Origin of the sequence: Methanosphaera sp. ISO3-F5, assembly GCF_034480035.2 — an archaeon.
Lineage (GTDB): Archaea > Methanobacteriota > Methanobacteria > Methanobacteriales > Methanobacteriaceae > Methanosphaera.
In genome coordinates, this window is the sequence record NZ_CP118753.2 from 2,233,691 (window position 1) to 2,291,361 (window position 57,671).

Consider the following 57,671-nt stretch of genomic DNA (forward strand, 5'->3'; position numbering starts at 1 on the left):
AGCCTGTGTCCCGAGAGAGAAACAACTCAGACTTTGGTTAAGGTCCCTAAATGCCGGATTAGTTTAAGGGAGTCAATAGCCCTAGACAGTGGGGAGGTGGGCTTAGAAGCAGCCATCCTTTAACGAGTTCGTAACAGATCACCCATCGAGGTTATTGGCATCTAAAATGGAAGGGGTTAAGTCGGCTACCGATACCAATGAACACAGATTTGTTGTCTGTGATTTTGTAGATAGGCGTCCTGTTGGATTTGAAGCTGGGGTGTGAGTTCCAGTGGATCTTGCAGGAATGTGGATCCTGGTAGTAGTAGCAGCAAAGTAAAGTGTGAATCTTTATCGCCGGAGGGGCTAGGGTTCCTTGGCAATGTTCGTCAGCCAAGGGTTAGGCGGTCCTAAGGGTAACGGTAAGTCCAGTTATTCGAAAGGGATACAGGTTAATATTCCTGTCCTGCACAATTTATACGGTAACGTTTATGTGACCATTTTTGACACTTTGTGATATGCCTTGTAAGATTGTCGTCTTATTCAAGCTTTGTAAGCTGAGGGAGAACTGTAATAGTGAGAACTTGGTGTATTTGTGATGAGCTGCCTGTTTTTTTGGGTGGTTGTTGGTTTAGTCATGGAGTCCTTGAAAAGAGAATGGTTGTTTTGGTTGTGTATCCGTACCGAGATCCGACACAGGTGCCCCTAGTTTAGTAGACTTAGGCGTGTTAGGGTAAACCAGCTAAGGGAATTCGGCAAATTAGCTCCGTAACTTTGGGATAAGGAGTGCCAGCTATGTGTAGTAGCTGGTCGCAGTGACTAGGGAGGTTCGACTGTTTAATAAAAACATAGCTCCCAGCTAGCCCGTAAGGGTGTGTACTGGGGGCGACACCTGCCCAGTGCTGGCACGTGAAGCTGGGGTTCAACCTGGTGAAGCGCCAGTAAACGGCGGGGGTAACTATAACCCTCTTAAGGTAGCGAAATGCCTTGCCGGACAAGTACCGGCCTGCATGAATGGTAGAACGAAATCTCCACTGTCCCTAGCTGGAACCTAGTGAACCTGCTATTCTGGTGCACAAGCCAGAGACTTCTATTGGGAAGCGAAGACCCCGTAGAGTTTTACTGCAGTCTGCTATTGAGGCTTGGTTGCAAGTATGCAGCGTAAGTAGGAGACTTCGATGCCATGTCGTCAGGTGTGGTTGAGTCGTTCATGAGACACTACTTTCTTGTGACTGTGTCTCTAACACAGCTAGTATGGGTTGTGGACATTGGTAGATGGGCAGTTCGGCTGGGGCGGTACGCGCTTGAAAAGGTATCAAACGCGCCCAAAGGTTGGTTCAAGTGGGACAGAGATCCACTGTAGAGTGTAAGGGCATAAGCCAGCCTGACTGTATTTCGAATAGTAAGAAATTCAGAGGCGAAAGCCGGGCCTAACGAACCTCAATGTCCTCGTCGATGGGGGCTTGAGATGACAGAAAAACTACCTCGGGGATAACTGGGTGGTCGCAGGCAAGAGCCCATATCGACCCTGCGGCTTGCTACTTCGATGTCGGTTCTTTCCATCCTGGGTGTGCAGCAGCACCCAAGGGTGGGGCTGTTCGCCCATTAAAGGGGAACGTGAGCTGGGTTTAGACCGTCGTGAGACAGGTTGGTTGCTATCTAATAGAAGTGTTTTGTTGCTTGAGCGGAAGGTGGTTCCAGTACGAGAGGAACGAGCCGTCGGTGTCTCTGGTCTACCAGTTGTCTGATAAGGCATTGCTGGGCAGCTACGCACTATGATAATAAAGGCTGAAAGCATCTAAGCCTGAGGTATTCCGTGAAAATAAGCAGCTTTTTTAGGGTATGAGTAGAAGACTTGTTTGATGGGGCTGGGATGTAAGCTTCGAGATTTTTTCGAGTTGTTAAGTCCGCGGTTTCCAACACCCGATTTTTCACAAATTTCATATTAAATATAATTTCAAGCATTGGCAATTATTTTGTTATGGGATGACTGTATTGTGTTGTTCTGTTGTGCATGGATTGATAGTTTGGCATGAGATTATTGTGTTATTGGCTTTTTCTTTATTCTAGTTAGGTGTATTCAGTATTTGGTTATTATTAGTTTTTTTTCTGGGTATTTACATTTATCGATTTTATCTGGTACGGCGACCAAAGCGATAGGGTCACATCTGATCTCGTCTCGATCTCAGTAATAAAGTCTATCTACGTTCTGTTTTGTACTATAGGTGGTAAGCTTATGGGAATTTCGGAAAGTTGCCGGCCTTTAATATTTACTTTACTTGTTTTATTTTGTGTTTTTATTTGGAATTTATTATGTAGTTTTTTCTGATTTTTGTAATGAGTTCATGCTTCTATTTTTTTTTCATTAAATTTTAATACTATTTAATTCATACTTTTTATTATGGAGGTTATTTTTTGTTATATTTTATAGGTTTAGGATTATATAGTGAAGATGATATTTCTTTTAAAGGATTCAATGCTTTGAAGAGTGTTGACTGTATTTATGCTGAGTTTTATACTGCTAAATTGATGGGGGGTAATATTGATAATTTAATTAGTAAGGTTGATGTACCCTTCGTAACATTAAAACGTGAAGATGTGGAAGATCGTAATGTGGTTATTGAGGAAGCTTTAACTAAGGACATTGCTTTTGTTGTTGCTGGTGATCCTCTGATGGCTACTACTCATACTGAATTGTATGTTGAAGCTGTTAAGAAAGGTGTTGAAACTAGAATTATTCATGGTAGCAGTATTTTTTCTGCAGCTCCTGGTTTAACTGGTCTTCAGGCTTATAAGTTTGGTAAAACTACTACTGTTCCGTTTCCGGATGAAAATTTTTTCCCTCATTCTCCATATGATGTGATTAAATCTAATAAGGAACTGGGATTACATACTCTTGTGTTATTGGATATTCAGGCTCATAAGGATCGTTTCATGACTGTTAATCAGGCTTTACGTTATTTGTCTAAAGTTGAAAGTGAACGTGGGGAAAAAGTTTTTACTGATGATACTATTGTTGTTGGTCTTGCCAGGGCTGGTAGTGATAAGCCTCTAGTTAAGGGTGGTACTGTTTCTGAGGTTATTGATTTTGATTTTGGTGGACCTCTTCATTGTTTGATTGTTCCGGGTGATTTGCATTTTGTTGAAGCTGAGGCTTTGATTACTTTATCAAATATTTCTGAGGTATTACTCAAAGATTACTTATAAATTCGTAGCTTTTAAATACTTGTATTGATAAGTATTAATTATATAATAAAAAATTTTTTCGATGTGATATAATAATTTATGAAAATCAATAGAAGGGTTTGAATTGAATTTTACAGACAGTGATACAATAGATTTAATTAAAGGTAATCATATTTCTCATGATTTGTATAAAGATATTCAATTTGTACATGATAAGTCTACTAATTTTTATAGGGTTATATGTACTAAACATGATAATTCGCTATGTAATGTCTATATTGGGTATGATGGTTCAGCTGCTCGTCGTACTTATAATCGTATTATAGCATCTTCTGATGGCGATTACTAAACTTTTTATTTTAAATTTTTTATTATTCTTTTTTTTCCTTTAAAAAAATAGTATAATGTTATTTTTTTGGAGTTTATTATTTTTTCTAGTATAGTTGTGTGTATTTTAGAAGGTATTTCTGATAGTTTTTATCCATTAGTCTGTGTAGTGTCATTAGTTCTGGATTTGTTGTTGCTCTTTGTTCTGTTAGGTTTCGTAGTGTTTTGTTTTTCATGTTTTCTCTTACTTCTTTTATTGTGAATTCAAGTTGTTTCATGTTTTCTTCTAGTATGTTTTCTGTTATATTGTATTCTTCTGTGTAAATGTTGTTGTTAGTCATTAGATGATTATTTTTTGCTTCATATATTGCCCTTGAGTTATCAAATATGTCAATTCCCAGGTATGTTAGAATAGGTATTATTTGTGTTGTTGCAAAGGGGAAGTATAATGATGTTGTTGGTTTTATATTTTCTCTTGTTTCAATTATTATTTCCAGTAAATCTTGGGGATTTCTTTGAAGTTCATCTGTATTTGCAAACATTAATGTTGTATATCCTTCTTTTTCTAGTTTTTGTGCACAGTTTACTCTTAGATCAGTATATTGTGCTCCTTGGATTACGCCTATTTTGTCTTTGTTTGTTTCTTTTTTTGCTAAGTCTATTGTTTGTTCCACATATTCTTCTGCTATTTCTTTCTGTATCTTGTAGGGTGTTGCAATATTTTCTATTTTTTTTACTTCTTTGTAATCATATAGTATTGGTGTTGTTTGATCTTCTATTTTTCCTAGTCTTGCAGGACCATCATGTGAATTTATTTTTATCATTTTATGAGCTCCATTTTTTTTATATTAGTTTTTTTTATTGTTTTACAGAAAAATTAGCATAATCCTTTTTTTTAGTTAATATTTATAATATATTTTCTTGTATAAATAGTTTTAATCTTCCAATATACTAGATTTTATTTCTTATTTATAGTATTTTTATTTCTTATATTATTAAATACTTTCTTTTTCTAATTATAATTATAAAGTATTACTTTTTAAGTATTTATTTAATAAAATAAATATTGTTTAATTTTTTTTCTAATAAGTGAATATTGATTTTCTATTTTATTCCTCATTAAACATAGTTATTGATAAATTCCATTTTTTCATTTATTTGTAAAATTGGTTCTTTATAGTTTATAATTTCAAAAATAAGAATCATTAAGTAAATTATATAAATAAAAGGATACTACTAATTAATTAATTAAGAATTTAGTATTTGATATATTTCATTATAAATATTAAGTTTTTAATTATTAAACAATTCAATATACAGGGAGCGAAAAATTATGAATAAATGCGCAATATTTCTGTTTATAACAGTAATTCTCATAGGATTAACAGTAGTTTCTGCAGAAGAAATTGCACAAGATACTCCTGACACAACAACAGTAACAACAACACAAACTAGCACACAAACCCAGTCACTACAAACAAACACACAACAAAACATTCAAAAAGAACACTCGTTAAAGAACATAGAAACAACGAAACAGAGTGAAGTAACAAATATTAGCCATAAACAGGAAAAGTCAATCCATAAAACACAGAAAAATATTAAATCAGCAAGCCCAAGTGAAGAATTAAGTACTATAGAATTAAGTACAAAAACAAAACTTGAAAATGCATTCGCACAAGCAAAAATAGAAATTGATAATGCTCAATCAACATATGACAAAGAACAAATACCTGAATCAGTGAAAAAAATAGTTAAACAAATAACAGATGAAGCAGCAAGAGCAGAAACAATTTATAACGCAAGTCATGATGAAACATTATTGCCAGTAATAACCAATATCAGAAACCATGCAGGATATGCTGATTTACTAATAAATCCTCAGAAATTAACTGATCCAGTATTGGCTGAAAAGTATAAAACACGTCCTTTAGATAGGAAAAATGGTAAATATGATCTATTAACTATTGTTGCACAGAAACTAAACAATACTCAGGAATCAGTTTATATTAACTTAACCAGTGATGAATTCCAGAATTTATACAATGATGTAGGGGAAATACATCACCCTGGTGAATATGATAGGTATGGTCATGTACAATTAGTTAATAAAACAAAATTTGTCCAGGTTACTAATGAACCTGAGAACTTTGAACTAATACCATTCCCATTAGCAAGAATTTATCTGGAAGGATTTTATAACAAAGGAGTATACTACACCTACACATTCGCAAGCAGTGCAAACGGTACAGGATGGTACCATGTAGATGGTTCTACACTTACCAAAGCAAGATATAAGAATTATACTACTAATAATATTGTTTATGGTAATTCAGGTATAGTTTTCTGGAAAATGCTAAAAACAAACAATCCAGATATGAAATATGTTTTAACTGATGAAAGATACTATCCTGATATTGATGGACATCCACCTGACAACATGCCAAAAGAAAACAATGACAACAATGGTATATACTTTGTAGGATATGTAATTAAAACAGAAACTGGTGGTATACACATAGATGGTGTAATTGTAGAATATCGTGTACCCGAACAAACATATGATGTAAACTTCACAGCTAGAAAAGTATGGAACGATTCAAACAATCAAGACGGTCTACGAACAAATACCGTTACAATACAATTATTAGCTGATGGTGAAAGATATGGGGATAACATAGTATTATATGCAGGAAATAATTGGACATATAATTATGTAAACTTGCCACGATACAATAAGAATTATCAGGAAATAAATTACACCATCAATGAATTAAATACTCCAACAGGATATAAAGCATCCATTAACAATTATGTTGTAACCAACACACACATCCCAGAAACTAAGAATATAGAAGTGTTCAAAGAATGGAATGATGATAACAACCGTGATGGAATAAGACCAAAAAGTATAACCGTAGATTTATATGCAAACAATGCATTAAAACAAACAGTAGTAATAAACAATACTAACTGGAGATACACATTCAGAAACCTCCCAGTATACAACAATGGAAACAAAATAAATTACACAGTACGTGAAAGAAACGTGAACAGATACACTACAAATATACGAAACATAAACAATGAATACATCATAACAAACACTTATATTCCAGCAACAAGAAATGTAACAGTCAATAAAAACTGGAACGACAACAATAACCAGGATGGAATAAGACCTACCAGCATAACAGTACAACTACTAAAAGATGAAACACCATACCAAAACCCAATAAGACTAACCAGGGACAACCATTGGACCTACACATTCAGAAACTTACCAGTAAACGAAAACGGAAATCCAATAACATATAGGATAATAGAAACAAGTATGCCAGAAGGATACACAGTAACAAACAAGGGACTAACAATCACAAACACACACATACCAGAAACAAAAGACATAGAAGTACTGAAAGAATGGGATGATGATCATAACAGGGATGGAATAAGACCCAGCCAAGTAACTGTAAACCTATTAGCTGATGGTGAAGTTATAAATACTGTTACACTAAACACTGCAAACTCATGGAGACATGAATTTGAAAACTTAGACGTTTACAGTAATGGAAGAAAAATCAATTATACCGTTCAAGAAATCAGAGTAAATAATTACACCACTACAATAACAGAAGTTAACAATGAATTCACCATACTAAACAAACACGTACCCCTCGTCAAAGAGGTTAATGTGATAAAAGTTTGGGATGATCATGACAACGAACATCAATTAAGACCAGACTCAGTGCAAGTACAATTATTTGCAGACGGAGAAAAATATGGTGAAACAACCACCCTTACCTCTAACGGAAATTGGAGACACACATTCACAAACCTACCAGTAAACTTTGACGGAAAAGAAATAATTTACGTAGTAAAAGAAGTCATACTACCAGAAGAATACTATAACACCATAAACGTAACAGGAAATACTATAACAATAACAAACATATTCGATCCAGAACATGCACACGTAAAAGTAATAAAAGAATGGGATGATAATCACGACAGTGATAAACTCAGACCAACATCAGTACAAGTACAATTATATGCAAACGGAGAAAAACAAGGAAACCCAGTAACACTAAGCCAAGCAAACTATTGGAGACACTCATTTGATAACCTGCTCAAATATGTTAACGACGAAGAAGTAAATTATACCGTTCAGGAAGTAACACCAGTAACAGGTTATACCAGTGAATTAAAAACACTTGCAAAAAATGAATATGCAATAGTAAATAAACACAACCCAGAAACAATCAACATAACAATCAACAAAGTATGGGAAGATGACAATAACCGTGACGGAATAAGACCAAACAATATCCAAATAGTCCTACTAAGTGATGGAGAAGTATATGAATCCAGAACATTATCCGAAAGAAATGGCTGGAAATACACATTCACAAACTTAAACAAAAACTTTGATGGTAAAGAAATAGTATACACAGTCGCAGAAATAGGATTAACTCCAGGATACATAACAACATACGATGGCTTCACAATCACCAACAAACACACACCAGAAACCATAGAAATAAACGTTGTAAAAGAATGGATAGCTAATTACAACCAGGACGGAATAAGACCAGAAACAATACAAGTACAACTAAACAAGAACGGAATAGCAACACAAAATATCACATTATCCGACAATAACAACTGGACACACATATTCAAAAACCTACCAAAATATGAAAACGGAGAAGAAATCAGTTACACAATCACAGAAACACCAGTACCACAATACACAACCACAGTAACAAATGAAAACAACAAAGTAATAATACGAAACGTACACATTCCAGAAACTATTAACATAACAATTAATAAAGTCTGGAAAGACAACAACAACCAAGACGGAATAAGACCCGACAGAATACGCGTAGCATTACTAAGAAACGGTGAAGAAATTGACAGAGTAACACTATCCGAGAACAATAGCTGGAAATACACATTCAAAGACTTAGACAAAAATTATAATGGAAAACCTATAAAATACACAATAGACGAAATAGGAATACCAACTGGATACAAAGTACAATACAATGGATATACCATAACCAATATACACACACCCGAAACAATGGATGTGATCGTGATTGTTGAATGGGATGACCTAGATGATATAGATGAGATCAGACCAGAAAATGTGACAATCACACTATATAAAAATGATGAACCTATCAAGAATATAAGCATTTCACCAGATGATGATTGGAGAACAATCTTTGAAGACTTACCAATATATGAGAATGGAACACCAATCAACTATACTGCAGATGAAATATTACCAAATGGTTACACAAGAACCATAGAAATAAACGGCAACGAAATAATAATCACAAACATACACAGACCAGAAGAAATCAACATAACTGTGAAAAAAGTTTGGGATGATGACAACAACAGAGATAAGCTAAGACCTGAACTCATCACCATACAGTTATTAGCTAACGGAGAAAAATACAGGACAGTTACACTAAGAGCTATAGACCTATGGGAATACTCATTCACAAACCTACCTAAAACAAAGAAAGGCGTGGACATAGTATATACCATTAAAGAGTTAGATAATATTAAAAATTACACTACAAAAATTAATGGATACACAATAACAAATGTTCACACTCCAGAAACTGTTGATGTGAAAGTTAACGTTGAATGGGACGACCTAGATGACCAAGATGGTATCCGACCAGAAAATGTGACCATTATCCTGTATAAGGATGATGAACCTATCAAGAATGTGACTATAACTCCTGATGATGATTGGAAAACTATCTTCGAAGACTTACCAAAATATGAAAACGGAACACCAATCAACTACACAGCCGATGAAATATTACCTGATGGTTACACAAGAACCATAGAAATAGGTGATAATGAAATAAACATCACTAATATTCACAGACCTGAAACAATAGATGTGAAAGTTGATATAGTATGGGATGACCTTGATGATCAAGATGGTATACGACCTGATACAGTTACTGTTATCTTATATGAAAATGGTAAGCAAATCAAGGATGTTGTAGTGACAAAAGATAACTGGAGCACAATATTTGATAACTTACCTAAATATAAGGATGGTAAACTAATCAAGTACACTGTTGATGAAGTATTACCGGATGGTTATACCAGAACAATTACAGCTGATGGCAACCATTTCACAATAACTAATATTCACAGGCCAGAAACAGTAGATGTTCCTGTAAGAATTGAATGGGATGACCTTGAAGACATTGATGGAATAAGACCTGATACAGTAACTTTAGTCTTATATGCTGATGGAAAAGAAGTTAAAAAGATCACGGTTTCACCAGATGATGACTGGAATATAATATTTGATAACTTACCTAAATATGATAATGGTAAATTAATCAAGTATACCGTTGATGAAATAACACCAAATGGTTACACTAAGACAATTACTGAAGAAGACGGTGGATTCGTAATAACTAATGTTCACAGACCACAACTTGTATGGACTTGGAAATTGGTTGAAATCATACCAGAGAATAAACCAATTGATAGACCTGACAATCCATCAGATGATAGGCCTGCAAGAATAAATGGATACAGATACAGTTCATATAATACATGGAATGTACAGTCAAGATACTATAAATATTCAAGATACAATGGATACAGGTATAACTGGTACAGATCTAGTGGGTACCGATATAACAGGTACAATGGACATGGTCATAGCATACCATTATTCACTAAATACCTTTACAGGTTATACATACAATTGTATAATGAGTACTTATCAGGAAAAATATCATTTGCAGATTTCATAGTTATACTGTCAAAAGAAGGATTAGATCCTGAAATAGTTCATTTCAACGAAAATGGTACTATAACAATAGATTATGAAGATCTTGAAGATGTACCTGATTCAATAACTGTTGAATATAAAAATGATGATATTCCTTCAACTAGTGATGATATTAACACAACTAATCCTGATAATTATGACAAACCAGTAATTGATGCGGGTGAAGTAAAAGTTCCATCATCTACACAACATTCCAATAATGGTGATAGCAGTAGTAATGTTGCAAGCATTAATAGTGCTAGTAGTAGTTCTTCTGGCAGTAATAATGCTGGAAGTTCTGCTCCAAGTGTTTCACAATCAAGTGCAGATGTAGAAGAATAATTAAAAATTTTCTTTCATTTTTTTTCCTTTTTTTTAGATTGATGTATTAATACTCTATTTTTCAATAAACATGTTATGTGGTTTTTCCAATTAATAGGAAATATTACTCAGATTAATTAATTACTAGTTTTATTTAAACTTTATTTTTGCTCATTATAGAAAAGTTAATGTTTAATGTTTTTTAAATATTTAATCAAAGAAGTATTATTTTTAGGTGTATATCATCTTTTTCTAAAAGAGTGGTATCTTTAAATATTTATATGAATTATTATATTTTTTTTTATTGTTTGAGTTGGATTATTATGAATATTGATAAGCTAGTTGGTAATACGCCAATGATTAAGATTGACTATGAATATGAAGGAAAAATAAGCAGCATATATTCTAAGCTTGAATTTTATAATTATTCTGGTAGTATAAAAGATAGGATTGCATTGTATATTATTCAGAAAGAACGTGAAAATGGTAATTTAAGCGAAGGTCAAAGTATTGTTGAAGTAACCAGTGGAAATACGGGTATAGCGTTCAGTGCTATTGGTGCACTTTTTGGACATGATGTTCATATTTTCATGCCAGATTGGGTGTCATTAGAAAGAAGAAAATTGATTGAAATGTATGGTGCACATGTACACCTAGTTTCTAAAGAAGAAGGCGGATTTAAAAGAGCACTTGAATTGGCTGAAGACTTTGCTAATGAAACAGGAGCATACAGGCCACTACAATTTGATAATGAATTAAATGTTGAGGCACAATATAAAACTACCGGTCAAGAAATCATAGATGAGTTACCTGGAGTGAATGCTTTTGTTTCTGGTATTGGGACTGGTGGAACTTTGATGGGTGTTGGAAAAAGATTGAAAGAAAACAATCCAAGTTCAAAAGTTTTTGCCTTGGAGCCTTCCACGTTATCTATTCTTAAAATGGGTATGGAAGAGGGCAGTCATATGATTGAAGGAATTGGTGATGATTTCATACCGGGCATAGTGGATGAGGATTTGATTGATGATATTGTTTTGATTGATGATTGTGATGCTATTAATATGGCTAAACTTATTGCTAAGGAGTTTGGGTTGGGTATTGGAATTTCTGGTGGTGCTAATTTCTTGGCTAGTGTTTTGATGGATGATGATGATTTAAGGATTGCCACTGTTTTTCCTGATGATAATAAGAAGTATATAACTACTAAGTTGTCTGAAGATATTGATAATAAGCCTGGTTTATTTTCAAACAAGATTAAACTGATTGGTTTCGAAGTGTTATGATATATTTTTTTTTACTCCCACAATGGTGTTACCTTTAGGGTAACACACTTCTCTTTTTTTGATACCTTTAAATACTATACAAATAAATTTAATAATAGAAGTTTATAATTAAGAGTAAATTTCTACAAGTTAACTATTAAACATTTATCTAAAAATGATTGGTGAATTAGGTGCATCAATCATAATCCATCAATATTGGATTATAAAAAAAATTAATTTATATTATGTATTTATCAATGGAGTGAAAATATGTCTTTATTAAATGATAGTGAATACTTAATTACTGAAAAAGATATTGATCCAACATTCAAAGAAGAAATCATGGCAAACGGATCAGACAGTTTAGCAATCTGTTACCAATGTGGTACATGTTCAGGAGCATGTCCTTCAGGTAGAAGAACCCCTTACATGATCAGAAGATTAGTAAGAAAAGCATTAATGGGAATGAAAGAAGATGTTATCTCAGATGATGCACTTTGGATGTGTACAACCTGTTATGAATGTCAAGAAAGATGTCCTCGTGACATAAAAATCGTAGAAATTGTTAAAGCAATCAGAAATGTAGCAGCACACGAAGGTTACATGGCAAAAGCACACAAAATGACTGGATCATTTGTAGCAAAAACAGGTCATGCAGTACCTATCAACGATGCAACAAAAGCTTTAAGAAAAGAAATTGGATTATCAGAAGTACCACCAACAACTCATGCAGATGCAGCAGCATTAGAAGAAGTACAAACTTTAATCAAAGCAACAGCATTTGATGAATTAATTGGATATGACTGGGCTTCCGGTGAATTAAAAGAATAATTTTGAAGATTTAATAGGAGGATATTAATATGGCATATGCTTATTTCTTAGGATGTATTATGAACAACAGATACCCTGGAATTGAAAAATCAACCAGAGTAATGATGGACAAATTAGGTGTAGAATTAGCAGATATGGAAGGAGCTTCCTGTTGTCCTGCACCAGGTGTATTCGGTTCTTTTGATAAAGAAACCTGGGCAACAATCGCAGCAAGAAACATAACAATTGCAGAAGATATGGGAGCAGAAATATTAACCGAATGTAACGGATGTTTCGGTTCACTCCACGAAGCTAACGACTTATTAAAAGAAGATGCAGACCTAAAAGGTAAAGTAAACGCATCACTCTCAGAAGTAAACCGTGAATTCAAAGGTTCAACCGGTGTAAGACACTTCGCAGAAGTATTATACAACGATGTAGGTCTAGAAAAACTTGCAGAAGTAATGGAAAAAGACTTAAACTTAAATGTTGCAGTACACTACGGATGCCACTTCTTAAAACCAAGTGATGAATTACAAATAGACAACCCTAAAAATCCAAAAATCTTAGATGAACTTGTAGAAGTTACTGGAGCTAAATCAGTACCATACGCAGACAAAATGATGTGTTGTGGAGCAGGTGGAGGTTTAAGAGCAAGAGACAAAGCTGTAACAACCAGTTTCACCAAAGAAAAATTAGACAACATGTCAGCAGCTAACGTAGATGCTATCGTAGATGTATGTCCATTCTGTCACATGCAATTCGATGTAGGACAAACTGAAGTTAACGAACAATACGGAACAAACTTTGCAATTCCTGTATTACACTTAGCTCAATTATACGGATTAGCAATGGGCTTATCACCAGAAGAATTAACACTTGACAAACAAGTAGTTGATCCTACTGAATTAGTTGAAAAAATGAACACACCTAAAGAAGCAGCAGAATAAATTAAGTGTTCCTATAATATAACTTTAACTAGTTATATTCCTTAACCACCCCATTTTCATTATTAGAAAATTACTGTTTTTAAAAGAATTTTTCATGAGTTATAGTTTTATAGTTAAAGATGTTATTTATTTAAAAAAAGAGTAAAAGTAATTGGTATTAATTCTATAAGAAGAGATTCATTCATTTAAACGAATCTTCTTATAGGTGTTGTATTATTTTTAGGGTACTCTGCCTGGTTTTATCTGTTTTTTAATTAGTATTCCAAGATAAGTTAATGCTCCTGATACAATAATTGCTAGTAATGTAGGGCCTAGAACTATTGAATCAACATATCCTGTTAGTGTATATGTTATAAATCCGGCAAACCATGCAAACATGTTCCAATACCAATTATTTGTTTTATTTTCTTGTTTTGTACAGTAATATGAAATTAATAGAACTGCTGCCATTGGTGCAAATACTGATGATATAAGGTATAAGAAATTAATATAGTAATTCATTATACCTGATATTGCGAGTATGGCACTTATTGCACTAACAATTATACCTACTATTTTGGGATTAAGTTTATTATATATGACTTTTGCAGATTCTCCTGCTGAATTTGCTGCCATGAAGTTTGTGGTGACTGTGGAAATTACTATGATTATTATTCCTGATATTCCCAGGTTTGCTAGTAGGATTGCTTGTGCGATGGTAACTGTTGGTCCAATATTTGCAATTTCTATTCCTATAAAGTACATCCATATGCTTGCTATTGTATATGCTAGTGCTGATATTAATGTTGCTTTAAGTGGTTTTTCAGCATCTTTGGTGTAGTCTGATATTACGGGTAGCCAGGATATTGGCATGGCTATTGATATTTCAAAGATATTCCAGAAGCTTAGGGGGTTGTTGTTTATCGGTTGTGTTATTGGTAATATGCTTGTTGGGTTTATGTTTAATAATTTTATTGATAGTGCTGCTAGTAATATTGTGAGTATTATCATGACTACTGTTGTGATTTTGGATATGCGTTGGAGGCCTATATATACGTATATTGCTATTAGTATTGCTAGGATTATGCATATTGTTGGGAATGATATTGGAAGATTTAGGCTGGTTATTGCGGTTGCTCCTTGTGCGTTTAGTACTGCGACCCATGCTACTAGTTGTAGTACGTTTAGTGTTGCGAAAAATTTTGCTCCGTATTTGCTGAAGGTTTTTGTTGTCATTTCCATTGCATTTGTTCGTAATGATGCTCCGATGTATCCTACTAGGAAGAGTAGTATTCCTCCTAGTATGTGTCCTAGTATTAGTGGTAGCCATGATGAACTTATTGTGGATGCGTTTCCTATTCCTATTCCTGCTTCTATTTCTGATACTGATATTGCTACTCCAAACCATATTATTGCATTTGTTAATAGATTTGTGCGATTTTTCATTTTGTTTCCTTTTATTTTTTGTATTATTATTTTTTTTTGGGTTCTATTATTATATTCTTTTGGCTTCTATAAAAATATAACTATTGTTATAAAAGTTTGGATAATCCATAATATTAACTATTATAGAATATAAATATAATATAAGAAAATAAAATTAAAATTAAAGAAACAAATAAAATATAAATTAATATTAATATAACTCTTAGGAGATTTTTTTTATGCAGAAATTTATTGTAGAATTAATTGGAGTATTTACTCAAAAAGACCTACCAGAAGATTATGAAAAATTTGTTGAATACAAAGCAACCATGTTAAACAGAGAAGTTTCCGAAACTGATAAAATAGCCGTATTAAAAGTTAAAGATACAACAAGTTACCAAATATTATTCCTAGATGACTATAACTCTATGGATGAAATAGATAAAGAAATTGATGAAACATTAGACGGTAAAATTTACAACTTTAACATTAGAAAAATATTAGAAGGTCATCTCAATGGCTAGTCAAGAATTACAAGACCCGTTAGAACAGAGATGGGTTGTTCTTGATCATTTATTAAAAATTTTGAATAAAAAATATGATGTTCCCAGTGGAGTAATTAAAAATCTTCAATATGCCCGATCATTAACTAGCTTTTATCTTCAAGATCCTACAGAACCTGATCGTGCCAAGGAATTACCCAATATCGATTCATTACTCAATAATGCTGAAACAACTTTAATGGGTATGGCAGGTATGGAAGGAGAAGATTTTGTTGCTGAGTGGGAACAAAAGTTATTAGATGCTTCTAAAGGTAAAGAAGTTTTCAAGCAATCTAAGATTCAATCAAAATTTATACCTGGTATGCCAGCAAATTTTGATTTTGTAAGATTTAACTTCAAACAACCTATTCATGAGGAACGGTTCATAGAAATATGTGAATACGAAAATGTTATCATAGAATTTGATGATAATGATTTGTCCGTTTTTGTATTCGGCGAAAATGATAATATTCAAAAAGCATTAAAGGAGATGGCTCCTTTTTATGCTGAACAATTATCAGAAATATGAATTAAAATTTCATTCTTTTTTTATTTTTTCTATTTTTTTCTTATTTTTTTTAAAATAATACATTTTTTTCCGTAAAGTCTATTAATATTAAAAAATATAACATAGTTTATTGATATTTAATTAGATGGAGTTATTTTTAAAATGAAAATTTTGATGATTACTGATATTCATAGTAATCCTAAAAAAATATATGATTACTTAGATGAAAATTCTGTAGATGAAATAATAGTTACTGGTGATGTAACAGAGTTTGGTCCAGAAGAACTCTTCGTAGACACTTTGGATAAACTTACAGACTATGCTAATGTTCATGCATTATTTGGTAACTGTGATCCAAAGAATTCACCAGAATTACTTGACAAATCAAAAGCAATAAATATACATGACAATGTCTCAAACATAAACAATATAAAACTAGTAGGATTTGGTGGCTCAAACCCAACACCATTCGACACAACAAACGAATTCTCTGATGAAATATTATACAATGAATTAAATAAATACTCCGAAGAATTATCATCAGATTCTTTCACAATACTAGTAACACACGCACCACCACTAAACACAAACGCAGACAAAATAGAATCAGGAGCACACGTAGGAAGCAGTGGAATAAGACAAATAATAGAAGAAACACAACCAACACTAAACCTATGCGGACACGTACACGAATCAATAGGCCAAGATAAAATAGGAAACACCACAATAATAAATCCAGGAGACGCATCAACAGGACACGCATGTATAATAGAATTAAACGAAGATGATATCCAAAACAAAAACTTAAATATTCAATTAATAACCATAGAATGAGGAAAAAAATCATGTCCAAATTTAAAGAAGAAGACGTATACATTTTTAACCCAGAAAGAGAATGCATGAGCAGAGAAGACCTAAAAGAACTACAATTAAGAAGATTACAGAAAGTAGTAAAATATGCATACGAAAACGTGGAATTCTACAAAAAACTATACGATGAAGCAGGAGTAAAACCAGAAAACATAAAAACACTAGAAGACATACAAAAACTACCATTCATAACAAAAGATGACCTAAGAAAAACATACCCATTCGACTTACAAGCAGCACCAAAAGAAGACTGGGTAGAAGTACATTCAACAAGTGGAACAACAGGAATTCCAACAGTAGCAGCATACACCCAAAAAGACATAGAAATCTGGGGAGAATGTGTGGCACGTGGACTAGCAAGTGTAGGAGTACATAAAAATGATGTAGTAAATGTAGCATATGGATTCGGATTATTCACTGGAGGACACGGAGCACAATACGGAGCACAAAAAATAGGAGCACTAGCAGTACCAATGTCCTCAGGAAACACCCAAAAACAAATGAACTTCCTCAGAGATTTCCCTGCAGATTTCCTCTGTTGCACACCATCATATGCACTATACTTAGCAGAATCCTTCGAAAAAGAAGGCATAGACCCAAAAACAATTCCACTACGGGGAGGAGTATATGGGGCAGAAATGTGGACTGAAGAAATCAGACAAAAACTAGAGAATAAGTTCGGCATATCCGCACAAAACATTTACGGTTTAACAGAAGTAATAGGCCCTGGAGTGTCAACAGAATGTCATATTAAAGATGGAATGCACATCGCAGAAGATCATTTTTACCCAGAAATAATTGATCCTGAAACATTAGAAGCACTACCTGAGGGTGAAGAAGGAGAAATAGTATTCACTTCACTTACAAAAACAGGAATGCCTGTAATAAGATACAGAACAAAAGATTTAACTTCATTAAACTATGATAAATGTGAATGTGGAAGAACAACAGTACGTATGAGTAGAATTACTGGACGTAGCGATGACATGCTTAAAGTTAAAGGAGTAATTGTATTCCCTAAACAAATTGAAGAAGTCATTATGAAAATGGATGAACTATCTCCAGCATATCAAATAATAGTATCAAGACCAGGTACACTTGACCAAATAGAAGTACAAGTGGAACTTGACCAAGCCAACTTTACAGATTCATTAATTAACTTAGCTACTTTCAAACAAACTATAGCTAAGAAAATCAAGGAAGCAATTGGTATTGGTGTTAAAGTAACATTAGCAGAACCATACTCCTTACCAAGAAGTGAAGGAAAAGCAGTAAGAGTAATTGATCAAAGAGATTTTAGTTAGGGATGATAAAAAATGGCAATAAAACAATTATCAGTATTTTTAGAAAACAAACAAGGAAGACTTTGGAAAGCATTAAACACATTAAAAACAGAAAACATTGATATAAGAGCATTATCTATTGCAGATACATCCGATTTTGGTATATTGAGGATAATAGTATCTGATACTAAGAAAGCTAAAGAAGCACTTGAAAAAGAGTTTGCAGTAAGTATTGCAGATGTACTTGCAATTGAGGTTGAAGATCAGCCGGGTGGATTGGAAGCAGCTCTGTTATTATTAAATGATAATAATGTTAATGTTGAATATATTTATGCTTTTGTTGAAAAGAAAACTTCAAAAGCATTGGTTGTTCTAAGAACAGAGGATAATGAGTTATCGTTATCTTTATTAAAAGATAATGGTTTTTCAGTTGTTGAAGATGAAGCATATACAATATAATTTGTATATGCCCTTTTTTTATCTATTTTTTGTAGAATTGATTTGGGGTATAATTGTATCCATTTTTTATGGCTTCTTGTATGAAGTTATTGCTTTTTTTGCATGATTCGATGATGTCATATTTTTTGATTAGGTTGCTTGTTATTGCTGTTGAGTATGTGCATCCTGTTCCATGAGTATTTTTTGAGGGTATTAGTTTTCCTTCAATATTATGAATTTCATCTTCATAGTATAAAATGTCATTTCCGTTAAGATGTCCTCCAGTAATCACAACATTAGTCTTTTTACCTAAATATTCTGCAACACTTTTCATGTCTTCTTCGTTACTTATTTGTTTTCCAGATAACTGTTCTGCTTCATGTATATTTGGTGTTATTAAATATGATTCTTTCAGCAAATCTTTCTTCAAACATTCAGGATAATCCAGCTTAGTTAAATCACTACCACTCTCACTAATCATAACAGGATCAACAACAGCCTTAACACCATACTCACGAATCTTACCAGAAACTAACTTAATAATCTCACTAGAATACAACATACCCGTCTTAATATACTCTATAGGATAAACACTTAAAACCTGATCAATCTCATCACATAAAACATCCAAGTCAACTTCCTGAATATTTATCACACCAAAAGGATTTTGAGCAGTAATACAGGTAACAACACAATTAGCATAAATTCCATGCGCATGAAACGTCTTACAATCAGCAAGAATACCCGCACCACCCGAAGGATCCAACCCCGCAATACTAAGTGAACAATTATCTCTCATCTCGTGTGACATTCAATCTCTCCCTTCCATGATTACTTGAAACCATAATATTAATACTTCTAAGAAATTCATAAGTATAAGTACCAATACCATGCAATAATAACTCCCCTAAATCCTCAGGAGTATTCATATCCAAAGAAACATAAAACGATTCAATAAGATTTATGGACATACCTAATTCACTAGCCAAGTTTATATGTTTAAAATAACTCATATCACCAAAACAGGCATGGAAATCAAATTCATTATTAAAACATAACAAATTAGTTCCACCACCCTTAGAAGGACTAATAATCAAATCATTATCCATACTATGAAGTGTAGCAACATGTTCCTCTTTAATCATAGGAATATCAGATGGTAAAATAAGAATATCATTGCATGGAAACCTGCCCTTAACATCCTTTATAGCATCATTCAATGCATGGTTTAAAAAATCATCATCATATACTTTTTCACGGATGAAATTCACATTTAATTCATCCGCATATGTCTTAACATTATCATCCCGGCTGACAATGAAAATCTCATCAACCTGCTTACGGATAACAATAACAATATCCTTCAACATAACCTTCAACAATTCAATTCTTTCACTAGGACTTAAAAAGGGTGAAAGTCTAGTTTTAGAATCTTCAAAACATGAAACTGGTATTATTGCAATTAAATTTTTCATACATATTATTTATATAAAAAATTATTAAAATAAGTATTTGAAAAGAAGAGAATTTGATGGAAAACTATTAATTAAATGTTAAATATTTGTCTAACGTAGACTGCTTGGACTTATCTAATTTGTCATGAATAGTCTTCTTAGTTAAATAAAGTTCCCTGATTTTATCATTCATATAATCCCTGTCTTCACCGGATAACATTTCATCTAATGTCTTGAATGATTTAGAATATGAAACCATGAAATTATTAATTTCCATACTATCCCATGCTTTCTTAAACTCTTCTTTTAAATTAAAATCGCCCTTAAATAATAATAAATTAATATTATCAATATTTGTCTTACTAATAGGCTGATAATAATTATAAGAAGATTCATCAAGGAATAATGGGTTTAAACCAATAATAAACTTTTTTAACTCAAAATATAATCCTTCAGTCAGATCATTATTCAATTCATTTATAAATGCAAGAGCATTAATACTATCCGTATAAGCCTTATTATCCTTCTTCTTAACACTAGAATATAAATGTTCCTTCAGAAACTCCTTACTAACCTCAGTAATGCTGCCATCATGACAATTAAGAAAATCTTTAAACTCATAATAATAGAAATTTTTAAGGAATAAATTATAAAACTCAATATCTTCATGAGACTCAATAAATTCCAAACCCTTATCAGAGATAGAATACTCCTTATCTAAAACACTGCTTGAAGGAACATACTCCTTAATCCTATCAACTAATTCAGACTTATTACCAGTAACAGTCAAATGATTATCCTTCAAAATATTCTTCAAATCATTAACCTTCAACGAATTAAGGTACTCATCAACTTCTTCACTACTGGATTCATTACTAATATAACCCTCATTCAAGACTAAATTCTTAATATAATCAGGCTTAAAATCATAATCAATCTTAATGATACTATTAGTTAATTCAATATTATTATTCTCTTCAAAAGTACGGATAAAATCATAAATACCCACATTCTGAAAAGCTAAAATATACTTCTCTTTATCAATGCTTGACGGATCATATAATGAATTCTTAGTTTCATCAATTTTATTAAAATAATCAGACAATTCCCTCTCAGATTGCTCCTGATTTAACTTCTTAAAATCCTCAAAATCTGGTTTATCAGAATAATCCTCATTAAATGAAGCATAACTTTGTTCAATATTGTTAATAAACTTATCAATAATTTGCTTATTATTTTGCACATGCTTTATAATATTAACATAATACTCATCATCAATATTTGCACGTTTTTCCAGACAATCATACCTTTCATTATCCTTATCTGATGACTTAGAAATATAAACAATTTCCTTTTCTTCATCAACAATAATCACTGAACCACACAAATTATAATCATAAACATTAGTAGAATATGTAAAATCACTATACTCAACACTATCACTACCATAAATATCAGTGATGGAAGTAGAAGGAACATCTAACATAATAGAACTAACAATAAGATTATTACCAATATCCTTAGCAAAACCATACTTAATAAGAAGCTTCATAACAAAGGATGGTGGATCAAAAATACTAATCTCATTTCCTTCTTCATAAGTATGGTTAATTTCATCAAAAAACAAACCTCTCTTACGAAATTCAGGTAAAATATACGTGGAAACAAGGGATAACTTGGAAACACTATTAATAATAGTGTAAGCACAAAATCCAACAACTTTCTTCTTAAAAACAATTTCCTTAAAATAAGTACAATGATTAACCTTAACCTTATATCCTGTATCAAGCATTGACTGATACAAATAAGCATATCTAGTTTTAAGGGTTTCTTCAATATCAACCGCATCAACCATTCCATCAACAGAAATGGTCTTACCAATATTATCTTCCCTAACAATACAATTAAACTTAACCATATATACAACCTAATTATACTATATGTTTCAAGTTACAAATAAGATTTATCATAAATATGAATTTTTAATAATTACAAAAAACAAATACAATAATAACTAAAACATAAATTTAACACAATAAAATCAAAGAAAAAATCAATATAATCAAAAATTTGGTGAGTAAATGAAAAATTTCAGTGAATGGTTTCATAACATATTAGAAGAAGCAGAACTAATGGATGCAAGATACCCAGTAAAAGGAATGAGCGTATGGCTCCCAAGAGGGTTCAAAATAAGAAAATATTCCCTACAATTACTGGAAAAACTACTGGACAAAGAACATGAAGAAACACTATTTCCAATGCTCATACCAGAAAGTGAACTGGCAAAAGAAGCAATACATGTAAAAGGATTTGAAGAAGAAGTATACTGGGTAACCAAGGGAGGACTAAGAGAACTCAACGAACAATTAGCACTAAGACCAACAAGCGAAACAGCAATGTACCCAATGTTCTCATTATGGGTAAGATCACACATGGACCTTCCAATAAAAGTATACCAAACAGTAAACACATTCAGGTATGAAACAAAACACACAAGACCACTAATAAGAGTAAGAGAAATAACAACATTCAACGAATCACACACAGTACACGCAACAGAAGAAGAAGCAGAACAACAAGTACAAACAGGAATAGAAATATACAAGGAATTCTTCGACGCACTAGGAATAGCATACTCCATAAGCAAAAGACCAGAATGGGACAAATTCCCAGGATCAAAATACACCATGGCATTCGACACAATAATGCCCGACGGAAAAACACTACAAATCGGAACAGTACACAACCTAGGAACAACATTCGCAAAAACATTCAACATACAATTCGAAAACGAAGAAGGAGAACACGAATACGCACACCAAACATGTTACGGACTATCCGATAGGGTAATAGCATCACTAATAGCAGCACACGGAGACGAAAAAGGACTTAAACTACCACCAGTAGTAGCACCAGAACAAGTAGTAATAGTACCAATCATATTCAAGGAAAAAGAAGACATAGTACTAAACTTCACAGATAAACTAGAACAAACACTAAAAACAGCAGGCATACGAACAATACAAGACAAACGAGACATACGACCAGGTAAAAAATACTACGAATGGGAACAAAGAGGAGTGCCACTAAGAATAGAAGTAGGACCAAGAGACATAGAAAACGGTTCAATAGTAACAATAAGAAGAGACAATGGAAACAAAGAATTCATAGACTACGATGAAAACACAATAACACAAACAATACAAAACATACTCGATGACATCACAAAAGAATTAAAAACAGCATCCAACAAATTCCAGAAAGAAAAAACATACCACGTAGAAACACCAGAACAAGTAAAGAAAACAATAAACAAAAAAGGCGGAATAATCACATGCAACTGGTGTGGAAACACAGAATGCGGAAAAGACATGGAAGAAAAATATGACATAGACATACTAGGAACACAAGAAGCACAAGTAGAAGGAAACTGTGTCAATTGTGGCGAAAAAGCACAACATAAAGTACTAATATCAAAAACATACTAACGATAAACATGAAAAAGAAAGAAAAAAAGAAAATAATGAACATAATCTGGATAATAACCGATATTATCATTATTATAAGTGCAATCCTCCTACTAATAGGCGGAGGAACACAAGAAACAATAATAGCAATAATAGGATTACTAGTAGTACTAGCTGAAATAATATTATACAAAAAAGGTTATATCCTAAAATAAAAAAAACTCTTCTCAAAAATTCTTTTTTTTATTAGTAAAAAATGGGATGATTTCAAATGGAAATTACAACAGATGTATTAGTAATCGGTGCAGGACCATCAGGATCAATAGCAGCAAGAACAATAGCAGAAGAAAATATTAACGTACTACTAATAGACAAAAAATCAGAGATAGGAACACCAAAAAGATGTGCCGAAGGAATCCTAACCTCAACATTAGACGAACTAAACATTAAACCAGATAAACGATGGATAACCAAAGAAGTAACAGGAATAGAAATAACAGCACCAAACAATAAAACAATAACATTTGACGACAAAACAGTAAAACTACCAGACACAGGATACATTCTAGAAAGAAAAGTATTCGACAAACACCTAGTAATGGATGCAATAAGAAAAGGAACAAAGGTAATGATAAAAACCCGTGCAAACACAGTAAAAAGAACCCCTACAGGATTCACAGTAAATGCAACAAGATTAGGTCAAGAAATAACAATCCATACCAAAATAATCATAGCAGCAGATGGACCAGAATCACGTATAGGAAAAATGGCAGGATTAAAAAGTAGAACAGACCTAAAAAACATGGCCTCATGCATACAATATGAAATGGCAAATGTGAAACTAGAAGGAAATAATGTTAAAATACACATCGGGACAGTATGTCCTGGAGGATACATATGGGTATTTCCTAAGGGAGAAGACATAGCAAACATCGGATTAGGAATACTTAAATCACACACAGATAAAACAGCAAAATACTTCCTAGATAAATTTGTTCAAAACAATCCCATCCTATCAGAAGCACAGATAGTTGAAATAAATGTAGGGGGAGACCCTCTCGGCGGATTAGTTGAAGAACGATACGCTGATAACATAATGTTAGTAGGAGATGCAGCAGGATTTGTAGATCCATTAACTGGAGATGGAATAAAAACAGCAATGTTATCCGGTAAATATGCAGGAATAGTTGCATCAAAGGCAATAAAACAGGAAGATTGTTCTAAAAAAGTATTAAAAGAATATTATGATTTAACTAAGGAACATGTGGGTAATGATTTTAACAAATATAATAAGGTAAAAGAATTCCTATTAACACTGGATGATAATAGCTTAAACAAGATTGTTGAGGAAATATCTAAAAGTGACATGTCAGAAGTAACAGTAACTAAACTGCTTAAAATAATAATTAAAGCATCACCAAAATCAATACTAAAACTAGGAAAATTATTATAACAAATCTATTTTTAAAAGAGAGGAGGGGAAATTTGGAGATTATATTTCTCCTTTTTCTTTTTTATCTCTATAATTGTCAATAGCTGCTTGAAGAGCATCAGCGGCTAAGTTTGAACAATGTAATTTAATTGGTGGAAGACCATCTAATTCTTCTGCAACATCATTTCTTGTTATTTGATATGCTTCATCCACGGTCATTCCAACTGCCATTTCAGTAATCATACTACTGGTTGCAATTGCTGCACCGCAACCAAAAGTACTGAATTTCACATCAGTTAACACTTCATTATCATCCACATTAATGTATATTGTCATTATATCTCCACATACAGGGTTTCCTACTGTTCCTTCACCGCTCGGATTTTTTATTACTCCTGTATTTCTTGGATTTGTGTAATGATCTTTTACTTTTGCACTATATTCTTCCATTTATAATCACCTATCATATCTTTTAGTATCTGTCTAAATCTTCTTCATCAACATCTTTTTCAAATTGGTCTCCGATGTACACATCATTTTCATTATCCCATAATGGGGAAAGTTCTCTTAAGTAACTTACCACTTCATTAATTGATTCAACAATATAATCCACATCATCTATACTGTTTTCTGGTCCTATGGACAATCTTAAAGATCCATGTGACAGTGCCGGTTTTATTCCTATTGCTGCTAGTACGTGTGAACCTTTAAGGTCATGTGTTGAACATGCAGAACCTGTAGCTCCGTTTATTCCTTTCTGGTCTAGCATTAGAATTAGGGATTCTCCTTCAATTCCTGAGAATCTGAAGTGTACATTGTTTGGTAACCTGTTGTCTAAGCTACCATTCACATATGATTCTTTAATTGTGTCGGTTACTTTTTCTATCAGTGCATCCCTGATTTCTTGGTTGTGTTTCATACGTTCTTCAAGGTGGGTGTTTGCTAGTTCTGCAGCTTTTCCAAGTCCCACTATGCCGGGCACGTTTTCTGTTCCTGAACGTAAACCTTTTTCCTGGCCTCCACCATGGATTAATACTTCAAGTCTGACTCCTTTCTTGATGTATACTGCACCCACTCCTTTTGGACCATTAATTTTGTGTGCTGAGATGGATAATAGGTCAATATTTTGTTCTTCTACATCTACTGGTATTTTTCCTGCACTTTGTACTGCATCTGAGTGGAATAAGATCTTGTTTTCTCTTGCTATTGCACCTATTTCTTTTGTTGGTTGGATTGATCCAATTTCATTGTTTGAGTGCATGATTGTTATTAGTATTGTGCTTTCTTTTATTGCTGATTTCAGGTCGTCTAGGTTTATGATTCCTGATTCGTCTACTGGGAGGTATGTTACTTCGTATCCTAGTTTTTCTAGGAATTTACATGTTTCCAGTACTGCTGGGTGTTCGATTGTGGTTGTTATTATATGATTTCTTGGGTTTTCGGGTGTTGCTCTTTGTTTTTCTCTTAAGGCTACTCCTTTAATTATCATGTTGTCTGATTCGGATCCTCCACTAGTGAATGTTATTTCATCAGCATTTGCATTTATCAGGTCTGCTACTTGTTGTCTTGCTTTGTCTACTGCTTTTTTTGCTTCTACTCCTAATGTGTATAATGTTGATGCGTTTCCAAATTCTTCGTTGAAGTATGGTAGCATTGTTTCTAGTACTTCTGGGTCGACTGGTGATGTTGCGGAGTTATCCATATAAATTAATTTGTTTGACATATTCTTTTCTTCCTATTCTCTTTTTTTAACTATTTATTTTAAAAATTAATAAACTTTACATTGTTATATTTTTTTTATTACAATTGTTATATTTTTAAAAAGTAGTATTTAAACTTTTATAATTCAAAAAAATAATCAATAAAAATAAATATAAAAAAATCCAAAAAAATAAGAAAAAAAGAAGTTAAAAGAAAATAACTTCAAAAATATACAACTTTAAGCTGTTTTCACAGTACTTGTTTTACTGTAAGCATTATAACGGTCATTACCAGGGTATGCGAGTGTTACTTTGTATGTTCCCTGTTTTGCTTTTGTGGTGTATGTGAATGTTCCTTTGTTGTTGGTTTTTGCTGTTCCTTGTTTGCCGTTTAATGTGATTCTTGCTAGGCTGTTCATGAGTGCGTGTCTGTTACGGTCAGTGAATGTACCACTTATTGTAACTTTACCATTGTTGTAACTTACTTTATCAAAGGTTATGATAATGTCCTGTTTTGCTACAGTGAATGTGGTTTTAGCAGTTGCCTTGTTGTATTTAGTGTTTCCAGCATAGGATGCTGTTACATTGTTTTTACCCATAGTGGTTGCACGAGTTGTTACTTTGTAGTAACCGTTTTTGTCTGTTTTTGCCTTATATGTTTTACCATTGAATTTTAAGCTTACCATGGTGTTAACTACTGCTTTGTTATTACCATCTACGAGTCTTCCACTAACTACCAGTGGATCCTTAAATTTAAGTCCACTAGCAACTCTGTCAACAGTTAAGATGAGGCTCTGTTTATTTACTTTGAAAGTAACTTTTTTACTTACCTTATTAAAGTTACCGTTACCATTGTATGTTGCAGTTATATTATTTGTACCCATAGCTGTTGCTTTAGTTGTGTAAGTGAATGATCCATCCTTAGCAGTTTTTACAGTTACTGATTTTTTATTGATTTTAAGTATTATATTTGCATTACTTATTACTTTATTGTTTGCACCTATTAGTGAACCAGTTATTTTAACAGAATCTTTGAATTTAACTGCACTGATAGGGTTGATTTTGAGTGTTGGTGTTGCTTTGTTTAATTTGAATGTTGTTTTAGCAGTGCTTGCAGCATATTTATCTGTAGCTGTGAATGTTACTGTAACGTTATTTGTTCCAACTTTTGCGTTGGTAGTTTTATAAGCGTATATGCCCTTGCTGTTTGTTACTACTTTTATTGTTCCAGTGTTTAGTTTAATTGTTACTACACCGTTGTTTATTGCTTTGTTGTTTGCGTCAGTTAATGTACCGTTGATAGTTACAGTACTTGCATATTTTCCTGTTGCAATCTTGTTGACTGTTATTTTTGTGTTGGTTTTTGTAGTTAAATTTTTAATTTTATTGTTTAGTTGTGATACTTGGTTATTTAAGTCTTGTATTGTTTTGTTTTGGTTTGCAATGGTTTTATCTGCATTGTTAAGTTTATCGGTTAAGTCTTTGATTTGTTTTTCTTGAGTGTTTACTTTGTCGTTTGCTTTGTTTAGTTGGTCTTGTAAGTCTTTGATTTGTTTTTCCTGTGTGTTTATCTTGTTGTTTGCTGCGGTTAACTTGTCTTGTAGGTCTTTGTTTTTATTGTTTAAGTCTTTGATTTGATTGTTGAGGTTGGTTATGTTCTTGTTTAATGAGTCTATTTGTTTGTTTGCATCTTGTAGTTTATCTTTTAAATCAGTATTGCTTTTATTTAATTCTTCTATTGTTTTATTTTGTTCTTGTATTGTTTTGTTTAATTCATCTACTTGTAAATATTTTTCTAAGTCTACAACAAACACGGTTTTTGATTCTTCTCTGGAAATATAAGAATTATTTCCATCAAATTTTACTGTGATAGTGTTATTTCCTTCAATTGGTGTTGTTGTGTAATTATATTTACCTTCAGTATCTGTTGTAACATTAACTTTATTACCATTTATGTCAATTGTAATTGTTGCATTACATATTGGATTATTATTTTCATCAATGAGTGTTCCTGTAATGGTTAAGTTTTCATTTAAGAATGGTTTATTTGCATCTAATGTTAATGTGTCATTAAAGTTTACAAGAGTTACTGTTGCATTTGCAGTACCTGATACAAATCCTGTATGTTTGTAAATGTATTCTGCTACAATATTTAATGTTTCATTATTGTTAGCTGTGTATGTATATGATAGTGTAGTTTTAGTAGTGTTTGCAACTATTTCATCATTAATTTTTAGTATTATCATACCATCAGATGTTGTTGTTGCATTTGTTGTTGTTACGTTGATTGTTATTTTATCAAATACTTTTGCTTGTTCTGGTGCTGTGATGTTTATGCTTGTTCTTGTTGGTGTAATATTGGATATTGTTGTTGCATTTACTCCTTCTGCTCCGTATAAATCATTTGACATTATGAAGTTGTTTCTCACATAACCGTTTCCTATTATGTTTACTATTGGTACTTCACCGTTTTCTGCGTTTATGATGATTGTGTTTGGATAGTTGTATGATGAGTATGTGTATTGTCCTTGTCCTACATATGAATTTTTAGAAGTGATTATTGTTATTGCAGGAACTGGGTTAGGACTTGTAGCTGTAATGTTGTTGTTTCCTATTGTTGGGTTGTTTCCTTGGGTTTCATTTAATATTAGTATTGCTACTTTTTCTCCGGATGCGTTAATATTATTTTCTCCAAAGAATTTACCATTAGCATATGCATTTTCTATATATGCTGTAAATACGTCTGAACCTGTCTGTGTTATATTGTTTCCTAGTATGTCCAGGTTTGTGTTTATTACTTCAAATGCTGTGTTTTTACCTGTTGATTTTAATGTAATATTGGATTTTTCCACATCCAGATAATCATTTTGGGTATATTCATCTCTACTCATTTTGAATGCTGTTACATCTTTACCATCCATGATAACAGTTGCGTACTGAACATCTAATACAGTGTATGTTTTAGGTCCATGTACTGATTCAAATGCTGTTATATTATCACCGGTAACTGTGAATACTCCACCTCTAAATTCAATATTTCTTTGCTGATCTGTTGAAAGATTTCCAATAAATACTGGTTTGTCTGTGTTGTTTATGTTAATGTTATTGAAACGTACAAATCTGTCATCATATCTTGAACCTTCAACATCATTTACTATGATTGTACCATTGTATATTGTATAGTTTCCAGCGTTTACAAATGTTATATTGTTTGTGAAGATTAAATCTTTGTTGTGTAAGTTGCCACCTAATGATAATATATTTATTCCTTCTGGGAATTTGTATGTGCTGTTTTCATCGAAGAATGTTGAGTATGTTTCATCAGTTAATACTCCGAATACTGGAATATTGTTGTAGAGGTAATTGTCTTTACTGTTTTCATCCATACTTATTGCAGCATCACCACCGTTAATGTTACTTGCATTAAGGTTGTTGTTTGTAATGTTGTTGTTTGATGAGTTGGTTAATATTACTGCATATTCACTGGTAGTGTATGCTATCTGATTATCGATAAGGTTATTGTTTGAATTATCTAATACAATGTTTGCACCATTTTCTGTGTTAATCTTTTTATTATTAGTTGTTCTGGTAACCTTGGAATTGCTTGTACCATTTAATATAATGTTTGCACCATTTTCTGCAGTTATAACATTGTTTAATGCTTCAATATTTTCTGAGTTGTAAAGTATTATACCAGATGTTGTAGGTTTGATTATGTCATATGATGTTTCATCAGTATCATTTCTTGTACCAGTTACTGTTATAGTGTTTTCATTAACCTCAATATCACTACCTGATACTGCTATACCAATACAGTAATTACCATCAACTACTATAGTGTTACTGTTTATTGTTGCATCATTAATTGATTCTGGGATTGAACCACATAATTCAATACCAACACCTTGATTAGCACTTATGTATACTTTGTTTGAATTGACTGTTGTACCAGTTATTTCTCCTTCATATGCACTTGCAAGTACTCCGTAAGCTATTGGACTTGTAAGATTTATAGTATTAGAGTTAATAGTGTTATCTTTTGCTGGGGAGTATCCTATTTGAATACCTGCAGTATATACGTCAGAGCTTAATTTTATATTATTACTGTTAATAGTATTTGCATCAGTATTAGATCCAAGATTTATACCGTAAAGATATCCTGTGCTTTCAGCTACAATAGTGTTTGAGTTAACTGTGTTACCACTACTTTTAGTTCTGCTTGCAAGGTCAATCACAGATATAGTACCAGTACCTGTTGTACTGTTCCTAACTGTTATAGTATTTGAATTAATAATGTTTTCTGAACCGGTTACACTTATTGCACTAGCATTAGACATTGCAAATGGATATTCACTGTAATCAATATTTTCTACAGGAATAGTTAAGTCAAACTTGTTGGATAATATACTGTTTTTGTCTCCATTAACCATAATTTCACGAGAAATACCACTATTGGATGTTCTGTATACAGTTACATTTCTAACAAGGTTACCATCAGAATTTAATAATACACTGTTAGGAATACCTTCACGGGTATTGTTAAATACCACATTTTCAAGTGCTACAATTGCACCATTATCGGTTGAAATGTATCCATTATTTATAACAGCTTCCTCACCAGTAAGTGATAGTATTATGTCGTTAAATTTGAATACTTTATTATTAAATTCTCCTTTGAATGTTAATGTTGAATAATTTGTAACATTTGTATTTATAAGATTACCGTTAGTGTCAAAGAATTTTAAATAATTCTCATCAGTTAATTCAAATTCTTCACCCGATTCTGGAATGTTTTCTTCAACGGTTGTGTCATTTTTAACATTAAGTGTTTCATCACCAGCTTTTGTTCTGGTATATAATATATTATTAGTTACAGTGTTGTTTGCACCTGTTACAACTACTGTGTTATCATTGGTTGTTGTGATGTTGTTTGAATCAATAACTACATTTGCTGCACCAGATGTGATTGTACCTGTTACATTGTTATTTGTAATGTTTGAGTTTTTACCATTTGTACCTACTTGTACATCTGCTAAGTTGTTGTCTTTAACGTTTGTTGGCTGGTTAACTGTGAGTTTACCTTTAACTGTATTGTTTTCAAATAAAACATCTGCACCACTAATGGTAACAGCATTTAATGTGTTATTGTATACTTGAGCATTTGCTTGTACAGTTGTACTACCAGTACCATAGAATACATTATTATAAGCAGTAGAACCTGCAGTTAAATACATACTAACAGTTCTATAAAATTCATTGTCAACTAATGTAGCAGTTGCACCAGTTACACCAAATGCTGCAACACCTGCTGAACCACCAGAATAAAATTTATTTCCCTGTACTAAAGTACGCTGACCACCATTTTGTAATGGATTACTTGTTCCACCAGATCCACCTAATACTGTACAGTTTATAACTTTATTGTCAAAGTTAGTCATCACGTAATCTGCTGGTTTATCATCAGTGTTGAAAGGGTTACCAACATATAATAGGTTTCCAACTTTTCCTTCAGCTTGTACTGTTGAGTTTATTATTGTACAGTTGTTACATCCAGTCCATACAAATGATGAACTACCACCATTATTTTCAGTGTAAATGTAACAGCTGTCCATGGTTACATTATTACAGAATCTAAGTGAGGTTTGACCTACACCACTACCAACACGAGCATCCTTTACATACATTGTCATATTGTAGAGTGTAGCATTGTAAAGGTTGTATACCCAGCATTCAGTATTTTCTAAGCGTAAACCACTTACATAAGAACCGGATGCACCCTTATTTATAACAAAACAGTTACCAGGGTCATCACCCATAAGACTACCAGCAACAGTGTGTAATCTTATAACTGCATCTTCGGTAGTTGAAACAACAGTTACAGGCTTGTTAATTACAAGTGAATGATTTTTATCAATTAATCCCTGGAAATCAAGTGTATCACCAGGATTCACATCAGCACCTAGTGTGTGACTTTCACCACCAAATACATCTTCAACATTATCTTGTGTTACAATAATGGTTTTAGGTTCAACCTTAGGATTCTGTTCAACTACATTGTTCTCTCCAGTTACTACAACAGTACTATCACCTTCACCAGATTTGGATGTGAGAGTGTTGTAGCGTACAATGTTGTTGTCACCTGTAAGTTCAATGGTGTTATCTGCATGTTGTACTGTTATCGTGTTGTTTTCAAAGAGCGAATTGTTTGTAACCAGTTTTATACCAGGAACATATCTAACATTAACTTCATTATCAACTAAAGACAAAGTAGTTACATTTCCTCCAAGTATTGGACTGTATTTTCTTGATTCTATACTACTATCTTTATCCATACTTAAAAATAGGAAATTATTGTTTCTAAATGTTATATTATTTGCTTTATAAAAGAAAAATCCATAATTATGGAAATCATTAGGGAAATCCTCTGGATCTAATCCCCATTCTGTAATATTTATAAATTCTTCTTGACTGATACTAAATTCTGAATTTTCTATCATAATATTATTACCACGTATTAATACTCCTCCAGACACTCCTGTGTTATCAGTATACCCAGCAAAAATTGCCATTGCAGCTGCACCTGTTGATGTAGAAGTATAAGTGATGTTTCTTAATGTGATATTATCTCCATTTAATATTAAAGCTATATCCCTATCAGTATCTTCATTATAATCAGATATGATTTTTAAATTTTCATAGGTCACAGTTTTCCAACCGCCATTTATTTCCAAACCACCTTTTTTGGTTATAGCACCAATAACTTTAAGATTGATATTTTCTTTATTATCAAAATTTAATTTAAATGATTTCATATCATATTGGTTCCCACCAGTTGAAAATGAATTTGAATTCACATATATAACAATATCTGTTATATCTATTGTTTGTTCATTAATTTTTGATTGATAAGGATTTTGACCATATAATAAAACATTTCTAGCATTTTCACCTTCCAATATGATTTCAACAGTACCATTATTATAAATAGTCAAATCATTAGATGTTACTACAGTTCCTTGATAAATTATTTCAGCATTGGAATCTGTTTTTAATTGTTTGGTTGAAAGTTTAGATAAAAGTTTGCTGCCTGTAGAACCACAATTTGGGCAATTACCAGAACAGTTTTTAAAGTAATTTGTATATAAGTTTTGTGTTATAGTTCCAATTGTATTTCCACCACAATCATAAGTGTATTTTGCTTTATTGGTTAATGTTAATGTACCAATAATACTATCTTTGAAGCAACTATTGGCTTTTTGTACAGTTATAGTTTGTCCTGTTGCATCGTTTGAGTGGAAACGTACATTGTTGTGTAGTGAAACTCCTGCAAGGAATGTGTTGTTTGTCACATGAGCATGTCCATTGATTGTACTTGCACCATTTATTGTGTTGTTTTCTATTATACTGTAGTTTCCTGTTGAGAATTTACCATTAACTGTATTATTGATGTATTTGTTACCATAGTATGTAACATTGTGTGTATCGTCTGGATCTGTTTCGTTATCGTAGCTTCCAGACCATGTGGTTGTTATACCATATTGTCCTGGTGTTATATCTATTGTATTGTTTTCGATAACGTTTCTTGGTCCAGTTACTGTGATACCCCAACAAATGTTTTCTCCATCAGTACAAGAAATAATGTTGTTGGTTATTTTGTTTGCTCTGTTTTTGGTAATGTTGTTAGCATTGTTGATTGCTCCATACATATTTAGATATATGAGGTTTCCTACTTTGCCACTACCCATTACAGTGTTGTTGTCTATTGTACAGTTTTCACCGAGTGTAATTACTACTGCACTACATCCAGTGTTGTTTACTGCGTAAAAGTAACTGTTTTTTACTGTAATGTTTATTACTCCATTACGCATTGAGAAGTATCCTGTACTCATTCCAACACCCTGATTTTCTACTGTTACATTGATGTTGTCAAATGTTATGTTGGATGCTGTTGTTGTGAATACTTGTGTATTATGGAACTTTAGGTTTGTAATATTAGAATTAGATGCTCCATGGTTAAATTCTATCCATGTTGGATCTAAGGATGGAAGATTATATCCATATATTGTGTTTAAGTCTAGTGTAAAACCGTTTCCATTTATGTTTATTGGTTTATCTACTGTATAATTGGTTGATGTACGAGATATGTTTTCTGTAAAGTTTAATATATCCCCATCGTTAATGACTGTGTTTAAACCAGCAACTGTTATATATTCATCGAAGTTTGAGTTATTTAAGTTATATGTTGTTGGTGTTGTATTTCTTGTTTGACTACTATTTTCTGTTTGAACAACATTTTTTGTTGTTTGTTGCGTGTTTTTTATTTCATGATTATTGTTGTTTTGTGTGATTACATTTGTATCAGTTTGTTGTGTATCAGGTGATGTTGTGCTGGTTGTTACATCAGATGATAATGTTGTATCGTTGATGTCTGCAGCACTGGCTACTGATATTAATGTAATTATTAAAGCAACAAAAAAAATGATATGTTTTGAATTAATATTCATTTTATCACTTATTGTTTAATAATCATTGATTAAAAATTAAAAATAGACAAAAAGATATTAAATCATTTGTTTATTTTCTATTTTTTAAATTTTATTTTATTTTTAATCAATATAAGTATATATGATTATTTTCAAATATAAAATTATTGTAAAAAAAGTATTAACTATTTTTAGATAGTTATTTAAGATATTACTGTAAAGAAGTATTTTTTTAATAATACAATTTGTTCAACTTTTTTTACAAAAAAAATATTACATTTTAATTATTCATGAAATAATTGTGGATTGAATCCTAATTATTAAATTAATAATGAAATATTTTGATATCAAAAAAAATAACAATATTGATACAAGTGCAAATGGGGGAATTGATTATAATCAAGAAAAATAAGTACTTGTTTATATTTCTAATAATATCTTTTGCCTTAATGTCAGTAGTATCAGCAACAGATACAAATGATACAACACATGTAACAAGTGAAGTATCACAGGACAATATGGCAGATACCCAAGAAATTACACATGAAATATCTGAAAAAAACATTATTCAAGACGATAATTCATATGTAGTTAAAGATAATGATGAAGATAAACGAGTAATACAAAACATAACTAAAAAAGACAAAAGAGAAGAAAATATTAAAACAGAAGTTGCAGGAGATAATGTTACCTTTGTTAATGTTACATCATCCAATTTTAAACAGTACTTCACTGTAATGAGTAATGTTGCATACATGGGTAAAGGTATTACTTCCACTAACAACAGTCTTATATTAAATGTAAAATATGTGCCAAGTAATGTTTACCTGTTTTCTTTTGATGAAAACAGTGCTAAGTTTCAAAACCTTAACTTAGTAGTTGATGGAAATGGTTGTAGTGCTCTAACTAATGTAGGATTTAAAGTTTCAACCAACTTTAAAACGTTTACACTGCAAAATTTTGACTCTGTAATAACTGAATCATATACTAAAAGTGATTACCTTACACTTACAGGTAGTGAGGGTACTTATGTTGTGCGTAATGTATCTATTGATGTGCAAAAAAGAGATCTTGCAACATATGTTTTCAGAGTAGAAAAAAAATCACTCATAGAAAATTGTAATCTGAAAGCCTGCCTAAGTGAATGCGTTATAAATTGGGATGCATACCCTTATGCACCTGACTGTATAGGATTATATGTTAAAAGTGTCTCTGAATTAAGAAATAATCATATTGAAATATTGGTTACAGGCAATAGTGGCGGTGATTATTATTCATCATTTGCCGCATTCCTCGGAACAAGTGGCATTACCTTTGTCAATAATACTCTTATTTCAACGAACTGTACAGATGATAGTGGTTATTCATATGGACTGGTAGTAAGATCAAGTAATAATATTATAACAGATAATAAGATCTACATAACATCACACACATATACTGCCGGTATTCATTTGGAAATGGCCACATTCAAAAATAATCTAATAAAAAATAATTATATCAATGTGACAAGTAGCTGGGGTAATGCACCTTGGGGAAATATTGCAGTAGCATATGGTATTAACATGCTGGACTTCCAATACACAGGAAACGTGTTTAGTATGGGTGGAAGTCATCCTAACAATAACACAATCATACAAAACAATATTACAGGTTCAGCTGCCCAAATATACGGTGTTGAAATGTATGGAGGATACAACAACAATATTTCTGAAAACAATATCACACTCTATGCAAGAACAGCAATGGGAATAGGAATAATAGGTGCAAACACAATAGCAAACAACAACAACATCGTCGTACTGGGTGAACATAACCTAACCGAAGGTACTGCAGACTATCTTAAAGCAAAAACAGCAGGATTATACACATACCTAACAAACACGGGAATAGAATTTAAAAACAACACAGTATACAGTGAAAATGCTCCGGGCATAATCATTGAAAACTCACAAAATACAATCATAGAAGACAATTATGTGATTAGTGAAGGACATGACTACAGCGTATCACTTGGTGGTTCAAACATCACAGTTATAAACAATATTCTAGAAGCAAGAAATAACCTAGGAGACAATTCTGTAACTGGACAAGTAAACAACACAGTTGAAAATAACACATACCCATATGAACCTATCATTACAGTTGAACTTCCTGAAAAAATAGTTACAGGTACTCAAATACCAATCATCATAACATTAAAAGATGATCAAGGACAACCATTAACAAATAAAAAAATTCGAGTACAAGTAAGTAAACAAAACACGCCAGAAGAATTAACAACAAATACTAATGGAAACAGCATATATTATTACACCCCAACAAGTGACGGAACAAAAACAATAACAATCACCAGTCCTCAAGAAAACCATATACAAGAAACCAGTTACACAACAGAATTCAACGTAATACAAAAAATCATACTTACACCAGAAAACTTCGATACATACATAACTGATGGAAAATTCAACGATAAAGTATCAGAGAGTGCTATTATTGATGTTAGTGGTAAATTTGATGACGAAAGATACGCATTTACAGTAAACAAACCAGTAAATATGATATCAAGTAGTGGTGATGCTTTCTTCTGTTTCTATTCAACACCAAAAGTAGAAGGAACAAGTGAACTGCCAGACTACTCATTCATCATAAACAAGGAAGGATCAGGAACAAACATCACAGACATACACTTTGAAAACACGATGATTGTAACAACCGAAGCACATGACATAGTATTCGATAATATTACTTCTTATTGTACTAGTGGTTATGGTTGGGGTCGTGGATCAACCAGTATCCGTAACAGCCAGAAYRTCACAATCAAAAACTCATACTTCAACACAACAGACAAYAACGGAGTAAGTACAGTAGTATTTGCAGCATCASAAAACTGTYTRCTAGAAAACAGCACAGTAGTAGGAAGYGGATTCATAGGAAACCTCGTATAYGCAACCACATACAACGTTGAWGTAAAMGACAMATACGGAAACAACAAYATCACCATWCGTGGWAACAARATAATRGGACGMRACCTACAASTAGGAAGTGCAACATGCTACAGYRTATGCGTAATWGGWRACAAYATYACAGTYGAAAACAAYTACATAGAAAACAGYAACAARTACCTTATCATGACACAATACAARGACGATGCATATGAAGTAGCAGGAAGCACCGGTGGACTAACCATTAGAAATAATTCATTTGGTCCAGGAAAAATAGGAGTAACATTCAACCCATGCACAATAACMRACAACACATTCTATGGAAACGTAACACTAGAAGTWACCGAAAATACAATACAAGCAAACAACACCAACAAAAACGAAAATGAAAATCCATATGTCAGTGAAGAAACAAGTACAACACACCCTACAAAAATAACAATAAACGCACCCCAAAATTACATCTATGAWGAAAACACACAATTCACARTAACCGTAACCGACCARAMAACCAACACACCMCTAAACAAGGGATACMTTGAGGTATACTCMGATGGAACACTATACAAAAACATCACAATAAACCAAGATACAACAACATTCACCTACAACAACCAGGAAATAGGACCACACCACGTAAGAGTATGGTACTACTCACCAGATGAAAACATAGAAAATACACAAAAACTACACACAATAGAAGCACAAAAAATAACCGGACAACTAAAACTRGAAACAAAAAACAACCCAGAAATCGGAGAAACMATAACACTAAAAGTAACATACACACTAAACAAAAACAAGAACCATCAAGCWAAYATWACMTTYGAAYTACCRGGACAAAAACCAATAACCATAACAGCASYAAACAAYASWGCAACACTCRAAACCAYRATAACAACWGAYTACATTAAAAAYATTCTRGGAGGAAGAGAACAAAACATAAAAATCACAGCAAACACCAACGACACMAACATAGAAATAACAGGCCTCACCACAAAACTAGGAGTAACAAAAGCAACMACMARTATAGAAATAACACCANAYAMRATNMAAAATAGGACAAGCAACCACCATAACAGCAACAATTAAAACACCAAACAACACRACCATAAACACAGGAASWATAACATTCACAGACSAAMAAGGAAACAMMATMKCAACAGTRAACGTKCAAAACAACAAAGCAACAACCACCATCACATACAACAACACCGGAAACACACARATAAACGCMRYATACACAGAAACMATAYACTACAAATCAAGCAACAAAACAACAACAATAAACRTAGAAAAATATGATACAAAAATCACAAGCACAACCAGCACGGCCAAATATGGTGAAAAAACCAGTATAACCGGAAAACTAACCGATGAAAACAACAAAGCAATAAMCAAYRCAGACATCAYAATCACAATCAACGGAGTACAAAACAAGGTAACAACAAACAAYAACGGAGAATACACACTCACAACCAACATAAACAAAGTAGGACAAAACACAGCAACAATAACATACAATGGAAACACCAACTACAAYCCAACCASYACAACCACMACMATMAMMRTAAACAAACAAGACACCANCATNMACAACMARTAMTATACCAGCAACAAAATAYRSTGAAAGYGTAACAATMACAGGAACACTCAAAGACAAAAATGGNAAANCAANNTASCAAACGCYAAYATAAAACTAARCATAAACAAYAAAGAAACAACARYWACMACRAAYAANCANAGGAACATACACATACACAACAMMAGCARMYACCACAGGAACCAACACYATCAYAATAACRTACGATGGAAACACMAWCTACAACAGTGCCAATACACAGRCWACATTYACAGTAAACAAACAAGACACAAAAATCACAATCAATACWAAAAATGTTAAATATGGAGAAACTGTCACAATAACWGGAAAACTMACMGAYGAAAACAAMMAAGCAATAACCAACACAGACATCACACTAWCACTAAACAACAACAAACACAACATAAAAACAAACAACAACGGAGAATACACATAYRCAAYMACAGCWRMYACMRYAGGAAYCAACAATRTMACARTAACATACAATGGAAACASYAACTACAACCCAACMASCACAACCACMACAATAAACATAAAYAAACAAGACACCNCYANTCACAAYAAAYARTATACCAGCAACAAAATACACWSAAAGCGTAACAATMACWGGAACACTCAAAGACAAAAACRGTAAAACACTAKCAAACCAAAACATMMAACTAAACATWAACGGWAAAACAGTCACAGKAAAAACAGATAAAAACGGAGCATACTCCTACAAACAYAYWACAAACAAAGTAGGMACCAACAACYTRACAGTAACATTTGCTGGCAATAATAACTACAACAGTGCMAATACMMRGACAACATTYACAGTAAACAAACAAGACACCACWATCACATTAAACAATATAAAATCCACATACACCAGCAACGCAACAATMACMGGAAAACTCACRACCMATGAYGGTAAAATATTAGCAAACCAAAACATRMAWYTAAAYATMAACGGYAAAACAGYCACARTAAAAACAGATAAAAAYGGTATATTCACWTACAAGTACCAGACAAACAAAGTWGGAACMAACAACATMACMSYAACWTACAMWGGAAACASTAACTACCAGGGYACAWCACTYARRAAAACATTCACWGTAAGCAAAYTGGAYCTKAAAATMACSATWAACAAAATAACRACAGTTGCATATGGTGAAAAGATAATAATCAAGGGAACATTCAAAGACAAAAAYGGTAAAATACTAGGAAACAGYAAACTAAAACTYAACATCAACGGMAAAACMGYSACAATAAAAGTAAACAAAAACGGARTATTCACMTAYAAACACACCACAMRAAAAGTAGGAACCAACAACATCACCATAACACACCMGGGAACAAAAAACTACAAYAAAATCACCAMRAARGCAACATTCAAAGTAACCAARCAAAACYTWAAAATCACAYTMAACAGGACAAACAAGGTAGGCTACGGATCCAAAGTATACGTCAAAGGACAACTAACCGATAAACAYGGTAAAATAATAAGAAACACAGTAATAACCATAAAYATTAACGGYAAAATMATAAGAGCYAAAACYAAYARYAARGGAATATACAACCAYAGYYTAACAACCACCAAACTAGGAAYCAACAACATCACAGTAACATACCCTGGAAACAAAAACTATAATAAAATCACCAAGAAARCMACATTCACAGTAACTAAACAAACAGTAAAAATAACCACAAATACTAAACAGGTAAAARRAACCAAGAAAGTAACAGTYACKGGAAAACTMACGACMAARGATGGTAAAGCATTAAGAAACAGTAAAGTAACACTCACAATYAATGGTAAAAAGAAAACCGCRAAAACAAACAMCAAAGGARYWTACACATTAACAGTYACTGCTAAARCTGGTAAGAATACTTTGATTGCAAGTTTCACAGGAAACAAGTATTATAATAAGTATACTGGAGCTAAAAAAGTMTTCAGTATTGCTTARWTTTYWTWTSRTNNGATAWWGWWTWTTYTTATCTNNWTTTTTANCTTTTTTTNRATTAWTTTTTCAAAATTTTTTTATTTTTTTATTAGTCTAATGTTTTTTATAATAATTTATATTTATTGGAATAGTCATAATTGTTATATAAGAAAGTAGTTATGAGATTATAATATCTACTAATTGATAGACTAATAAAAAATTTTTTTTTATTGGGGTGAATAATGAATATGAAAACGAAAGGTATATTATTTTTGCTTTGCATACTCTCATTATTTTTTTGCCTAGCAGTAGTTTCTGCTAGTGATGTTCAATCAAATGATTCGAACATTATCCAAGACAAGGATACATCAATAAATGCTGATGTCACAGCAAATAATAATGTTGCAAAGACAAAAGAAATTGTTAAAACAAGTAATAAAAATGTTAAAAAGGCTTCAGATACTATAACTGTTACAAGCAGTAATTATGCTAAATATTTCAAAACCAACACTACTACTGGAATTTCCAACACGACCAGTCTGGTGAAATCTGGAAATATTATTAATTTGCAGGGTAATTTCAAGGATGTTACTTTTAATGCTGATAAGAAAGGTTTAACCATTACCAGTATTGGTAAAAAGGCAAGGTTAACTGATTGTACTGTTTATGTTACAAAAAATGGTGCTGGTTCTAAGGTTTATAATTTAACCATTAATAATAGTAAACCAGTATGTGAAGGAATTATTCTTGATCAGGCTAGTAGTGCAGTTGTTAAGGATAATACTGTGTATGTTTATGGACCTGAAGACTTTGTAATGACAACTTATTCCATGAATAAGTGTACTATTGAAGGAAATTATTTTGAAAGTTATCATACTCAGACTAATATGAGAATTTATTCCTCTGAAAATAATAAGATAATAAATAATACTGTTATAGGAAATGCTAATTGTATTTATTTATGTGCTTATGGTGGTGACGAGTCTAATAATAATCTTATTAGTCAGAATACTGTTATTGGAAAAAGTGAATATTCAACTTGTTATCCTATACAGATTATGGGAAATAATAACCTTGTAGAAAAGAATACTGTTATTGGAGGAAATCGTGGAATTTCTTCTGAAAATTCTAATATAATCCGGGGTAATGATATTAATGCAAACTTTACCGGTATTTATACCCGAGAGAATTCAACTATTGAAAATAACTTTATTCATGTTTCAAAGGATAGTCGTGGAATAAGCATTAATGGTGAAGGAAGTGTAGTTAGAAACAATGTAATATATTGTAATGATAGTGCAATAGTAATTGGTTGTGATGATGTTACTATAACAGGCAATGATATTGTTTCTAAGAATATGAGTATTATTACTGATGATAATGTGAGAAGGGTTAAAGGAATTAAATTGTTAAATAATAATATTACAGGTAAATTGGACAATGATTTGGGTAATATTGTTGTGACGGGTAATGTTTTCGGGAATAATTCAGGATATTTCCGTATCGATAATAGTCAGATTAAATTAGATGATGAATATGCTTTTGTTCCGGTTGATGCTAGTATCTCCGTTTATGAAAATGATAAATTAGTTAAAAATGTTAATATGAAACATTCAACAATAGATTACAGTGTTCCTTCTGGCCGTCATTATTACACTTTATTATTTACGAACTCTTCTCTTAAAGATAATAAGTTTCTTGTGAATAATGATAACAGAACTTTGTTAACTTTAACCCCTAACAGTATAAATGCTAAAATAAACACGAACATAACTATTGGCGGAAAATTATCTCTTAACGGTAAAGGAGTTAATAACGAAGCAGTTTCAATTACTATTGATAATAAAAAGTATGATCTTACAAGTGATGCAAATGGTGCATTTAGTGTAAAATATCCTGCAACTAATGCTGGTTCTCATACTGTAATATTTGAACATGCTGCGAATGAAAAATATTTATCAAACAGGGAAAGTGTTAATTTCACTGTTAATAAGATCATATCCAAATTAACAGTAACAGCAAATGCTGCCAGGTATGGTGAAACTGTAACAATTACTGGAAAATTAGTTGATGCTAATAATAAGGCAATTAATGGTAATGTTAATGTTAATTTAAATGGTAAAACTAGTACTGTTAAAACAGGCACAAATAGTGTATACAAGTATACAACGAAAGCTGTTAAGGTTGGAACCAATAACATAACAGTAACATATCCTGGAAGTTCTTATTATGAGAAAGTAAGTGCTGTAAAAACTTTCAAGGTATCAAAACAGAACACTAAACTCACACTAGCTAAGATTAAATCAACGGCTTATGGTAATAATTTTGTGGTTACTGGTAAATTAACTGATAAAAATGGTAAAATATTAAAAAATACTGCTCTTAAGATAACAGTTAACAAGAAAACAGTAGCAGTGAAAACAAACACTAAGGGAGTATACAAGTACACAACCAAGGCAAACAAAGTAGGTACTAATACTATAACAGTAGTTTATGCAGGAAATAGTAATTATAATAAAGCTACTATTAAAACTAGTGTTAAATTTACTAAACAAAGCACAAAAATAACTGCCACTGCTACTAAACAAGTAAAATATGGAAACAAAGTAACAGTAACTGGTAAATTAACCACAAAAACTGGTAAAATTTTAAGTAAAGTGCCTGTTAAGGTAAGTGTTAATGGAAAACTTGTGTCCACAAAAACAAATGCTAAAGGAATATATAAAATTACCAGCACTACATCTAAGATTGGTACAAACAATGTCCTTGTAAGCTATGCAGGAAATACTAATTACAACAAGATTTCTAAAAAAGTAACATTCAAAGTAGCAAAACAGAACGTAGTAGTAAGTATAACTTCAGCAAAACAAGTAACTAATAAGAAACAAGCAAAGATAACTGGAAAGTTAGCTGATGCTAATGGTAAAGTTATTAAAAATACTAAGATTATATTGAAAGTTAATGGTGTTAAAAAATCCGTGAAAACCAATAATAAGGGATTTTACACTTTAACAACAGCATCTAAAACTGGAAAGAATACTGTGATTGCAAGTTTCAATGGAAACAGTTATTACAATAAATACACATCCAAATCAAAAACATTCACCATAGCTTAAAAACTTTACCCTTTTAATCACCAATGGAGTAAATAAACCCCCAACCTTTTTACTCCACATATATTTAATTTTTTTACTATTTTTATATGACAAATAATTAAAAGCATAACGAAAATAAATTAATATTAATTAGTTTAGAAAAAATGTAACTGAAAATATTATAATTTATTAAAGAAAATTATCGAAGAGGTTATATTAATGATACTGAAAAAAACACAAATAATTATTTTTCTTTTAATGACAATAGCATTGATGTCTGTATCCGTAGCAACAAACATAGACGATGACAACAACCAAACACTTACATTAACCCATGATTCATTAACAACTAACATGGCACAGACAATTAAAAACGAAAAAAGTGTGATTGCAGAAAATACAAACATCAATAAAAAAACACCAAAATCATATAACATTAAATCATATGAAGAAAATTCTTCCAACAATACACAATATACAAATAATAACCAAGAAAACAGGACAAATACAATCATTATAACACCAGAAACATTTTCAGAATACATAACTGATGGTTTACTAGCTAACAATATAGCATGTGGAACAACTTTAGACTTCACAGGAAAATTTGATGGTGAACAATACGCATTCACTATAAACAAGCCAGTAAATATAATATCCAGCAAGAATGATGCATTCATTTGTTTCTATTCAACACAAAATCTTGAACAAACATATGGAACACCAAACCATTCCTTCCTAATAACAAAAGAAGGATCAGGAACAAACGTTACAGGAATCTACTTTGAAAACACTATGATAGTAACTCAAAGAGCATGTAATGTAACCTTCGATAACCTGACAGTATACTGCAGTAGCGATTATGGGTGGGGCCTAGGATCACCAAGCATACGTAACAGTGAAAACGTGACAATAAAAAACTCATACTTTAACACCACAGAAGACAATACATGGGTAAGTACAGTTGTCTTCGCAGCATCAAAAAATTGTCTGCTGGAAAATTGTACAGTAACCGGTAGCAACTTTATCGGAAACCTAGTATATGCAACCACATACAATGTAGAATTAACTGACGAATACGGTAACAACAACATCACCATACGAGGAAACAGGATAATTGGAAGAAATCTTACACCTAACCTACAAACCTGTTACAGTGTATGTCTCATCGGAGATAATATGACTGTTGAAAACAATTATATTGAAAACAGTAACAGTTACCTTGTAATGTCCCAATATCATGATCACATATATCATGCTGATGGAACCTCAAGAAAATTAATCATAAGAAACAACTCCTTCGGACCAGGAAAAATAGGAGTAGAATTTGATCCATGCACAATAGTAAACAATACATTCTATGGAACGGTAAAATTAGATGTGCTGAACACTACAATACAGGAAAACAACACCCTAAAAGATGAAAACTCTAACCCCTACACAATAGAGGAGGAAAGCACCCTTACCCCTACACTTGTAAATATAACAGCACCCTCCAGTTACATTTATGATGAAACAAACACATTCACTGTAACAGTAACCAACCTTAAGAACAACCAGAAAATAAGAGAGGGATGTCTGGAAATATATTCTGATGGAAAACTATACAAAAACATAACTATTTCAGATGAAACAACAACATTCACCTATAACAACAGAGAACTAGGAGAACACCATGTGAGAGTATGGTACTATCCAAACAACAACACACTAATGGGAAGTCAAAAAGTACACACAATAAAATCTGAGAAAATACAGGGACAACTAACTATTGAAACAAAAAACAATCCAGAAATAGGGGAAACAATAACATTAAAAGTATCATACACATTAAACAAAGAAAGAAATCATCGAACAAACATAACATTCAACCTACCAGGACAAAAAACATTCACCGTAGAAGCAGTAAATAATACTGCGACAATTGAAACAAAGATAACCCCTGATTATATACGTGACATTCTTGGTGGAAGAGAACAAAGCATAAAGGTAAGTGCAACAACTAACGATTCAAACATAGAAATAACAGGTACAACCAGAAAACTAGGAGTACAAAAAGAAACCACGAACATTACCATTACTCCGACAACTGCCAAAATAGGAGAAAAAACCCTTATTACTGCAACCATAAATTCCAGAAATAACATAAATACTGGAAGTATAACATTCACCGATGAAGAGGGAAACATAATATCAACAAGTAATATTAAAAATAATCAAGCAACAACAGCTATGACTTATAACACGTCCACCACACATAATATCACTGCAACATACTCAGGAACAATACACTTTAAAAATAGTAATAAAACAAGCAGTATCCTAGTGACACGATATGACACCCTCCTAGAATGTAACAGCACCATTGCAAAGTATGGTGAAAAAACTAGCATAACAGGAAAACTAACCGACGAAAACAACAAAGCAATAAACGATGCAGACATCACAATCACAATCAACGGAGTACAAAACAAGGTAACAACAAACAACAACGGAGAATACACACTCAATACCAACATAAACAAGGTAGGACAAAACAAGGCAACAATAACATACAATGGAAACAATAACTACAACCCAACAAGCACAACCAACACCATCACAATAAACAAACAAGACACCACAATAATAATAAATAATATACCAGCAACAAAATGCACGCAAAGTGTAACAATCACAGGAACACTCAAAGACAAACTAGGAAACAACATACCAAACGCCAATATAAAACTAAGCATAAACAATAAAGAAACAACAATAACCACTAACAACCAGGGAACATACACATACACCATCACATCATATACCACGGGAAGCAACAATATAACTGTAACATATACTGGAAATACTAACTACAACAGTGCACATGTCCAAACTACATATACAGTAAACAAATTAGATACAAAAATCACAATCACAGCAAACACTGCTAAATATGGGGAAACAATCACAATAACTGGAAAACTAACCGACGAAAACAACAAAGCAATAACCAACACAGACATCACACTAACACTAAACAACAACAAACACAACATAAAAACAAACAACAACGGAGAATACACATACACAATCATAGCCGATACAATAGGAACCAACAATATAACAGTAACATACAATGGAAACAATAACTACAACCCAACAAGCACAACCACAACATTAAACGTGAACAAACAAGATACTACCATCACAATAAACAATATCCCAACAACAAAATGCACCGAAAGTGTAACAATCACAGGAACAGTCAAAGACAAAAACGGTAAAACATTAGCAAACCAAAACCTAAACCTATCAATTAACGACAAAATGGTCATAATAAAAACAGACAAAAACGGAGCATACTCCTACACAACACAAGCAAGCACAGTAGGAACCAACAACTTAACAGTAACATTTGCAAGCAATAATAACTACAACACAGCCACTACCAGGACAACATTCACAGTTACAAAACAGGACACCACCATCACATTAAACAATATAAAATCATCATACACCAGCAACGCAACAATCAAAGGAAAACTCACAACCCATGATGGTATAATATTAACAAACCAAAACATGAAACTAACTATCAACGGCAAAACAGTTACAGTAAAAACAGATGAAAATGGTATATTCACTTACAAGTACCAGACAAACAAAGCAGGAGGTAACACGATAATAGCAACATACAATGGAAACAGTGACTATCAGGGCACATCACTCAGAAAAACATTCATTGTAAGCAAACTAGACCTTAAAATCACAATAAACAAAATAACAACAAAAGCGTATGGAGAAAAAGTAACAATCAAGGGAACATTCAAAGACAAAAACGGTAAAATACTAGGAAACAGCAAACTAAAACTTAACATCAACGGAAAAACAGCCACAATAAAAACAGACAAAAATGGAGTATTCACCTACAAACACACCACACGAAAAGTAGGAACCAATAATATCACAATATCACACCAGGGAACAAAAAACTACAATAAAATCACCAAGAAAGCAACATTCAAAGTAACCAAACAAAATCTTAAAATCACACTCAACAGGACAAACAAGGTAGGCTACGGATCCAAAGTATACGTCAAAGGACAACTAACAGATAAACACGGCAAAATAATAAAAAACACAGTAATAACCATAAACATTAACGGCAAAACTATAAGAGCCAAAACCAACAGCAAAGGAATATACAACCACAGCCTAACAACCACCAAACTAGGAAGCAACACGATAACAGTAACATACAATGGAAACAAAAACTACAACAAAATCACCAAGAAAGCAACATTCAAAGTAACCAAACAAACAGTAAAAATAACCACAAACACCAAACAAGTAAAAGGAAACAAAAAAGTAACAATCACAGGAAAACTAACAACCAAGGATGGTAAAGCATTAAGAAACAGTAAAGTAACACTCACAATCAATGGTAAAAAGAAAACCGCAAAAACAAACACCAAAGGAGCTTACACATTAACAGTCACTGCTAAAACTGGTAAGAATACTCTTGTAGCTGGTTTTGCTGGTAACAGGTATTATAATAAATTAACACTTGCTAAGAAAGTGTTTACTTTGGTATGAATGTGATTATAGATCATATGTATTCCCCACCCTTTTTCCTCCCATCATTTTTATGTTTCTTTTTTAATAGATGTTTATTAGCCTTTTTTTTATTAAATAAATTTGATTTGACAACATTGTTTAAAAATTCAACTACTTTAAATATAAACTTACACATATTATTAAATAATTATTAATATAGAACATCCAACCAGAGACCTAGGGGATTAAAATGAGATTTAAAACGGGAAACATATTGATTTTTTGTTTAATATGTGTGTTATTTCTTTCAATTTCATTTGTATCAGCCACGGATAATATAAATGAAAGCAAAGAAAATATAGGTGAATATTCATCAGATAATGCTCATATTACTATGAACACAGAAAATAAGGATAAGATTTTAATTAAGAACACGTCTTCACGTGTTAAAACTAGTAATGATAATTCGAAACATGTTTATGTGAATAATACTGGTAATTCCTCAAGTGATGGTAGTTTATCTTCTAATCCTACAACTTTAGTTAATGCTCTTAGAAATGTTGAAAATGAGGGCACTATAGTATTAATGGGAAGTTATGAGGATACTTATTACAATATTACGAGCAATATTGATACTTCCAGTATAACAAGTGGTGTTAAAGATTTTGCCATCACATCTTCTGAGGGAAGTAATGTTATTTTACGTTTTTATTCAGATAAATATTTGAATTTTAAGGGTGCATTTAACATTAAAATCAGTAATATTTCGTTTACTGGAAGTGTTGTGTCTTCACAACCTATTATTTATAACAATATTACTAGTTTAACATTAGATCATTGTTCCATTTACAATATTAACAATAGTTATCGTTGTGGTGCCATCTATAATAATAAGATTATTACTTTGAATAATTCATTGTTTATCAACAATTCTGCTTCCCGTCAGGGAGGAGTAATTTATTCAAGGAATGGTACTGTTAACATTATGAATAGTTGTTTTAAGGATAATCATGCATGTAATGGTGGAGTTTTGTCTTCAATGGATACTAAGATAAATTGTGTGAATTCTTCCTTCCATGATAATGATGCAGATTTTGGTGGCGTTTATTCTGTTCGTGACAATTCAGTGTTAAGTATTGATAATTCTTCGTTTTTGAATAATTCCGTGGAGTATAATGGTGGAGTTATTGATTCATGGTATTCCAGTATAAATGTTGATACGTCCATATTCAGGGGCAATCGTGCAGATTATGGTGGAATAGTTTATAGTGCTAATAATATTAAAACACGAGTTGTTAATTCATTATTGGAGGATAACCTTGCTTTATTGAATGCTAATACTGTGTATTCTTTCGGAGACAGTTTAACTGTTTATAATAATGTCATATTAGATTCAGGTAATTCAAGGTCCATATATTGTTATAATTCAAGTTATAATTTGAATAATAACTGGTGGGGAAGAAATAGTCCTGATTTTAGCACGTTAACTAATGTTTTTCCGGGCAATTGGAGGCTAATGACCCTAAGTAGTATTAATGATAACTCACCTTACACTATTAGAGTATCATTATCAAATTTAACTGATTCAAGTGTTACTGCTGAAAAATTATTCAATAGAACTGTTTATTTGAATAGTGATAATGGAAGTTTTGGATTAAACACTGCCAATATTACATCCAATGTTTCCAATACATATACAGGCAATCTTAGTGGAGTAAGTGTTCGTATTGATGATGAAGAATTAGGATTAGATGATAAGATTGTTCCTTTCATGCACATGAATGATGTTAATGTTAAAATAAATGATAATGTAACCTTTTTAATCAGATGTAACCCTAATATTAAGAGGATTCATATCAATGTTGATGACAAACTCATTACTAGTGTATCACCCGTTAATGGTATTGCAAGATATACCTATAAGTTTAATTCATCCTGGACTCCTGGAACATATAATGTTACTTATTCAGTGAGGGATGATACCATTTACCAGAACACCCTTAAAGTTTCACTGTTAAATCTTAGAAACAATTACAATACCAGTGTAACATTAGTTTCGGGTAGCAACAATAATTATACTTATGAAAACAGGAGTATTGGAACAAAATTTGAATTAACTAATACTTTACAATACCAGAGCAGTGTAAAGAACCAGAAAGATAGTGGTAGCTGCTGGGCTTTCAGTGCACTTGCTGCTTTAGAATCTTCATACAAGAAGGCGTATGGTGTGGAATATGATTTCTCAGAGAACAATATGAAAAACGTGCTGAAAAAATATTCAGTAATTGGTGATGTCAGTGGCTTCCCTGATGGTGGTAACAATTTGTTAGCACCAATATCATACCTTATTGGAGGGTATGGTCCTGTAGATGAGAATGATGATCCTTATGATGATTACAGTATAATGTCCCCTATAACAACAGGTAATCTTAAAGTGGAGGATGTTTATTTCATTTACAGAAACAGTTCAACAGGTAAGGACAATAAGAATCTTAAGGATGCAATTTTGAAGTATGGTGCAATATCTTCTATAATGTATAGTGATACTAGAGTAAGTGTTTATAATAATGATGAAATCTATCCTAATCATGGCATTGCAATAGTTGGATGGAATGATTTCTACAACAATTTTATTGGTTCAGACAAGCCGAAGGGAAGTGGTGCTTATATTATTAAGAACAGTTGGGGAACATCAATTGGTCAAGACGGTTACCAGTACGTATCCTATTATGATACCAGTCTTGGTGGAGTAAATTTAAATTTACCGGAGGCATTTAGTTACGCATTCCCAGTACTATCCTACGAAAATTACACTAACATATACCAGCATGACACAGTATCCACGAGAATTGAAACATTAACACCATCAGCTTGGATGAGAAATATTTACACTGCTACAAGAAATGAGAGCATAGCTGGTGTTGGAACATTCATATACAAGGATACAGATTATGAGGCATATATTTATGTAAATGACAGGTTCTGTTATTCACAGAAGGGAACTTTCACACAGGAAGGGTACCGGATAATTAAATTAGATAAGTATGTTCCAATCAGAGAAGGAGACATTTTCAGGGTAGATTTAAGATTAAAAGCTCGTGAGGGAGATTATACTTCAATCACTTTACAAGATACCAGTATTTATAAATCATTATCTAAGGAAAATCAGTCATTTACAAGTACTGATGGAGAAAACTGGGATGATGTGTACCAGAATAGTAACCATAAATATTCGGCAGTTTGCCTTAAAGTATACACTAAGGACACTCCAAGTATTGCTTCAACAATCAATCAGACAGAAGATTATACTATCAGTACAAACGTGGAAAATCTTAACACGCCGGGAATATTAACATACAAAATTGATGACGAATATTACACTGATGATAATGGAAACATTATACGGGTAAATGTTGATGAAAACGGATTATATAATATAAGCATAGCAAAGAGAAATATTGAAAAATATGAGTACAATATAACAGTAATACTTGAAACTCCTGATACTGTTATTACAGAAAATATTACCCTCATAAAACCTGTTACAATAAATATCAGTGCAGGGAATGTCACATGCTTTGTTGATGAAGAACAAAGAATTACTGCAACTGTTACAATCGAAGACAACATTTATAACAAGACATTGAATGAAGGATCATTACTGTTAATTGAAAAATCACGTATTAAACAAGCACCCCCAGTATGCAATGGAAGTGTAACATTCCTATTAAATGAATCTGCAGGAGTTTATAATTACATCCTCAGATACAGGGGTTCCCCTGCTTATAGTGGTGAAGATGTTAATGTTACATTAACTTTATTAAAGCATAATCTGACACTGGAAATTACTGAAATAGAGAATAAGAAGTATGATGAAAATGCTACAATAACCGGAAAAGTATATTATGAGGATAATATTACTCATACAATTAAAAATCTGAGACTATACATTAAAATTGATGGAAAAAGTTATATTGTTCAAACGGATAGAAATGGTCAATTCACACTATCACATCATGTTAATAAAACAGGTGTGAACCAATATTCTATAGAAGCATATTCTGGTAACACATACAATAACCTGAGATTCAATGATTCATTCATTACAATAAAACAGGACACAACATTAACCATTAGTACTACTAACACCTCTGAAAATGAAATTATCATCACGGGAAACTTAATGAATTTGCTTGGAAGAAATGTTCCAAATGAAACATTAAAATTATATGCTAACAATATGTTCATAGCTAACATTACAACAGACGAAAATGGAGAATACACTTATGCATACAAGACAGATACAATTGATGAAAACACGATTCAAGTAATATTTGATGGAAACACCAACTACAATCCAACTAGTAACACAACAACATTCACAATAAAACGGACACCTACTAAAATAACAATAAATGTAGAAAACACCAAATTCGGAGAAAACATAAGAATCACAGGAAGACTAAGCGATGAAGAAAACAATCCATTAGCCGACAAAGACATAACATTAACATTAAACGAAGAAGAAATTACAATACAAACAGGTACAAACGGAGAATACACATACACAAGAATAGCAGATAGGATGGGAACCAACAACATAACAGTAACATACAATGGAAACCTCAACTATGAAAATAGCTCAAATAAATCAACATTCACAGTAAACAAACAAGACACAATAATAACCGTAACACCAATTGATAACACAAAATACCATGAAACAATATTAATAACCGGAACATTAACAGACAAAAATAATATACCAATACCTGACGAAGAAATAACAATAACCCTAAACAACAATGAAACTGTTACCACAAGCAACAACAACGGACATTTCACATACCAACTAATCACAGACACCATAGGAACCAACAACATAACAATAACATACAATGGAAACACTTACTATATAAACAGCACAAACAACCTTGCTTTCACGGTAAACAGGCAAGACACCATATTAACAATAAACAACACCCCACAAACAAGATACTCAGAACAAGTAACAATTAAAGGAAAACTAGTCGACAAAAACAACAACCCACTAACAAACACAAACATAACAATCACAACAAACAAAGAAAATACAACAATACAAACCAACAACAACGGAGAATACACATACACCATAACAGCAGACAAGATAGGAACCAACAACATAACAATAACATACAACGGAAACAACAACTACAACCCAAGCAGCATAAACTCAACATTCACCACAGAAAAACTCAAAACACAAATAATCATAACACCAACAACAGCAACAAAATATAAAGAAGAAATAACAATAACAGGAACATTAACAGACGAAAACAACAAAGCAATCAAAGACACAATAACAATCACAATAAACGAAAACAAACACACAATAACAACACAGGAAAACGGAACATTCACAGAAAAAATAACAGCAAACACAACCGGAACCAACAACATAACAATAACCTACAATGGAAACACCTACTATAACAACACCACAAATAAATCAACATTCACAGTAAACAAACAAGACACCACACTAACAATAAACACTACCCCAACAATACAATATGATAAAAACATAACAATAACCGGAACATTAACCGACAAAAAAGGAGCTGCAATAGCCGACAAAACAATAAAAATAAACATTAACAATGAAACAATAACCCTAAAAACAGACAATACCGGAAAAATCCAATACACCCACACAGCAGATAAAAGTGGAGAAAACACAGTACATGCAACATTTGATGGAAACAACAACTACAACCCAAGCAGCAATACAGTGACATTCACAGTAAACAGGATACAAACAAACATAACACTAAACACGAAAGACACGAAAATCATGGAAAATACAACAATAACAGGCACATTAACTGATGAGGACAATAATGCACTACCAGGTAAAGTGCTTCTAATAAAAATAGGTGACTACACTACCAGTACACGTACCAATGAATATGGACAATATAACATATCAATCAAAACAAGCCATGCAGGAATAAATAATGTTACAATAACATTCGAAGGTGATGATAAGTATTTATTCACCGAAAAAGTGGGAACATTCACAGCATATAAGAAAAATACTGTCTTAATCATCATACACATAGGTACTGTGAAATATGGTGACACATTAACCATAACCGGTTCCTTAAAAGATGAAAACAACAATCCACTCACCAGTACAAACCTAACAATCAATAAGAACAATAAGATAACCCATATCAGCACGGACAAGACGGGCAAATTTACTTTCACAAGCACTGCCGACACGGTAGGAACCAATAACATAACAGTAACATACAATGGAAACACTTACTATATAAACAGCACCAACAACCTTGCTTTCACGGTAAACAGGCAAGACACCATATTAACAATAAACAACACCCCACAAACAAGATACTCAGAACAAGTAACAATTAAAGGAAAACTAGTCGACAAAAACAACAACCCAATAACAAACACAAACATAACAATCACAACAAACAAAGAAAATACAACAATACAAACCAACAACAACGGAGAATACACATACACCATAACAGCAGACAAGATAGGAACCAACAACATAACAATAACATACAACGGAAACAACAACTACAACCCAAGCAGCAATACAGTGACATTCACAGTAAACAGGATACAAACAAACATAACACTAAACACGAAAGACACGAAAATCATGGAAAATACAACAATAACCGGTACATTAACTGATGAGGACAATAATGCACTACCAGGTAAAGTGCTTCTAATAAAAATAGGTGACTACACTACCAGTACTGTTACCAATGAATATGGACAATATAACATATCAATCAAAACAAGCCATGCAGGAATAAATAATGTTACAATAACATTCGAAGGTGATGATAAGTATTTATTCACCGAAAAAGTGGGAACATTCACAGTATATAAGAAAAATACTGTCTTAAGCATCATACACATAGGTACTGTGAAATATGGTGACACATTAAGCATAACCGGTTCCTTAATAGATGAAGACAACAATCCGATCATCAGTACTGACCTAACAATCAATAAGAACAATAAGATAACCCATATCAGCACGGACAAGACGGGTAAATTTACTTTCACAAGCACTGCCGACACGGTAGGAACCAATAACATAACAGTAACATACAATGGAAACACCAACTACAACCCAAGCAGTAATACAGTGACATTCACAGTAAACAAATTAGACACAAAAATCACAATCAATACTAAAAATGTTAAATATGGAGAAACTGTCACAACCACGGGAAAACTAACCGATGAAAACAATAAAGCCCTAAGCAACACAGACATCACACTAACACTAAACAACAACAAGCACAACATAAAAACAAACAACAACGGAGAATACATATACACGAGCACTGCTGACACCACAGGAACCAACAGTATAACAGTAACTTATCCTGGAAACAATTTATACACGAGCTCTACAACAAGAACCACCATAAACATAAACAAACAAGACACCCTAATAACAATAAATAGTATACCGGCAACAAAATACACTGAAAATGTAACAATCACTGGAACACTCAAAGATAAAAACGGTAAAACACTACCAAACCAGAACATGGACATCTCAATTAATGATAAAACAGTCACAATAAAAACGGATGAAAACGGAGCATACTCCTACAAACACACAACAAACAAAGTAGGAACCAACAACCTGACAGTAACATTTGCTGGCAATAATAACTACAACAATGCCAATACACAGACAACATTCACAGTAAACAAACAAGACACCACTATCACATTAAACAATATAAAATCCACATATACAAGTAATGCAACGATCACTGGAAAACTCATAAGCAAGGATGGTACAGTATTAGCATACCAAAATATGAAACTTAACATAAATGGTAAATCAGTTAGCGTAAAAACTGATAGTAATGGTATATTCACCTATAAGTACCGGACAAACAAGGTAGGCACTAACAATATTACAGTAACATACTATGGAAACAGTAACTACCAGGGTACAACACTTAAGAAAACATTCACTGTAAGCAAACTAGACCTTAAAATAACCATAAACAAAATAATAACAAAAGCGTATGGTGAAAAAGTAACAATTAAGGGAACATTCAAAGACAAAAACGGTAAAATACTGGGAAACAGTAAATTAAAACTTAACATCAACGGTAAAACAGTGACGGTGAAAGTTAATAAGAACGGAATATTCACATACAAGCACACCACACGAAAAGTTGGCGTCAATAATCTTACAATAAGTCATGCAGGAAATAGAAACTATAATAAGATTACCAGGAAAACAACATTTAGGGTAATTAAACA

Annotated in this window: 24 protein-coding genes, 2 rRNA genes and 2 pseudogenes (2 of these 28 running past the window's edge); 20 read left to right on the top strand and 8 right to left on the bottom strand. The window is 32.4% G+C overall.

The features are described from left to right. The 3 genes from PXD04_RS21605 to dph5 all read left to right on the top strand — a co-directional run. Positions 1-1,919 (top strand): 23S ribosomal RNA (locus PXD04_RS21605) (it extends 1,109 nt beyond the left edge of the window). A gap of 200 nt (positions 1,920-2,119) precedes the next feature. Beyond that, positions 2,120-2,241 (top strand): 5S ribosomal RNA (gene rrf, locus PXD04_RS21610). A 153-nt stretch (positions 2,242-2,394) separates the two neighbouring features. Further along, complete coding sequence (gene dph5, locus PXD04_RS21615) at positions 2,395-3,186, top strand: diphthine synthase (protein ID WP_323736869.1); 792 nt, start codon at positions 2,395-2,397, stop codon at positions 3,184-3,186. Positions 3,187-3,599: 413 nt separating this feature from the next. On the opposite strand, the gene PXD04_RS21620 is transcribed toward dph5, so the two are convergent. Continuing rightward, on the bottom strand, positions 3,600-4,316 hold the full coding sequence (locus tag PXD04_RS21620; protein ID WP_323736871.1) for an archaeosine tRNA-ribosyltransferase: 717 nt from the start codon (positions 4,314-4,316) through the stop codon (positions 3,600-3,602). Between the two features lie 509 nt (positions 4,317-4,825). Here PXD04_RS21620 and PXD04_RS21625 point away from each other — a divergent pair. From PXD04_RS21625 to hdrB, 4 genes and pseudogenes are all read left to right on the top strand, one after another. After that, entirely contained in the window at positions 4,826-10,660 is a 5,835-nt protein-coding gene (locus PXD04_RS21625) for a Cna B-type domain-containing protein (RefSeq protein WP_323736872.1), read from the top strand. Positions 10,661-10,962: 302 nt separating this feature from the next. Continuing rightward, positions 10,963-11,922, top strand: a complete 960-nt coding sequence (locus PXD04_RS21630; protein WP_323736873.1) for a cysteine synthase family protein — start codon at positions 10,963-10,965, stop codon at positions 11,920-11,922. Positions 11,923-12,273: 351 nt separating this feature from the next. Next, positions 12,274-12,732, top strand: a pseudogene (gene hdrC, locus PXD04_RS21635) (CoB--CoM heterodisulfide reductase subunit C); the annotation flags it as partial. 29 nt (positions 12,733-12,761) lie between these two features. Then, complete coding sequence (hdrB, locus tag PXD04_RS21640; protein WP_323736874.1) at positions 12,762-13,661, top strand: CoB--CoM heterodisulfide reductase subunit B; 900 nt, start codon at positions 12,762-12,764, stop codon at positions 13,659-13,661. A gap of 219 nt (positions 13,662-13,880) precedes the next feature. On the opposite strand, the gene PXD04_RS21645 is transcribed toward hdrB, so the two are convergent. Next, entirely contained in the window at positions 13,881-15,086 is a 1,206-nt protein-coding gene (locus tag PXD04_RS21645; protein WP_323736875.1) for a cytosine permease, read from the bottom strand. Positions 15,087-15,304: 218 nt separating this feature from the next. Here PXD04_RS21645 and PXD04_RS21650 point away from each other — a divergent pair, with 218 nt between their 5' ends. From PXD04_RS21650 to PXD04_RS21670, 5 genes are all read left to right on the top strand, one after another. Beyond that, positions 15,305-15,589 carry a DUF749 family protein gene (locus tag PXD04_RS21650; protein WP_323736876.1) on the top strand — a complete coding sequence of 95 codons (285 nt, stop codon included), beginning with the start codon at positions 15,305-15,307 and terminating at the stop codon, positions 15,587-15,589. Further along, positions 15,582-16,136, top strand: a complete 555-nt coding sequence (locus PXD04_RS21655) for a DUF2096 domain-containing protein (RefSeq protein ID WP_323736877.1) — start codon at positions 15,582-15,584, stop codon at positions 16,134-16,136. The genes PXD04_RS21650 and PXD04_RS21655 overlap by 8 nt, the downstream gene beginning before the upstream one ends. Before the next feature lie 141 nt (positions 16,137-16,277). Continuing rightward, positions 16,278-16,949: a metallophosphoesterase gene (locus PXD04_RS21660; protein WP_323736878.1), complete on the top strand. Its 672-nt coding sequence runs from the start codon at positions 16,278-16,280 to the stop codon at positions 16,947-16,949. 11 nt (positions 16,950-16,960) lie between these two features. Next, a complete protein-coding gene (locus tag PXD04_RS21665) occupies positions 16,961-18,289 on the top strand; it encodes a phenylacetate--CoA ligase (protein WP_323736879.1) in 1,329 nt (442 codons plus the stop codon). A gap of 12 nt (positions 18,290-18,301) precedes the next feature. Further along, entirely contained in the window at positions 18,302-18,727 is a 426-nt protein-coding gene (locus tag PXD04_RS21670) for an acetolactate synthase (protein WP_323736880.1), read from the top strand. Between the two features lie 22 nt (positions 18,728-18,749). Here PXD04_RS21670 and thiD read toward each other — a convergent pair whose 3' ends face one another. The 3 genes from thiD to PXD04_RS21685 form a co-directional block, all read right to left on the bottom strand. Then, a complete protein-coding gene (gene thiD, locus PXD04_RS21675) occupies positions 18,750-19,517 on the bottom strand; it encodes a bifunctional hydroxymethylpyrimidine kinase/phosphomethylpyrimidine kinase (protein WP_323736881.1) in 768 nt (255 codons plus the stop codon). Then, on the bottom strand, positions 19,495-20,181 hold the full coding sequence (cofC, locus tag PXD04_RS21680; protein ID WP_323736882.1) for a 2-phospho-L-lactate guanylyltransferase: 687 nt from the start codon (positions 20,179-20,181) through the stop codon (positions 19,495-19,497). The genes thiD and cofC overlap by 23 nt, the downstream gene beginning before the upstream one ends. A gap of 67 nt (positions 20,182-20,248) precedes the next feature. Further along, positions 20,249-22,078: an SAP domain-containing protein gene (locus PXD04_RS21685; protein ID WP_323736883.1), complete on the bottom strand. Its 1,830-nt coding sequence runs from the start codon at positions 22,076-22,078 to the stop codon at positions 20,249-20,251. A gap of 163 nt (positions 22,079-22,241) precedes the next feature. Here PXD04_RS21685 and proS point away from each other — a divergent pair, with 163 nt between their 5' ends. Genes proS through PXD04_RS21700 form a run of 3 tightly spaced genes read left to right on the top strand, consistent with a single transcriptional unit; the run spans position 22,242 to position 25,080 of the window. Next, positions 22,242-23,648, top strand: a complete 1,407-nt coding sequence (gene proS, locus PXD04_RS21690) for a proline--tRNA ligase (protein WP_323736884.1) — start codon at positions 22,242-22,244, stop codon at positions 23,646-23,648. Between the two features lie 8 nt (positions 23,649-23,656). After that, positions 23,657-23,842, top strand: a complete 186-nt coding sequence (locus PXD04_RS21695; RefSeq protein ID WP_323736885.1) for a hypothetical protein — start codon at positions 23,657-23,659, stop codon at positions 23,840-23,842. Positions 23,843-23,898: 56 nt separating this feature from the next. Continuing rightward, entirely contained in the window at positions 23,899-25,080 is a 1,182-nt protein-coding gene (locus PXD04_RS21700; protein WP_323736886.1) for an NAD(P)/FAD-dependent oxidoreductase, read from the top strand. A gap of 39 nt (positions 25,081-25,119) precedes the next feature. Here the strand turns inward: PXD04_RS21700 and nifU are convergent, their stop codons facing one another. From nifU to PXD04_RS21715, 3 genes are all read right to left on the bottom strand, one after another. Then, positions 25,120-25,509, bottom strand: coding sequence for a Fe-S cluster assembly scaffold protein NifU (gene nifU / locus PXD04_RS21705; RefSeq protein WP_323736887.1), 390 nt, complete (start codon positions 25,507-25,509; stop codon positions 25,120-25,122). Positions 25,510-25,531: 22 nt separating this feature from the next. Next, entirely contained in the window at positions 25,532-26,767 is a 1,236-nt protein-coding gene (locus tag PXD04_RS21710; RefSeq protein WP_323737402.1) for a cysteine desulfurase family protein, read from the bottom strand. Between the two features lie 231 nt (positions 26,768-26,998). Further along, entirely contained in the window at positions 26,999-35,263 is an 8,265-nt protein-coding gene (locus PXD04_RS21715; RefSeq protein ID WP_323736888.1) for a carboxypeptidase regulatory-like domain-containing protein, read from the bottom strand. Between the two features lie 4,807 nt (positions 35,264-40,070). Here PXD04_RS21715 and PXD04_RS23480 point away from each other — a divergent pair. The 5 genes and pseudogenes from PXD04_RS23480 to PXD04_RS21730 all read left to right on the top strand — a co-directional run. Beyond that, positions 40,071-40,424: pseudogene (locus PXD04_RS23480) on the top strand (Ig-like domain repeat protein). Then, entirely contained in the window at positions 40,360-41,736 is a 1,377-nt protein-coding gene (locus PXD04_RS23485) for an Ig-like domain repeat protein (protein WP_409988289.1), read from the top strand. Before PXD04_RS23480 ends, PXD04_RS23485 begins: the two are co-directional and overlap by 65 nt. Positions 41,737-41,960: 224 nt before the next feature. Beyond that, the gene (locus PXD04_RS21720; protein WP_323736889.1) at positions 41,961-44,828 is read left to right on the top strand and encodes an Ig-like domain repeat protein; all 2,868 of its coding nucleotides are present in this window, start codon (positions 41,961-41,963) and stop codon (positions 44,826-44,828) included. A gap of 198 nt (positions 44,829-45,026) precedes the next feature. Next, positions 45,027-49,385, top strand: coding sequence for an Ig-like domain-containing protein (locus PXD04_RS21725; protein ID WP_323736890.1), 4,359 nt, complete (start codon positions 45,027-45,029; stop codon positions 49,383-49,385). 211 nt (positions 49,386-49,596) lie between these two features. Further along, positions 49,597-57,671 carry the 5' portion of an Ig-like domain repeat protein gene (locus tag PXD04_RS21730; RefSeq protein ID WP_323736891.1) on the top strand. The gene runs 562 nt beyond the window's last position, so only the first 8,075 of its 8,637 coding nucleotides appear in the window; the start codon lies at positions 49,597-49,599; the stop codon falls past the right edge of the window.

What these genes read in the sequence shown, in the direction of transcription:
- PXD04_RS21620 (WP_323736871.1), bottom strand. Translation starts at nt 4,316, where the DNA reads ATGATAAAAATAAATTCACATGATGGTCCTGCAAGACTAGGAAAAATA.
- PXD04_RS21625 (WP_323736872.1), top strand. Translation starts at nt 4,826, where the DNA reads ATGAATAAATGCGCAATATTTCTGTTTATAACAGTAATTCTCATAGGA.
- PXD04_RS21630 (WP_323736873.1), top strand. Translation starts at nt 10,963, where the DNA reads ATGAATATTGATAAGCTAGTTGGTAATACGCCAATGATTAAGATTGAC.
- hdrB (WP_323736874.1), top strand. Translation starts at nt 12,762, where the DNA reads ATGGCATATGCTTATTTCTTAGGATGTATTATGAACAACAGATACCCT.
- PXD04_RS21645 (WP_323736875.1), bottom strand. Translation starts at nt 15,086, where the DNA reads ATGAAAAATCGCACAAATCTATTAACAAATGCAATAATATGGTTTGGA.
- PXD04_RS21650 (WP_323736876.1), top strand. Translation starts at nt 15,305, where the DNA reads ATGCAGAAATTTATTGTAGAATTAATTGGAGTATTTACTCAAAAAGAC.
- PXD04_RS21655 (WP_323736877.1), top strand. Translation starts at nt 15,582, where the DNA reads ATGGCTAGTCAAGAATTACAAGACCCGTTAGAACAGAGATGGGTTGTT.
- PXD04_RS21660 (WP_323736878.1), top strand. Translation starts at nt 16,278, where the DNA reads ATGAAAATTTTGATGATTACTGATATTCATAGTAATCCTAAAAAAATA.
- PXD04_RS21665 (WP_323736879.1), top strand. Translation starts at nt 16,961, where the DNA reads ATGTCCAAATTTAAAGAAGAAGACGTATACATTTTTAACCCAGAAAGA.
- PXD04_RS21670 (WP_323736880.1), top strand. Translation starts at nt 18,302, where the DNA reads ATGGCAATAAAACAATTATCAGTATTTTTAGAAAACAAACAAGGAAGA.
- thiD (WP_323736881.1), bottom strand. Translation starts at nt 19,517, where the DNA reads ATGTCACACGAGATGAGAGATAATTGTTCACTTAGTATTGCGGGGTTG.
- cofC (WP_323736882.1), bottom strand. Translation starts at nt 20,181, where the DNA reads ATGAAAAATTTAATTGCAATAATACCAGTTTCATGTTTTGAAGATTCT.
- PXD04_RS21685 (WP_323736883.1), bottom strand. Translation starts at nt 22,078, where the DNA reads ATGGTTAAGTTTAATTGTATTGTTAGGGAAGATAATATTGGTAAGACC.
- proS (WP_323736884.1), top strand. Translation starts at nt 22,242, where the DNA reads ATGAAAAATTTCAGTGAATGGTTTCATAACATATTAGAAGAAGCAGAA.
- PXD04_RS21695 (WP_323736885.1), top strand. Translation starts at nt 23,657, where the DNA reads ATGAAAAAGAAAGAAAAAAAGAAAATAATGAACATAATCTGGATAATA.
- PXD04_RS21700 (WP_323736886.1), top strand. Translation starts at nt 23,899, where the DNA reads ATGGAAATTACAACAGATGTATTAGTAATCGGTGCAGGACCATCAGGA.
- nifU (WP_323736887.1), bottom strand. Translation starts at nt 25,509, where the DNA reads ATGGAAGAATATAGTGCAAAAGTAAAAGATCATTACACAAATCCAAGA.
- PXD04_RS21715 (WP_323736888.1), bottom strand. Translation starts at nt 35,263, where the DNA reads ATGAATATTAATTCAAAACATATCATTTTTTTTGTTGCTTTAATAATT.
- PXD04_RS21720 (WP_323736889.1), top strand. Translation starts at nt 41,961, where the DNA reads ATGAAAACGAAAGGTATATTATTTTTGCTTTGCATACTCTCATTATTT.
- PXD04_RS21725 (WP_323736890.1), top strand. Translation starts at nt 45,027, where the DNA reads ATGATACTGAAAAAAACACAAATAATTATTTTTCTTTTAATGACAATA.